Below are 49,442 nucleotides of genomic sequence, written 5' to 3' on the forward strand. Positions count from 1 at the left end.
TCGTCGAACAGCAGCGTGCGGAAGTTCGCGAGGCCAGCGAAGGCCGTGCCGCCGGTCTCGTCGGTCGCGTACAAGCCCAGCCGCAGTGTGTCGGCCAGGGGCCACGCGCTGAAGACGGTGTAGACCAGCAGCGCCGGCGCCAGGAAAACCAGCGCCGGCCAGCCGGCACGCTGCTGCTGTGAGCTCATCGTCGCTTTCTCTTCGAGCTCGTCAGCGTGCCGGCGAGTACCACTTGGCGAAGCCGGCCTGAATGCGCTGGGCCGCATCCCTCGGAGCCATCTTGCCGTTCAGCACCTGCGAGTCGACCGTCCACAGCTCGTTCTCCATGCTCGGCTCGCCGCGGCTCAGGATCTGCGCATTCAGGCGAATGGTCGACTTGCACTGCGCACGCCAGCCGATCATCTGCTTGGCCACCGGGTCCTTCACGTCGACCGCGTGCTTCGACAGCGTGAAGAAGCCCGTTGCCTTGTTGGTGTATAGCTCGGCAAATTCCTTCGAGGCCAACCAGTTGAGGAACACCTTCGCATCACCCTTGTTCTTGCTGGCGCTGTTGATGCCCATGCCGATGTCCGTGTGGTCAGACAGGTAGCAACCGTCACCCGCCTTGCGCACGGGCGGCGGGAAGGCGGCGAACTCCAACGACGTCTCTTTTTGATAGAAGGCGATGTCCCACGAACCGGTCGGCACGATCGCGGCGCGGCCCGACGCGAACAGGTTCTGCGAGTCGCCGTAGGTCTGCGCCTGGTAGCCCTTGGGCAGGTACGGCGTCCAGCGGGCCATCGTGGCCCACACGTCGACGAACTCGGGGTCGGTGAACTTCTTCTTGCCCTCGATCAGGCCGCGGCGACCTTCTTCGCCCTTCCAGTAGTTGGGCCCGATGCCGGTGAAGACGATCTGGTTCGTTTCCCACTGGTCGGCCGTGCCCAGTGCCAACGGCGCGATCTTGCCGGTGGCCTTGATCTTGTCGAGCGTGGCGAAGAACTCGGCTTCCGTCACCGGCGGCTTCAGGCCCAGCTCGGCGAAGATCTTCTTGTTGTAGAAGAAGCCGTGGATCACCGAGGCCATCGGCATGCAGTACGTGGCCTTGCCGTCGTCGGTCTGCCAGGCCACCTTGGCCGAATCAGGGAAGTTCGCGAGGCCGGGCTCGCCATCGAGCTTGTCGAGCCGGCTCTTCTTGAACAGGTCGAGCGACACGTCGAACGGGCGACAGGTGATCAGGTCGCCCGCGCTGCCAGCGGCCAGCCGCGCAAAGAGCACCGAGTTGTATTCGGGCGGCGAGGTCGGCGCGAACTTGACCGTGATGCCGGGGTGCGCCTTGGTGAACGCGGGCAGCAGCACCTCGTCCCACAGCGCCTTGTCGTCGGTGCGCCAGCTTTCGATGATCAGGTTGCCGGCGAAGGCGGGCAGGGTGCTGGCGGCCAGGGCCAGGGCGCTGATGGCGGTGCGGGTCGTGGTCATTCGCGTGTGTCTCCTCTGTGCATGGGCTGTCTAGGCGGGGCGCAAGGTACCATCGGCGCCCGTGTGACACGAGGGTCAGAAGCGGGCTCGCGGCATCGCGCTCAAGTGCTTGTCACGGCACAGTTTTTTGTCATGAGCCAGACGACCGGCATCACGGTTTCTTACATGCGTGCGCAGCCCTTCCCAGGATGGCGGAACATTGCTTTTGGGCTGCCCGCCTTACACAACATTGCACTTCGTCGGCATTCGTCAGGCGCCGTTCGAGCCGTGGTGGGCAACCTCGCTCTTATGCTGGCGGCGAGCTTCACGACGCTTGCCCATGCACAGAGCCAGGACCCGGCAACCCTCAATGTCTTGCACTGGTGGACCTCGGCCGGCGAGAAGCGCGCGGTCGACCAACTGGTGCTGCAGCTCGACAAGCGCGGCCTGGGCTGGAACGACGCGGCCATTCCCGGCGGCGGTGGCATGGCGGCGGTGAAGGTGCTCAAGGGCCGCGTGCTCGCCGGCGACCCGCCGGACGCGGCGCAGGTCATTGGCCGCACGCTGACCGACTGGGCCGACCTCGGCCTTGTGCTGCCGCTGGACGAGGTGGCGCAGCGTGGCCGCTGGAAGAGCACGATGTTCCCGGTCGTGCTGCAGGTCGTCACGCATGGCGGGCGCGTTGTCGCCGCGCCGCTGGGCGTGCATCGCATCAACACCCTGTTCTACAACCAGGCGCTGTGGGCGCGGCTGAAGCTCGCGCCGCCGCGCACGTGGGACGACGTGTCGCAGGCCGCGGCCGCGCTACGCCGCGCCGGCGTGACGCCATTGGCCTGGAGCGACGAACCCTGGCAGGTGGCCACGGTGTTCGAGACGCTGCTGCTGTCGGAGGGCGGTGCGTCGCTCTATGCCGAGCTGGCCGCCGCGCAGCGCCCTGCGGCCTGGGCCGATGCGCGCGTGTTGCGTGCTTTGACGCGCTTGCGCTGGCTGCGCCAGCTCGCTGGCGATGCACCGGGCGAGCAGCGCTGGACGAACAGCGCGCGCCAGCTCTACCGTGGTGACGCGGGCATGTTGATCATGGGCGACTGGGTCGGCGGCGAGCTGATGGCTTGGGGTGGTCAAGCGGGCCGCGACTACGCCTGTGCGCCGGTGCCCGAAACGGCCGATATGCACCTCTACAGCGTCGACACACTCGCGATGCTGCAAAGCCGCCGCCAGCGTGGCCCCGCACAAGAGAAGCTCGCCGACCTCGTCACCCAACCTTCGATGCAACTCGCCTACAACCAGGCCAAGGGCTCGGTGCCGGTGCGCATCGACATCGACCCGGCTCAGCTCGACGACTGCGAGCGCGACTCCTGGCAGACGCTGGCCCATCCCGGCAGCCGCGTCGCGCCGAGCATCGCCCACCGCATGGCCGCCGACGAATCGACGAAGGACGCACTGGCCGACGCGCTGCACCGCTTCGTCACCGACCCCGCGCAGACGCCCGAGCGCGCGCAGGAGAGGCTGGTGGCGATCGTGAAGGGAGCGGCGCGGTGAGACTCCTGACGACTGGTGAGATCGCCGTGCAGACGGGGTTGATCGTTACGCAGGCGCACGCCGCCTGCGCCAGGCCAGAGGCAGCCCTGGTGCCGGTGACCAGCCAGCAGGTCGCGGCCCAGCGGGCACAGCAGGCGCTGGAAGCCAAGTTCGGCAAGGCGGAAGCAGAGCGCTTTCGGCCCCCCAAGCTCCAGTTCGATGCCAGAGCCAGCGCCTGGATGGCGTACTTCACCCAACGGGGCCCGTACTTCATCATGGACGGCGACGTGAATGTCTGGGTCAAGGAGCGGACTGGCGAGACTTGCTTGGCCGTAGGCATCGACGTTGGCAAATGCCTGATCGCGATGTACCCGGAGATCGACCCTGGGCCCCCTGAAAACTCGTGCCCCACAGAAGGCTCGCAACCTTGAAAGAGATCTACGTATCCACTGACGTCGAGGCCGATGGCCCGATCCCCGGCCCGCACTCGATGCTGAGCTTCGGCTCCGCAGCGTTCAACGCCGAAGGCGAAATGCTCTCGACCTTCACTGCGAACCTCGAACTGCTCGAAGGTGCCGCGGGTCATCCCGAGACGATGGCCTGGTGGGCCGGGCAGCCTGAAGCCTGGGCGCAGACGCGAAGCAACCCGCAACCGCCCGCCGCGGCGATGGCGAACTACCTTGCGTGGCTGAAGGGGGTGCCCGGCAAGCCGGTGTTCGTTGGCTATCCCGCCGCCTACGACTTCCTGTTCGTCTACTGGTACCTGATGCGCTTCACCGGCGAGAGCCCGTTCAGCCACTCGGCGCTCGACATCAAGACCTTCGCGATGGCGATGCTGAAGCTGCCGTACCGCGAGTCAACCAAGAAGCGCATGCCGCGGCGCTGGTTCCCGGCCAGCCCGCACACTCACGTGGCGCTCGACGATGCGATCGAGCAGGGCCACCTGTTCTGCAACATGCTGGCCGAGCATCTGGGTGTGGATGCCAAGCGATGAACCTGCCCCGCAAGCGCACCATCCTCGCGGTCGACGACGACCAGAAGACGCGGCAACTGCTGAAGCTGTACCTCGAGAAGCACCAGTACGTCGTGCAGCTCGCGGCCGACGGCGAGAGCTTTCGCAGCGGCTTCGAGCGCTACCGCGACGAGCTGAGCCTGGTGATCCTCGACGTGATGCTGCCGGACACCGATGGCTTTGCGCTGTGCCAGATGGTGCGCCAGCGCGCGCCGATGCTGCCGATCATCATGCTGACCGCGAGTGCTGACGACACCGAGCGCATCGTCGGGCTGGAGCTGGGCGCCGATGACTACATCGGCAAGCCCTACAACCCGCGCGAGCTGCTGGCGCGCATCAAGGCGATCCACCGCCGTGCCGGCATGGTGGGCGAGGGTGCGCCGCGCTACCTGAGCTTCGCCGGCTTCCGGCTCGATCGCCTGGAACGCACCTTGAGTGCGCCCGATGGCGAGAAGGTGACGCTGACGGCGATGGACTTCGACCTGCTGCGCCTGTTCGCCGAGCACCCGGGCGAAGTGCTCGACCGCGCGCGGCTGATGGAGCAGACGCGCGGCCGCGACCTGGGGCCGACCGACCGCTCGCTCGACGTGCAGGTGAGCCGCCTGCGCCAGCGCCTGGGCGACGACGGCAAGCAGCCCTCGCTGATCAAGACGGTGCGGGCGAGTGGCTATGTGTTCTCGGTGGAGGTGCAGGCCTCCCATGACTGAGGCCGCCGAAGCCACGGCAACCGGCACCAACAGCTGGGCCGACCGCCTGCTGCCGCGCTCCTTGCGCGGTCGGTTGATGCTGACGATGGCCGCCGGCGTGCTGCTGAGCCAGGGGCTCGGCACCGCGATCTGGGCCTGGCAGCTGCACGAGAGCGCAATGCGCGATGCACGCGAAGCCGCGCAACAAACCGCGCGCAGTGCCGCTGGCGCGATCCGCTTCTTTCGCGACCTGCCCGAACAGTACCGGCCGATCATCACCGAGCAACTGCGCACGATGGGCGGCACGCGCTTCTTCGTGCAGGTCAATCGCTCGCGCGTGCCGCTGCAGCCCATCGAGCCATCGCAGCTGGCCGACACGGTGACCACCGACGTGCGCAGCCGCCTGGCCGGCGACCTGGGCACCGGCGCGCCACTGGAAGTGGCGTTCGTCGCGCCCGACGCGCAGCCCGTGACCGACGATGGCCGCACGCTGCGCGACCTGCCCGAGCGCTGGGTCGAAGGCTCGATGCTGTTGCGGCCGCGGCCCGCGCCGCTGCTGGTGATCCAGGCCCAGTTCGAGCAGAGCGGCTGGCTGCTGCTCGCGACGACGATGCCGGACCCGTACTTCCTCGACAACGCGAACCCGTTGACGCGCGACCGGCTGCTGCTGCAAGGCGCCACGCTGCTCACCGTGCTGCTGCTGGTGCTGTTCGCCACGCGCGGCCTGACGCGGCCGCTGCAGCGACTGGCCAGTGCGGCGACCGCCTTCGGCACGGCGATGCATCAGGCCCGCGTGCCGGAGATCGGTACGGTGGAAGTGCGCAGCACGGCCCGCGCGTTCAACGAGATGCAGGCCCGCATCCAGCGCTTCGTCGAAGACCGCGAGCGCCTGTTCAGCAGCATCTCGCACGACCTGAAGACGCCGATCATGCGGCTGAAGCTGCGCACCGAGCTGCTCGATGACGACGCCGTGCGAGCCGACTTTCACGAAGACCTCGACGAGCTCGACGTGATGGTCAAGGGCGCGCTGCAGAGCGTGAAAGACAGCGACATCCACGAGAACCTGGCCGAGATCCGGCTCGACCGGCTGGTCGAACGCCTGACCGACGCGGCACGTGCGAGCGCGGCACCGATCACGCTCGCCGTACCGCCGATCACGGTGACGGCGCGACCGTTGGCCCTGCGCCGCGCGCTGGGCAACCTGATCGACAACGGGCTGCGCTATGGCGGCAGCATCGAGATTGCCGCATCGATGGAAGAGGGCGTCGCGACGATCGAGGTGCGCGACCGCGGGCCGGGGCTGCCGGAGGATTCACTCGAAGAAATCTTCGAGCCCTACGTGCGGCTCGAGCATGGCCGCGAGGCGTATCGCGAAGGCTCCGGACTGGGCCTGGGTATCGCCCGCCGCATTGCGCGTGCGCACGGCGGCGACCTGCGCCTTGCCAACCGCGAAGGCGCTGGGCTGGTGGCGCGGTTGAGCCTGCCGGTGGTTGATGCCGGCCTCGCCGCCGGCACGCTGCAGCCGGAATAGTCACTGCGAGGGGCCGTTTCGTCCCTTGTCTCCCAGCCGGTGGGTCCATCCGAGGTGTGAGGCGAGCGGCGGCTTCATGTGGTCACGGTTGTCCTCATGCTGTATTCACGCCGTGCTAGGGATACCGGTCTTCGGTTGCAGCGCCTAGAGTGACTGCACCACTGTATCGTTAGGGGGAACTTCTTGAAACCCATTCTTCATTGGCCCGCCGTGGCGGCGCTGACGCTGCTCTCGGGCCTGGCGGCCCCGTCGCACGCCGTGGTCTACGACTGCAAGGCACTGCCTGTCGAGGGCAGCCAACCCTACGCATACCCGACGGCCATCAACAACAAGCTGCAGGTGAGCGGCGACTCGACCTTTTCCGACGGTCGATCCGGGGCTGCGCTGTGGAAGGGCAAGCGCACCCTGGTGGACCTGAACAGCACGCTGCAGGGCCCGCTCTGGGGGTCGTGGGCGAGCGATCTCAATGACCGTGGCCAGGTGGTGGGCGAGGCGTCGTACCGTTGCGGTGAGTTCTGCGAGCGGCGCAGAGCCATCTTGTGGCAGGACGGCGTGCCCAGCGAATTGCCGCTGTTGCCTGATGCCCATTCCTCGTTGGCGCGTTCGATCAACAACAAGGGCCGTGTCGTCGGTGACATGGGCCTCAGCGGCGCGCGGCACGCAGTGCTGTGGCGTGACGGCAAGGCGTTCGACCTCGGCGCGCTGGGCGACCGGCCCGCCGACACCTACAGCGAAGCCATGTTCATCAATGACGACAACGTCGTCGTCGGACGCAGCAATGGCGGCCCGATGGACTTCAATTCGCACGCCGTCATCTGGGATGCCAAGGGCCGCATCACCGACTTGGGCCCGCTGCCGGGGGGCGACTGGGCGATCGCGATGTCCGTCAATCGCGCCGGGACGGTCGTTGGCAGCAGCAATGGCGGCGCCGACAATCTCACCCATGCAGCGGCGTGGCAGGGGGGGCAGGTTTTCGAGCTGGGCACGCTGACGCCCGGTTGGCGCAGCCATGCGTCGGCCATCAATGACCAAGGCACCGTGGTCGGCGGCGAAGACATGGCGGGCAACTACACTGCGCTGGTCTGGCCGAGCATCCACGAACCGCCACAAGACCTGAAAGCCCTGGTGGGCAACAACTGCCACAGCAAGCAGGGCTACAGCCTCGACGACGCCGTGGGCATCAATGCGGACGGGGCGATCGTCGCGCGCGGCTACAAGGTCGGTGTCGGATTCGTCGCCTTCTTGCTGATACCCCGCTGATCACCACCGCGACCCCGACCGGCGCATGCCGGCAGCGAGCACGTCGCTGCCGGCAGAACGGCGCAGGTTGCGGTGTCAAAGCGGTTGACGTCGATCCGAACGCGTCAGCACCCGACGCCGGTGAGATAGGCCGTGGGCGGGTTCTTGCCCGGCTTGGCCTGGGTGGACAGGATGAGCGCTTCGTGGCCGCTGTTGCTGCCGCCGATGCCGAAGAGGAAATCAGGCTTGCCGTCGCCGTCGAAATCGCCCAGTGCATTCAGCCGGACGTCCCAGCCGAAGCCGCCCAGGTCGTACTCGAAGCGTTCGCCGTCGATTTCGAGCGAGAACTGAACACCTTCGCCGTAGGGGCGGCCGTCTTCGGTGCGAAGACCGTTTTGCACCGTGAAGGCGTAGGGCATGTCGTTCAGCTTCATCTGGAACCGGTAGCCCAGCTCGGGCAGCAGCGTCGTGCCGCCGTTCTTGAAGCGGTGGATCGGCACACTGCCGGCTTTCCACGTCACGCTCGGCACACGGACGTAAAGGTCCGCAGCCACGTCGTCCGGGGTCTGCTGCAGTTCGCCTTCTTGGGCCTGGGTTTCAGCTCGTCTGACCTGGTCGGTGATCGGCTTGAAAAGCTCGCGCGCTTCGGCGGCGGCCAGCGGGCGGATGGTGAGTGTGGCGGCCTGCGCGTCCAGCAGCAGCACGACCCAGCCATCCATGGGCCATCGCGTCGCCGATGTGCCTTCGAACGGCGCAGGGACGAGGAAGGTGCCGACGCTGCCGCCCCATTCGCCCTGGCGCAGCAAGGCACCCGGCGCTGGCAATGGCCCAGCGAATGCACTGGCTGATGCGACCACGGTCGTTGCGGCCAGCACCGTGGTCAGTGCGTTTTTCAAGGCAGTCGAATGGCGTTGTGTCATCGCTGCCCGGTGGTGTGCCTGGTGTTCATGGTGCCGAATCATGCCTGGTGCCCCTCGATGGCGGTGTGAGAGTTTCTTCACGCGCGTGAGGGAAGTCGCCGCGCCGCGAAGGCCAGCGACAACAGCTGCGCTGTGGCGACAACATCGAGATCACACCGTGCCCATGGCAGAGAGCGTCGCGACGATCGAAGCGCGAGACCGGGCGGTGCACGCACCGGCTGGAACACGGCTGCGAGGCTTGCCGGCAGAGCTCGGGACCGGGTTTGGGCATCGCCACCCGGGAGACGCACGCCCGGGCGGTCAGCCTGCGCGAACCGTCTTGGGCTTGGCAGGCGAGGCGGCATGCCTCGATTGCAGCTTCACCTGTGTGCCGTAGCTGCGGTAGCGGTCCTGGAAGGCCTGGGCCCGTTCGTGCAGCTCACCGCTGTTTTCGATCAGGGCGCCGTGCTGCAACAGGGTATGAATGGCCAGGTCCATCAGCTTCCCATTGAGCGACTTCTCTGCAGCGTCGAGCAGGGTGCGCACCGCTCGCCCCGGCTCGCCGGCGACCGTGTGCGACACGGCGGCCTCCGCTTGATCGCAGATGAGCGCGTACCGGCTGCGGATGATCGGCTCGAAGTCCTCGCGGCCCTGGCCGGCGCGGCACAGCAACTCGCAGGTCGTGCGCGAGACTGCAAATCGGTCAGCCATTTGGGTCAGGGTGTCCGACACGTCGCCCAGCCTCACTTCGCGGGCATGCAGGCGGGCCAGGATGCCCAGCAGGTTGCATGCAGCCTCGAACTCGTAGTTGGGCTCCATGACTTCGCGCAGAGATTGCCGCGTCAGGGCCACGGCGTCGGCGATCTGGCGGTCCAGGAGCGCCTTCAGCGTCAGCAGCATGTCGACGAATCGACGCAGTCGCGCGCTCTTGGGTTGAGCCTCCAGCGCTGATGTCAAGGCATGAAGCGATTGGGTCAGCCCGCGCAGGTCGCCCCGGTCATGTTGCAAGGTTCCCAGCAGCACCAGGCCCTGCAGGTCGAAGACCTTGGAGTTCTGGCCGAGCGCCGCCGCCCGTGTCAGGGCATCGGCGGCTTCCTTGGGATCACCGTGATAGAAGGCCAGGAGACCGAACTTCATCATGCGTGACACGCAGCCCGGCGTCAGGTTGCTGGCACGGCGCAGCGAGTTCAGCGCTTGCAGGTGCTCGCCCTGGTCCAGCAGCACCTTGCCCATCACGTCGTAGGCGTCGGCGTAGCGCGGTTCGTCGTTGAGCAGGCTCTCCAGCGTGCGGCGTGCCACCTGGAAGCCACCGGCCTGGTACTGCGAGCGAGCGAACCCGAGCCGCGCCCAAGGCACGGCGCGGGCGCTGATGACGGCGTCGAACATGGCCTGCGCTTCCTGGGTGCGACCGACGCGCAGCCACAGTTCGGCGCCGATGCGCGCGGCGTTGAGCCAATTGGCGCCGCGCGATTCGCAGCGGCGTTGGCAAAGTTCAGCCGCCTCCAGGTAGGCGCCTCGTTCCACGCACTCGATGATGTCCGCCAGTGCCTCTTTTCGCTTGAACGACTGAAGGACCCGGTCGCGAAGGGCCTGGCTGGTATGCGGCTTGATGAGGTAGGCGTCCAGTGCGGCTTCGGCGGCCTCGGCCACCTTGGCGTAGCCCGCCTCGCCGGAGATCATCACGACGACGGTCGACAGCGGAAGCAACTGGGCCAGGCGCAGGTCGTCCATCAGATCCTGCCCCGACATCGGCTGATTGTCGAACGCATGCTCGCAGACGATCATGTCGAAGCGCTGATGCTCGATCAGCCTGCGCGCGTCCTGGGCACGGCTGGCCTGGACGACCGTGCCGAAGCCCAGGTCGCGCATCATCGCGATCAGCATCGTGCGAGACGCAGGGTTGGCGTCGATCACGAGGGCGCGACGCTGAACCATGTCGCCCCACGTCGTGCCGAAATGGGTAGTGCTTGTCATGTTGGCGAGGGCGGGGCCAAATGGCCCGCTGAGTTCAGGGCGCGTACTCTCGTGAGTTCGTCCGGCTCTTGACGGCCCCGCCGCGGCATCTTCTTGTACTTCGATATGCCGGCGTGGGGGCAAAAGGCTGCGCTGCCTTGAATCGACCTATCGGCCTGCGCGATGGGTTGTTGAGCGCAGGTTCGTCGGCATCGCGGAAAAACCCGCATTTCGGCGCACTCCTGACCTGATCTCCTTCTGTGGGAGAGGACCCAGAGGAACCTGCGCGCCGACGGCACGCCGCAACGCGTGGTCTGCCGGCTGGCTCGATCACGTGTACGTGGTGCCGGTGAAGAAGTGACGCGCGGTCACGAGGGCGCGGCTTACGGGCTGCGCCCCGTTGCACTGGCCATTCAGCGGTCAACGAGCCTCAATGCGTCCATCACGTCCTGCCACGAGACGTACTTGAAGTTCTGCGGCCCGTCGGGCAGGCGCTTGTGGCCGTCTTGCACGACCAGCAGGCCTTGTGGGTAATCTGCGCCGAGCGTGGCCGACGTGACGTCCAGCCCATCGGTCTCGGAGGCGCCGTCGATGCCGGCCGCTGCCGACAGGCCGATGCGGAAGGCGCCGCGCGGCGTGAACGGCGGCAGCGCGTCGATCACCACGTAGCTGTCGTTGCCCTGGCTGGACGCGACCAGCCAGCTCGCTCGCTGGCCGCGGTAGACGGCCAGGCCCTCGACATCGGCCTTCAGCAATGGGCCGACCGGCAGCACCAGCTCGAGCTTCGGCGCCACATCGCCGCGCGACGACAGCGCCCAGATGCCGCGGTCTTCTTCGCCGACGAACAGACGCTCGTTCGGTTCGTCGACCACGCAGCCTTCGGGTTGGCTGGCGAGGCGGAAGCTGCGCAGCCGATCGGCGTGCCAGTCGAGCCGGCCGCCGGCGGCGACCTTGACCGTCAGCCGAAGGTGAACGAAGCGGCCGTCCTTGTCGTTGGCGAACACGTCCAGGCCGTCTTCGCGGTTGCGTGCGGCGCAGATGCCGTACAGATCATCGAGGCCCGAAGGCAGCCGCGCCAGTTCGGCAACGACGCCTTTCGCATCGATCTCGAACAGCACGATGGCCTTCTCGTCACGCTGCGTGGCGACGGCCAGATCGCGCCATCCGTTGCCGACGCGAATGCGCTGGCGCAGGTCGACGTTGTTCAGCCGGCCGCTTTCCAGCAACTGGGTCTGGGCGCCTTGCAGGTCGTAGACGAGCAGGCCCTGCTTCTTGTTGGTCGCCAGCACGCGGCTGTCGCCCGGCCGCTCGGGGTGAACCCAGATGGCCGGGTCGTCTGCCGCATCGCCCAGCCGGGCGACGGGCGCGGTCTGCTGACGCGGCAGCACGATGGGCAGGGTGGCTGGACGCGCACCGGCCGGCAGCTTGATCGACTGTTCGGCCTTCTTCTTGCCGTCTTTGGCGGAGACCTTCAGGTGCGTGCCCTGCAGTTGCAGCCGGTGCGGCGCGAAGTCCAGCGTGCCCCACGGGTGGCGCAGCGCCAGCGGTTGGCGGGCGACGCTGCCTTCTGCGCCGATGTCGTAGGCCCAGACGCCGAGTGCCGGCTCGGCCACCAGCAACATCGCCCGCTCGTCGTCGGCCACGCAATCGCCGGCCTGGATGGGCAGTGCGACGTGGCGCAGCAGCAGCGATCCTTGCGGGCGCAGCAACCATTGCTCGGCACGGCCGTCTTCGGCGATCAGGAAAAGGTTCGGCAGGCCTTGCGCATCGAGATGCAGGCACAGCGTCTCGATCGACAGCTTGGTCTGCGGCGCTTGCGGCCATGGCTGCAGCGGCGGTGCGCTGGCGGCGGCGGTGGCGGGTGCGCTCACGACCACCGGCTGGCTGCTGTCCGCATCCAGCATCACGGCCAGCAGCGTGGCATTCGGGCCATGGCCGAGCGTCCGGGTGTCGAGGTGTTTCGCGCGCAGGGCCAGGCGTTGCGCAGGTCGACCCTGTACATCGTTGAGCACGAGGCCCTCATGGTCGAGCTTGAAGCCGGCCGCCGGTGCGGCGTGTAAGGCAGGGTGGGCGCAGGCCAGAGGCAAGGCGATGGCCAGCGTTCGGATCAAAGCTGTGAAGGTCATGGCGGTGGGCTCAGAACGCGGTGTACTTCAGGCTTAGCTTGAATGTGCGGCCGTACTGCTCGTACTGCGCATTCTGGTCGTGGTGACCCACGTAGACGTAGTAGGCCGTGTTGTTCAGGTTCTGCACCTGGGCGTTCAGCTGCCATTCGCGGTTGATCTGCCAGCGGGCGGAGAAGTCGAGCTGGGTCTGCGCGGCGACCCATTGGTCCTGCGCCGCGTCGGTCACATCGCCCACCTCCAGCAGGTAGGCCGACTTGTGGTTGGCCGCCAGCCGGACGCTGTACGGCCCGCTCTCGTAGCCCAGCATCAGGTTGACGCTGCGGCCGGACTGGCTGGGCAGGCGGATCTCGCGCGACTCGGCGCCTTGCGCGATGCGCGCCGTGCTGCGCGCGAAGGTGATGTTCGCGCCGACGATCAGGCCGTTGAACGGCGCCGGCAACGCGCGCAGCGCTTGCGCCCACGAGAGCTCGATGCCGCCGACCCGCGCCCGATCCCCGTTGACGAAGGTTTCGGCTTCGTCGAAGTCGACCCAGCCGCCGGTGCCGGCCACGTCGGTGCGGTAGACGAAGTCCTTGATGCGCTTGTGGAACAGGTAGGCCGACACGGCGCCGTCGCGGTCCAGCCGGCGTTCGATGCCGAGATCGAAGTTCGACGAGCGCGCCGGCGACAGCTGCGGGTTGCCGAACGACGCCTCGTCGCCGTCGATCACCGTGCCGGGGGCAAGCTGTTCGAAGGTGGGCCGCACGAGCGAGTTGCTCCAGGCCGCGCGCACGCTGGTGTTCTGGTCGATGTCGTAGCGGGCGTGCAGGCTGGGCAGCCAGGCGTCGTGGCGGCGCTCGGCATGGATCGGGCCGAACTCGCCGTCGATCAGGCTGGTGCCGTCGGCACGCAGGCGGGTGCTCTCATGGCGCACGCCGCCAAGCAGGCGCCAGTCGCCGATGTCGACGCTGCCTTGCAGATAGGCCGCGTCGACGTTCTCGCGGATGCTGTAGTCGGCGATGTGCGACTCTGCGTCGTCGATGAAGTCGGCCAGGTCGAGCCCTCTGACCGCGGCGAGCACCTTGCCGGACGAGAGCGCCGGGCCGAAATCGCCGAATGCGTAGTCGACGGTGCCGTGGGTGTAGCCGGACATCGCGGTCTCGGTCACGTCGTCGCTGCCGACAACCCAGGTGTTCTCGTCGTTGCGCTTGTGGCGGCGGCTCAGCTTCGCGCCGAACTTCAGCTCACCGCCGATGTCACCGCTGCTCCAGCGGTGGCTCAGGTCCATCTGGCCGTGCTGCTCGTTGTCGGTCGTCATGCCTTGAGCGACTTCGATCTCGTCGAGGCTGTAGCTCCCCGCGTCGTACAGGCTCGACGGCCCGATCAGGTGGGGCTTGCGGGTGCTGGTGTAGCCGACGCCCGCGAAGTCGTCGTTGCCTTCGAACACGGCGGCAGGCACGTGGCGTGGCAGGTCTTCACCAGCCTGGCTGGCGCCGAGCGCCGCGTTGAGCTTCCAGTTGCCGAAGCGGCGCTCGGCGCCGAGTTGCAACGAGAGGATGTGCTGCGTCTCCTTGCGCGCCTTCAGCTCGCGCGCGACCTCTGCTTCACCCAGCTCGCTTGGCGCCTGCGCATCGTTGAACTCGATGACCTGTGCCTCGCGGTGTTCGGTGTCGGCAAAGCGGCTGGCGAAGCTGCGCAGTGTGTAGCGCTCGCCGTCCGCCGGGCGGTAGTCGAGGTTCAGGGCCAGCGCATCGCGTTGCCGGGTGATGCGGTAGTCGCGCCGCTCGAATTCCTCGAGCTTGCCGTCGTCCCACGCGCCGCCCGTCTCGACGTTGTCCGAGCCGAAGCGGCGTTGCTCGCTGCTGGCGCCGAAAGCGACACCGAGCTGGCCGTCGAGAAAGCGGTCGCTCCAGATCAGGCTGCCGCGCGGGCTGGTCCGGCTGGTGTTGTCGTCGTGGGCCGCGCCCAGGTCGACCGCGAAGAATCGGCTGCGATGGTCGAACGCCGACAGCGTGACCACCTCGATGTGGCCGCCGATCGAGTTGGCATCCTGGTCGGGCGTCAGCGTCTTGCTCACTTCGAGCGAGCGGATCAGGCCGGCAGGCAGCACATCCAGTGCCACGGCGCGGCGGCCGCTCTCAGGCGCAGGAACCAACGCGCCGTTGATCGACACGCCGTTCAGGTCGGGGCCCAGGCCGCGAACGCGCACGTAGCGGCCTTCACCCTGGTCGTTCTCGACCGAGACACCGGGCAAGCGCTGCAACGCTTCGGCGGCATTGCTGTCGGGCAACTGGCCGATGCCGTCGGCCCGCACGACGCTGAGGACGCGATCGGACGCCTGCTGCGCATCCAGTGCGTTGCGCAGGTTGATGGCCTGGCCGGTGATGACCACGGTCTGGGCCGGCGCCTGGGCCTGGGCCCGGGCGTTCGGGGTCGTCGCCAGCACGGCGACGGCGGCCAGGGCCGTCAGGTGTGGCTGAAAGGGAAGGGGAGGGACGGAGCGCATCGTTCGGTACTTCGGTGAGCGGGCCTGCCGGCTGGCGGGCAACGGCCGCGACTGTCGAAGCGCGGCGTGACAGTCCCGTGACGGGCGTGGCGGCCGGGCGCCGTGCCTGCCAGTGCCTGAGCCGCCAGCACCCGGCGTGCACACAGGGCAACGCGGGGTGGCCGGGGGCATGAGGGCTGCGGGGCTGAGCTGTTTGAACCCCTCGCCCGCATTCGGCGTCGACGCCACGGTCTTCCACCAACGTCGCAGCTGAAACGGCGACGTCATAACCAGGGGTTAGCCTCGGCGCCCCTTCTTGATTGCCCCGGACGGACTGATGCGCCTGCTGCCGATGCCCCCCTGGCTCCAATGGAGCGCAGCCTTGGCCACGGCCTGGGCGCGCTGGGCACCGCCTGGTGGGCTGTTGCTGGCCCTGCTCTGCAGCGGGCTGATGGCGGCCTATTCGGAGCTCGGTGAACCGAAGCCGATGGCCAGTTGGCAGTTGCTGGACATCGCGGGCGAAGGCGGCAGCGCGTTGATGGCCGGCATCTGGTGCGTGATGGTGCTTGGCTCGCGCCCGCGAGGTCGCGTGACCACCTTGCTGGCCGGTGGACTGGGGATGATCGCGCTGGGCAATTGCGCCGATTGCCTGGACGAGTTCTACCGCGTCTCGCACGAGGCCTGGTGGGACAACGTGGTCGAGGCCGCGCTGATGCCCGGCGGCATGCTGGTGCTCACGCTCGGCCTGTTGGGATGGCGCAAGGAGCAGATGCTGCTCAGCGAACACCTTCGCCAGCGTGAGCGCCTGTACCGCGATCACCGCGGCTTCGACCGCGTGACGCAGCTGGCCGATGCCGGCTACCTGCGCCAGCTGGTGCGTGTCGAGCAGCGCGAGCACCCCGACCAACCTTGTGCACTGTTGATGCTGGACGCCGGCCAGCTCTCGGGCTGCCTGCGTGTACACGGCCCAGCCGAGAGCGACCGCTTGTTGCAGGCCCTGACGCATCTGCTGCTGCTGAACCTGCGCGCCACCGATGTGCTGTGCCGCTATGCCGGTGACCGCTTCGCCGTGCTGCTCCCGGCGACTGCCGGCGCCATGGCGACGCAACTCGCGGCGCAGTTGCGCCAGGCGGTGGCGAGCCTGAGCTTCCACACGCGAGACGGCCAGTTGATCGAGGCGCGGGTCCCGCAACTGGTGCTCGCCGAGATCGACGGGGAAGAGGCCGACCCGGTGGACGCGCTGGTTGCCGCCCTGAACCGCCGCCGCCAGGCGAGCCCGTCATGATGCTGGCGTTGGGCGGCGACATGCAGCTGCACTTGCCGCCGGCCGGCCGCTGCTATGAGGCGGATACCGGCTTCGTGCCGGCGCAGCACCACGCCGGCCTGTTGCTCGAGTATGCGCGCCAGCGTGAACTGTCGCTGCCCGAGGCCGCAGGGCAGCCCGCATGGCGCGAGAGGATCAGTCCGCGCGAGCTGCTGAATCTGCTGGTGGACGTGGTGCGTGCCGATCGTGCGCCAGACACGGCCTTTCTGCTCGGCCAAGCATGGTGGCCCGGCCACGCAGGCGCCGCCAGCCATGCGCTGGCCCACGCGGCCGACCTCGGCCAGGCGCTGGCACTGCTGGTCGAGCATTCCGCCACCTTGAGCCCCTTGTTGACACCGCGTTGCCTGCTCGGCCCGCGCCATGCGCTGGTCTACTGGCTGGACGCGAGCGGCGAACATGCGCACCGCAACCTGCTGGTCGACCTGCACGCCAGTGCGCTGGTCGCGATGGCGCGCTGGCTGTCAGGCGAGCACCTGCCATGGGTGGTGTGCCTGAACCGACCGGCGCCGCGCGATGGTGCGCAGCTCGACACGCACCTCGGCAGCAGCCTGCGTTTCGACTGCCAGCTCGATGCCTTGCTGATCGATGCGCAATGGCTGCAGCGGCCCTGGCCGCGCGGCCAGGGCATGGCGGCCGAGGCGGCGCGGCGCGGCGGCCAGCAGCGCGACGGCCAGCCCGTGCGCGGCATGCTGGCGGCGCTGTACGACCACCTGTTGCGACAGCTGCTCGATGCGGCCGAGGACACGACGCTGCCTGCGCCCACGCTGGAGCGGGCTGCCGCCGCATTCGCGACGAGCCCGGCCACGTTCAAGCGCGTCTTGGCACGCCACGGCACCCACTTCCAGGCCGAGCTGGACCAGGTGCGGGCGCACCTCGCGATGCACCTGTTCCACCACCAGGGCCTGGCCAACGACGAGGTCGCGCGCCAGCTGGGCTTTCACGACAGCACCAACTTCCGCCGCTCGTTCAAGCGCTGGACGGGCATGACGCCGAGCTTGCTGCGCGCGGCGCTGGGCGCCGTGGGGCTTTGACGGCCGCCGGCGCGACGCCGGCTGGCGGTTGCTACTTTGCAGATACGCTGCCGAGGCTCTTCACGGTCGCAGCCCCAGACATGGCGAGGATGGGACTGACGTCTCCGTAGTAGCTGACGCCGGACGATCCTCCCAGCGAGACGTGCAGTGACTCCTTGGCCCAGACAACGGCTTGTGCGGAGCCGCCACCGCCGACCGAAACAGCGTTCGCCGCAAGCTGTGAGGCTTCCACGACGGATGAGCCGCCCAACTCGGACGCAAAGTCTTCGGCAACCCCGCTGACCTTGAGCGCACTTGAGCCGCCGAGTGAGGCGTGCAGCTTGTCGATAGAAACCGACCTCAACGTGACGGCGCTGGATCCTCCCATGCTTAGGCGCAGCGAAGGGCTCCTCAGGTCCTCTGCCAATACGGCAACTTCTCCAGTCGTTGCAATGCTGCTGATGCGCCGTGTGGTCACGACGACCTCGGCATTCGAAGACTTGTAGTGTTTGGCGTCCGCAATGATGAGCGTTCCATCTTCGACATGTGTCTCAATGAGCGGTGCAATGTTGCTTTCGGCGTGCACCTCGACGGAAGACCGATCACCTTGCCTGACCACGATCCTCGCACTGGTGTCGAGCTTCAAAGCTTGAAAGCGCTCGACGGTTCGGCTCTCTTTGACAACGGGCCCTGAAGCGGCAACTGGCCAGAGACGGCTCAAGTCCAGAGCCGACGCCTCCTGCAGATGCAGCAGCGAAACCATGAGAGCAAGAACATGGAGCGGAGATCTGCCAACACGAACGGAGATTGGTTTCACGGGCGCCTCATGATCAGAAAAGCTCCATCGTTGCATCAGGTCGCGACCACGGAAACGGGAACCCGACAGGATGCAGCATGGCGCGACAGACCTGCATGGTGATGGTGTGACTTCCGAGCCACGGGACGCAGCCGACGAGGGCCTTCTGGCGAGCCGAGCTCTCTTGGCGTTCGACACCTCGAAAGTCCGACCGGCACGCCGCCTCCGGCGCTCGACGGTTCTTGCACTGTCGACTTTCGCTTCACGGGACCACTTCCAAGGTGCCCACCCGCGCGGACAGGCGGACACGGTGCATATCTGATGAAAATTCACAATGCTTGACTTAATTTGAGAATTTATGGATAGTTCGTATCCATTAAACGGTATGAGCAACGCTCCGAATGAAAACCAGCAAAGCCCAGCAGGACGCCACCCGTGCGCGCATCGTGCGCTGTGCGGTCGATTTGATCGTGCGCCACGGTTACGACGCGGTCACGATGAAAGACATCGCGAAGGCGGCGGCGATCGGCGACGCAACGATCTACAAGTACTTCGCAACCAAGGAGCGGTTGATCCTCGGCTACTTCGATCAAGTGACCGAGCAGGCGGTGCGTGTCGCCCACGAAACACCGGACTTCGCCTCGTACGACCTGCAGTCGAAACTGCAACGTCTGACCGACGCCTTGCTCGAGCTGCTGGCGCCCGATCGCGCGTTCGTCGGTGTGGCCGGTGACATGCTGAAGAAGTCGCCGCTGCTGCTGCTCGGTGATCAGCTCCAGGCCAAGCTGACGCTGAAGGAGGCCGTGGCGACATTTCTCGACGCCGCGGTGCAGCAGGGCGAGCTGCCGCCCAGCGACTTCGCCCGCCCGATGGCGGGCATGTACGCGGACTTCTGCTATGGCGTCATGGCCTTCTGGATGCGCGATGAGACGCCCCATGCCGCCGAGACCACGCGTTTCGTCGACCAGGTGCTGGGCGTGGCCGTCGCCATGCTCAAGGCGGGTTTGCCGGATCGATTGGTGCATCTGGCGGGCTTCGTGCTGCGCAGCCAGATCGCCCGCGTGATGGATGTCGCGGTGCATGCCCGGCCCCGGCAGGATGCCGAGGTGCCAGCGGCGAAGAAGAGGCGCGCGCCACCCCAAGCCGACACGGCAGGCAGCACGCGCAAGCCTCGCGGCACCCGTGGCGAGACCACCCAGCGCAAGCCATGACCGAACCGACCGGGAAAGCGCCGCGGACCGGCCGCCTCGCGCGTTCAGTGCTCGTCGGCACCACGGCGGCGCGCGTCGGTGCCAAGGCCGTGCGACACAGGCTGCGCGCATCGCCGTCGAAAGAGGTCGAGGAAGAGCACGAGGCCGAGATCGGGCGAATGATCTTCGCCGCCGTCACGCAGTTGCGCGGCACGGCGCTGAAGGCAGCGCAGATGTTGAGCATGGACGCCGGCGTGCTACCCGAGGGGATTCGCACGCAACTGGCTCGTGCCTCCCACCAGGCCATGCCGCTGAACCGTGCGCTCGTGTCGCGCGCCTTTCGGCAGGCCTTTGGCCAGGAGCCGCAAGCGTTGTATGCAAGCTTCGACCCCGACGCCTTTGCCGCGGCGAGCCTGGGTCAGGTGCATCGCGCCCGGCTGGACGACGGCACCGAGGTGGCGGTCAAGGTGCAGTACCCAGGCATCGCCGAGACGATCGACAGCGACCTGCGGTTGTTGCGAACGAGCCTGCGCGCGATCGGCCGCGAGCGGCTCGGCCTGCCGCCAGACGAACTGATCGACCAGATGCTGGCTGAAGTGCGCACCCAGCTGGCGCAGGAGGTCGACTACCTGTACGAGGCTGAGCAGCAGGCGTGGTTCATCGAGCATGCCCGGCATGCCGACATCGTCATGCCGCAGGTCGTGCCGGCGCTGACATGCAAGACGGTGCTCACGCAGCAATCGCTGCAAGGCCTGCATCTCGATGCGAGCCTGCGGCTGGGCCCTTCGCAGGCCACCCGTGATCGGCAGGCGCAGGCACTCTTCGACTGGTTCGTCGATTGCGCGTTCGAGCGAGGGCACATCCATGCCGACATGCACCTCGGCAATCTTCTGTTCCTGGACGACGGGCGGGTCGGGGTGCTGGACTTCGGCTGCACGCGCAAGCTCACCGCGCCGTTCGTCAGGGGCCTGGCACGGTCGTGGCTGACCTGGTTGAGGCAGGGCTCCGGCGTCTCCAGCGCATTGCTGGCCAACTACCGAGAGCTCGGCGTGGCCGGCTTGGGACTCGGGCTGAAGGATTTCGAGCAAAGCGTTCTGCCGAAGATCGCGCCCGTGCTCGATTGGGCGACGCAGGCGTTCGCGACGGAGCGCTTCGAGTTCAGCGGCAAGACGCCGTTCCCGACGCCCAGCTTCGACGGACGATCCCAGCATCCGGCGTCATTCATTGCCCGCCTGCCGCCCGAGCTTCTCTCCTTCGATCGGGCGTGGTTCGGGTTGATGCACCTGCTGACACGTCTGCAAGGCCAGGTGGACACGCGGGCGTCGATGGCGAAGCTCGAGGCCGCCGCTCAGTGATGCACCACGATGCTTCGCAGGCTCCGTTGCTGGCGCCGCGTCGTCCGGGCGAAGGAGCGCCTGATGGCGGGCCGCGGCGCAGCTGTCATTGTTGGTTTTGAAGACTGACCCGGGAGGTCACCATGGCCCAGATCCTGATCGTCGTGGCCGCGTATGTTTTTCTGCTCATGGGCGTTGCGCACGGGGCGCTCACGCTGCGCGACCTGAAGCGTCCCAGGGCATTCACGCCCCGCGATGCGTCGCTGCGTCAAGTCATGCAGCAATCGAGCATTGCCTTGCACCCCGCCATCAACCTTTGGAATGCGTGGCTGGGCTTCAGCATGACGCACAGCCTGGGCCTGGCGCTGTTCGGCGGCGGATTCCTGTATGTCGGCATCTTCGATCCCAACGCCTTCGCAACGTCATGGCTGCTTCAGATCGTGGCCGTGGTGGTGTCGGCCGTCTATCTGGTCGTGTCCATCAAGTTCTTCTTCGTCAAGCCCGTGATGGGTTCGGCCATTGGGCTGGTCGGCTTTCTGATCGCGACGGCGCTGGCGTATGCCTGACCGCGATCAGCTCGTTTCCGCATGCGGCAGTGCCGAGGCCGGCAGGCCGAAGATCTTGTCGAAACCGAGGTTGAAGAGGTAGGTGTAGACGAGGAAGAACAGGATCAGGCCGAAGTCGTAGACCAGCGCCTCCCACCACGTGATGCCCAGCACCAAGGCGAACAGCGGCACGGTCATCAGCACCAGGCCCAGCTCGAAGCCGAACGCGTGCGCGGCGCGGCGCCGGAAGGTGCGGCCCTTGCGGGGCTGCCGGGCCTCCCAGCGTTCGTACAAGCTGGTGTAGACCAGGTTCCAGGCCAGCGCGATGGCCGACGAGCCGATGCCGGCCAGCGTGGCGTTCGGTGCGGCACTGCCGGAGAGCCACGCGAGGCCCACGCTGGTGATGACGATCGCCAGCGCTTCATACAGCGTGGCATAGAGAACTCTGCGGCGGACGGCTTGCACCGGTGGCCCCTTCGGATGAGGCCGGGCCGTCCCGGACATGTTTCTTGCGCAGCTCGCCGATCGGTGGCGGCTGGGGGAGGTCGTCCTCCCTGGGCGCCCGCCGTGGTCGCTCGACCAGCCGGCATGTAGGCGCCAATCTGCCGATTCTACGATTGGGCGCCTTGTCGCGCTGGCGGGTTCATTGGGCATCCTTCCAGAACTTGTACCGGAGCGCGAGCCCGCATCATGGGTTGCCAAGGTCGCCCAATGAAGTGGCGACAAGTCAAGGCGCGTCTGACTGCATGACCTTCAGTATCGACTTGCGCATCCAGCTGTGAGCCGGCTCATTCGCCCGTTTGGCATGGCAAAACGCCTTCAACCGATACGGCATCTCGAATGGGGGTTCGTGGATCGCCATTGACACCATGTCCTTCAGGACGTGTGCCGCCCGCAGTGGCAAGGTCAGCACCAACTCGCTGTTCGCGATGACAAAGGGTGCAGCGAGCACCGAGGGAATGCGCACGGCAACCTGACGGCTCCACCCCCGTTTGGCAAGTTCGTGGTCGATCGGTCCCTTTGCCTCTCCCCAAGGGGCGACCACCAGATGGCGCGCCGCGAGAAACTGCTCCAACGTGAGCTTGCCTTGAATCTGTGAATGGGAGCGGCTGGTGACGACGACATAACGGTCGGTGAACCAGTCGAACTCGTGGATCAGAGGCGTGGACTCGGCGTCGGCTTGCGTGTAGCCCAGCGCAAAGTCGATCGCTCCGGAAATCAGCGCTTCGACCGGCACCTTGCGGCTGCTTTGCACGACCTGAATGCGCAGCCTTGGCGCCGCAGTCTTGAAGTACGCGACAAGACGTGGAAACAGCACGAGGGTGGTGTAGTCCGTTGCGGAGAAGACGAACGTGCGGTCGCTCTTGAGCGGGTTGAAGGTTGTGGCGCTGCGCATCCCGTCGTCCAGCACCTTCAGAGCGCTGGCGACGCTTGGCGCGATCTGCTCCGCCAGCACCGAAGGCTTCATGGTGTTGCCGACTCGGTAGAACAACTCGTCTTGAAGACTCTCGCGCATTCTGGTCAGTGCATGGCTGAAGGCCGAGGGGCTCACGGCGCATTCACTGGCCGCGGCCTGCACCGAACGCAAGCGAAAGAGCGCATCGAACAACACCAGCAAGTTGAGGTCGAAGCGGCGGGCGTCAAAGCTGAATTCCATGCAGTTCGCCTTGAAAAGAATGCACTGGTCTCAGTTTATTCGGATCGCTAGCATCGTCAGCAATCGACATATCGAGGCAACACCCATGCACTGGCGTACAAGACTGATCCACAGCGAGGCCACGGTGCCTGGCGGCTTCGCGTCCCTCTCAACTCCCGTGTACCGAGGGTCAACCGTCGTCTTCGACAGGCAGGCCAGCGTGGCCGACCAGTGGCGAGCGGAGCGCGGTTACAGCTACGGGCTGTATGGAACCCCGACGACACTGGAACTGGGCGCGCGCATCGCGGAGATGGAAGGCGCACGACACACCTTCATCGTGCCAGGTGGACAGGCGGCGATTGCACTCGTCTACCTCTCTCGATGCAAAGCCGGAAGCCATGCGCTGGTCCCGCACAGCGCGTACGGCCCGAACCGAGAAATGGCGAACGGCCTGCTGCGACAGTTCGGCGTAGAGGTCGAGCCTTACGATCCACTGGTGGGCGAGGGGATTGCCCGCTTGATCAGGCCAGAGACGAGCTTGGTGTGGTGCGAGAGTCCAGGCTCGATCACGATGGAGGTGCAGGATCTGCCGGCCATCGTGGCTGCAGCCCGTTCGCGGGGTGTCACCGTCGCACTCGACAACAGCTATGCCGCGGGGGTCTTGCTGGACGCCTTCGCGTTGGGTGTCGACATCAGTGTGCAGGCTCTCACCAAGTACGTCGGCGGTCACAGCGACTTGCTGTTGGGGTCGGTCTCGGTCCGGACCGACCAGATGTTCGAAGCCGTGGGATCGGTATGGCACCAGCTGGGCATGGCCGTTTCGCCTGATGACTGCAGCTTGGCGTTGCGGGGTTTGCAAACGCTCGGCATCAGGCTAGACCGGGTGGGGCGATCAGCGCTCGAGATTGCGCAATGGTTGGCATTGCGGCCCGAGGTTGATCGTGTGCTTCATCCGGCGCTGTCGACTTGTCCCGGCCATGCGCAATGGCGGCGTGATTTCAAGGGCTCGGCGAGCGTCTTCTCCATTGTGTTCAAGGCGCACTTTTCAGGCGAGCAGGTCGCTGCCTTCATCGACGCGCTGTCGCTCTTCAAGATCGGTTTCAGCTGGGGAGGCGTGACCAGCCTGGCCGTCGCCTTTCCCGATCTGCAGCGCCCGGGTATCGACTACCAGGGGCGGCTGGTGCGGTTGAACATTGGCCTTGAAGAAGTCGATGACCTGAAATTGGACCTGGCCCACGCGTTGCAGGCCATGGCCCTGACGACCCGATAGGATGCCGCCCCATCATGTCAAGTTGACGGAACAGAGAATGCGCTTGGAGCTGCGGCAGAGGATCATCCAGGTTTGCGAACGAAAGATGCTTGAGAAGGGCACTGACGTTGGCCTTTCCTTCTACGCATTCTTTGCCAACAAGAACGACGACCCGAGCCTGTTGATGGAAGCCGCCACGTGGTGGATTCAGACGCATCAGCTCGACCATTTCGAGAAGGCGCTGAAGATCAAGCGCATGGTCGAGATGGAGCTGCCATGACGTGTCTGGGTCAGCCTGCTCGTCACTGTGCCTGATAGAGGCTGCACCGATCTCGTGCTGAAGCTTCAGTTCAGGCCTGCGTCACCTCCGGCGTCGTCACCGGCCCCCGGCCGCTGAAGCGGTCGAGCGCCAGGTAGATCACCGGCGTGATGTAGAGCGTGATGGCCTGCGAGAAGACCAGCCCGCCGACGACGGCCAGGCCGAGCGGCTGGCGCAGCTCGGCGCCAGCGCCTATGCCAAGCGCGATCGGCAGCGCGCCCATCAACGCAGCCAGCGTCGTCATCATGATCGGCCGAAAGCGCAGCACGCAGGCCTCGCGGATGGCTTCGGCCGGGCCCACGCCGTGGCTGCGTTGCGCGTCGAGCGCGAAGTCGATCATCATGATCGCGTTCTTCTTCACGATGCCGATCAGGAGCACGATGCCGATCGTCGCGATCAGCGTCAGGTCCTGGCCGAACAGCATCAGCGTGCCCAGCGCGCCGACGGCGGCCGACGGCAGGCCCGCCAGGATCGTCAGCGGGTGGATGAAGCTCTCGTACAGCACGCCCAGCAGCACATAGATCACCAGCAGCGCCGCGATGATCAGCACCGCCTGGTTGCCCTGCGAGCTCTTGAACACCGCCGCATCGCCGCCGTAGGTGGCCACGATGGTGGCCGGCATGTGGATCGCGTTGCGCGCGGCGTCGACCTTGGCGGTGGCGTCGCCCAGTGCCACGCCGGGCGCGAGGTTGAACGACACCGTCACCGCCTGCAATTGGCCCACGTGGTTGACCGAGGTCGGGCCGACGCTGCGCTCGATGGTCGCGAAGCTCGACAAGGGCACGAGTGCACCGGTGGTCGAGCGCACGTGGATGCCGTTCATGGCGCGCTCGTCCTGTTTGGCCTCGGGCGCCACTTCCATGATGACCTGGTAGCTGTCGGTCGGCAGGTAGATGGTCGACACCTGGCGCTCGCCGAAGGCGTTGTACAGCGCGGTGCGCACTGCGTCGATCGACACGCCCAGCGTGTTCGCGCGGTCACGGTCGATCTTCAGCTCGGCCTGCAGCCCGCGCAGCTGCGCGTCGCTGTTCACGTCGCGGAAGTCAGGGTCGGCGCGCAGCTTTTCCTGCAGCTTCAGGGCCCAGTTGTTCAACTCGTCGGCGCGTACGCTCTGCAGGACGTACTGGTAGCGCGCCTTGCTGATGCGACCACCCAACCGCAGGTTCTGGATAGGTGACGGGAACACGTTCAGCCCGGCCACTTCGCGAAGGTCACGGCGCAGCCCCTCGAGGACTTTCTTCATCGGCTCGCGCTCACCGCGTGGCTTCAAGTTGATGAACATGCGGCCGGTGTTCTGGGCGCCCCCACCGCCGCCGTTGAAGGAACTCACCGTCGCCACGTTCGGGTTGGCGCGCACGATCGCGGCGGCGCGCTCCTGCAGGCGGACCATTTCGGGGAAGGAGGTGTCTTCGGCGGCCTCGGTGTTGATGAACACTTGGCCGATGTCCTCCTCCGGGAAGAAGCCTTTCGGGATCACGACGAACAGCCAAGCGGTCGCGACAAAGGTCAGCAGCGCGACGAACAGCACCAGCTTGCGGTGGCCCAGCGCCGCGTCCAGCGTGCGGCTGTAGGCGCCGAGCAGCGCATCGAAGCCGCGCTCGAAGGCCCGCACCATCGCACCCGGGCGCTTCTTGTGCTCTTCGTCGGTCAGAAAGCGGCTGGCCAACATTGGCACCAACGTCAACGAGACGAAGGCCGAGACGATGATCGCCAGGCCGACGATGACCGCGAACTCGTGGAACAGCAGGCCGATCACACCCGGCATGAAGAAGATCGGGATGAACACCGCGACCAGTGAGGTCGAGATCGAGATGATCGTGAAGCCCACTTCGCGCGAGCCGCGCAACGCCGCCTGGAACGGGCGCTCACCTTTTTCGACATGGCGCACGATGTTCTCCAGCATCACGATCGCGTCGTCGACGACCAGGCCGACGGCCAGCGTCAGGCCCAGCAGCGAGATGTTGTCCAGGCTGTAGTTCAGGCCCCAGAGCAATGCGACGGCGCCGACCAGCGACACCGGCAGCGACAACGTCGGGATGGCGGTGGCAACGAAGCGGCGCAGGAACAGGAAGATCACCATCACCACCAGCGCGATCGTGCCCAGCAGCGTCAGGGTCACATCGTGCAGCGCATCGCGGATCGAGACGGAGCGGTCGTTGACGGCGGTGATGTTCACCGACTGCGGTAGCTCCTTCTTCAGCTCCGGCAGCGCGGCGCGCACCGCGTCGACCACTTTCACCGTATTCGCACCCGGCTGGCGGAATACCGCCACCGAGATCGACGGGTCGCCGTTCAGCGTGGCCCAGGTCTTCAGCGACTCGATGCTGTCTTCGACCGCGGCGACGTCTTTCAGACGCACGCTGTTGCCGGCGCGGGTGGCGACGATCAGCTCGGCGAACTCGGCCGCGTTGCGCAACTGCCGGTTGGCCTGCAGCGTCAGCGTCTGGCGCGGGCCTTCGAGCGTGCCGACGGGGGTGTTGACGTTGGCTGCACGCAGCGCGGCACTCAGCTCGTCGAGCCCGATGTTGCGCGCCGACAGCGCTTCGGGGTTCACGCGCACCCGCACCGCGAAGCGCTTGGCGCCGAAGATGTTGACCTGCGCCACGCCGTCGATCGTCGACAACGCCGGCGTGATCAGGTGCTCGGCAAAGTCTTGCAGCTCGGTCGGCGCAAGCGACTGCGAGGTGAGGGCGATGAACAGCACCGGCGAGTCGGCCGGGTTGATCTTGCGGTACGACGGCGGCGAGGTCATGTCCTGCGGCAGCCCGCGCTGGGCCCGCAGCAGCGCGGCCTGCACGTCGACCGAAGCCGCGTCGATGTCGCGGCCTTCCTCGAACTCCAGCGTCAGCGAGGTATTGCCCAGCGTGCTGGACGAACTGATGGTCTTCAGCCCCGGGATGGTCTGGAACTGCTTTTCCAGCGGCAGCGCCACCGAGGTCGCCATCGTTTCCGGGCTGGCGCCCGGCAGCGAGGCACCGACGTTGATGACCGGCGTGTCGTAGCTGGGCAGCGCGGCGATCGGGATGCTCTGGTAGGCGATCACCCCGGCCAGCACGATGGCGGCGTTGAGCAGCACCGTCATCACCGGGCGGCGGATGAACAGTTCGGACAGGTTCATGGTGCCGATGCCTTCTTGCTGGGTGCCGAGGCGGCGCCGGATGCGGCGGCCGCGCCTTCACGCGGCCGCTCGGTCACGGCGGCGCCGGGTCGCAGGTTCTGTCGGCCGTCGAGCACGATCTTGTCGCCCGCGCGCACACCGGTGACCGCGGCGTCTTCGCCTTCGGCATGCACCAACTGCACCGGCTTGGCCTCGGCCTTGCCGCCTTGGACGGTGTACACGATGCTGCCGCGCGCGCTCTGGATGATGGCGGCCTGCGGCACGATCACCGCGTCTTTCAGGGTGCGCGCCGTCATCGCGATGTTGACGAATGCGCCCGGCCACAGCTTGCCGGCGCCGTTGTCGAACACCGCCTTGACCTTGACCGTGCCGGAGGCCGGATCGACCAGGTTGTCGACGAATTTCAGCCGGCCTTCGAGCTTGCCGGCGCCCTCCGGCAGCGTGGCACTCACGCGCGCGCCACCGCCGGGCAATGCGGCCAGCGCGTCGGCCAGGTGGCGCTGCGGCAGGCTGAAGGCGACGGCGATCGGATCGAGCTGGGTGATCGTGACCAGCGTGGTCGTGTTGGCCTGTACCGCGCTGCCGGGGTAGACGCTGATCGTGCCGACGCGGCCGGCGCTGGGTGCGGTGACGCGCGCGTAGCCCAGCGCCACACGGGCGGCGGCCAGCGCTGCGCGGTCAGAGGCGACCAGCGCGGTCTGCGCGTCGACCTGGGCCTGGTTCGCGTCGACTGCACCTTGCGAAATGAAATTCTGCGCCAGCAGCTCGCGGCTGCGTGTCAGCTGGCGTTGTGCGTCGGCCAGCGCGGCCTGGTCGCGAGCCACCTGGGCCTGGGCCTGGGCGACCTTGGCTTCGTCGGTGCGCGAATCGAGCGTGAACAGCAGTTCGCCGGCCTTGACGAACTGGCCTTCGCGGATGTGCACCCTGGACACCACGCTGGTCAGCTGCGGTCGCATGTCGACGCTGGACAGTGGCGCCACCGTGCCGGTGGCCGTCAGCTCGATGGCCAGGTCGCGCTGGGCGGCCGTCACGGTGGTCACGCCCACCGGCGGTGTCGAGGCTGCGCCGGCGGGGGCGGAGGCTGCGACCGAGGGGGCCGGCGCACCACCGCCGCCCTTGTTGCAGGCAGACAGCGTGGCCAGGATGGAGGTCAGAAACAGGGCGCGGCAAAACGGGACGAGCCTGGTCATGGATGATCGGTTGTGGGCGTTGTTGTCAGGAAATCAGGGCGTGACGAACACCTTCCGCAGCACGGCCAGCCCGGCATGCAGGGTGCGCAGTTCTTCTTGGCTTCGAGTGGCCAGTACCTGGGCCAGTTCAGCCCGCGCGTCGAGGCGGATCTGCACCAGCTGGGCTGCGCCGGCCGCGGTGAGGTGGAGTTGGGAGCGGCGCCGGTCGTCGGCGGCCGTGCGGGGCTCGACGGCGCCGGCACGGACCAGGCGGTCGATCATGGCCGACGCGGTGGGCAGCGCCACGCCCAGAAGGGCCGCCACGGCGCTGACCGAGGCTCCGGGTTGGTGGGCGATGAAATTGAGGCAGCGGAACTGCGGCACCGAGAGCTGGTCGCCGACATGGCCACGCATCGCGTGGCGCAATGCGTCCATCACCGCCGGGATCACTTCTAACACCTCGGCGGCGCTGTCACCCACCGAGACTGCTGAAGAGGTGGGGGCAGGGCGCTGGCGGGGCATTGCTTAGCTGGGCTAACCAACGGACGAGCGTACCACCGCACCATGACGCGGCGCCGCCTTGGCCGGCCGGATTTACGCAACCGAAACCATCGCGGCTCGGTCACCGCGGCGGCCGAGCGTGTCAGGCCGACACACCAACGCGGTTGCGGCCCTCGCGCTTGGCGGTCAGCAGCAGGTCGTCGGCGGCTTTCAGCAGCGCGTCGGGCGAATCGGGGGCGAGGGTGGTGTCGGCCACGCCGGCTGAAAAGCTCAGGCCCTGCAGCGCAGTGCCGCCCACGTCGAAGGTCTGGGTCCGCCAGCGCCGCAACAGCGCTTGCACCTTGCGGCGGGCGCCGGGCGCATCGGTGCGCGGCATCAACAGGCAGAACTCTTCACCGCCGTAGCGGCAAGCCACGTCGCTGCGGCGGCAGTGCGCGGCCAGCAGTTCGCCGAAGGCAGCGAGCAGGCGGTCGCCGGCGGCGTGGCCATGCATGTCGTTGACGAGCTTGAAGTGATCGAGGTCGATGATCGCCAGCGCCATGGTCTGCGCCTCTCGCCCGGCCAGCGCGAACAGCGTCGGCAACGCGTCGTTCAAGTGGCGACGGTTGAACAGGCCGGTCAGCGGGTCGTGCGTGGCCTGCTGCACCAGCGCCTGCTGCAGCGACTCGACCTCGTGGATCTTGCGCTGCAGCGCGCCGTTGGCTTCGGCCAGTTCAGCGCGCGCGCGTTCGAGGCTGCGGCGGTGGGCATCGTTCTCGTCCAGCCGGTGCTGCAGGCGCAGCAGCTCGGTCTGCAGCGCGGCGGCCTGGTAGCGCGCCAGCGAGGCCATCTGGGTCTGCAGGCGGTACAGGCGCTGGCATTGGCGCAGCGCGGCCAGCGACCTTATGGTGTCGCCACAGGCCTCGTGGGCTTCGCTGAGCACCGCGAAGAATTGAGCCCGTATGCGCACACTCAGGCCACCGGCTTGGTCGCTGGCCGCGGCATATTCGGCCGGCATCAGCGCGCCGACCGCATCGGCAGGGTGCCCTTGCGCCAGCGCCAGCAGCGCGGCGGCAGTGGCGCGTTCGAGCCGCTCGTCGGGCAGCAGCGCATCGCCTTGCGCCCACGAGCGATCGACCAGCCGGGCGCCGAGCTCGAGGTCACCCGCGCGGATGGCGGCGATGGCCAGCGTCTCGAAGTGGGCGGCCATGCGACCGCGCCCGCTCGGGTCGGCGGGCATCGCCAGCAACGTGTGGATGTCGGGCATCGCCTCGGCCGCGCGGCCGAGTTCGGTCAACCCGATCACCCGGTTGATCCACAGCACGCTTTGCAGCCGCGCGTTTTTCAGGGCCCCGCCACGCGCCAGCCCTTGCGCCACGTGCATCAGGGAGTGCTCGTAGTCACCGATCTGCAGCAGTTCGTGCGCGAGGTTGCAATGCAAGACGGTGTCGAAGCCGCGGCCGCCGCGAGGGCCGGCGTGGCGCAGCGCTTCGAACATGTAGGCGAAGGCTTGCGCCGAGTTGCCCTGGGCCGAATAACAGCCGGCCACCGCGTTCAGCAGCACGCCGAGCTGTTCGTGCTTGAGCACATGCACGCCGCGGTCGCGCAGCGGCAGCACCATGTCCAGCGCTTCCTGCACGCGGCCCTGGCGCCACAGCGAGCGGGCCATGCCGGCGCCGGTGATCAGTTGCCCAGGGCGGTCGCCCGCCTGATCGAAGCAGGCTTGCGCACGGCGCAGTTCTTCGGCCGCTTCCACGGCCGTGGCGTAGTACAGCAGGTGAAAACCGAGCGCCAGGCGGCCCCAACCTTCGGCCGAGGCATCCGACCCCCGTTGGGCCGATGCGATGGCCTTTTCCGCCATCGAACGCGCCAGTGCAGAGTCAACATGCAGCGCGTTCCACGCGCGGCGGGCCAGGCGCATGGCGGGCGAGGGGGGCGGACGCTTGGTCGCCATCAGGAAGGGGGACACGGGCAAGCCTACGACGCGATGACGGTCTCGACCAGCTCGTGCCGGCCGATGGGCGACGCGCGGCCGTCGTGCCACTCCGTCAACTGGTAGCCGTTGGTATAGACCACGCTGCCGTTGGCGCGCAGGTCGAACGAGGCCACATGCTTGGCCAATGTCTGCCAGCTGCCGCCGTTCGGGCGGCGAACCAGCTCCCAAGAGGCGGGCACCAGGTTGCCAGCGTGCTGCGGATCGTCGCGCACCTTGCGCAGCTCGATCATGCGGCCATGCAGCCACAGGCGCCCCAGGTCCTGGTCCAACTCGGGCGTGCGCGGGCCGCCGGCCGAGCGCAGCGGCTCCTTGCCGTAGACGGTGGAAAAGAAATTCAAGTAACCGAACACGGCCTTCAGCAGGCGTACCGGCATCATCAGCGTGTCGACCAGCGCGCCGCCGGCCCGCTCGTGGGCAGGCTTCTCGACCGGGCGTCGGATGGCGTAGAGCGTGCCGTCGGCCGCCATCTTGGGCGCGACGAAGTCGTGCTGGCGGTCGTCGACGAGCGTGTCGAGCTGGCCGCTCTTGTAGTCGAGTCGGCACAGTGTCGCGTGGGCGACAGCGGCCACATGCCCATGTTGCGGGTGGCGGGCCACGCCGCTGCTTTGGTAGACCAGTGCCGACGCGGCACCGGGCACCATGGCGGGCGCCGCGTCGATGCAGTCGCCACCGGTAACAGCGCCCTTGAGCGTGCCCTCTTCGTCGTAGACCTCGAGCTGGGCGGTGCCGTCGGCCAGGCCGATCGCCAGCACCAGGTGCTGGTGACCGGGGTTGTAGGTCAGGCCGTGCACGGCGATGCCGCTGCGGTGGAACAGCCGCACCTCGCGGTCTTCGTCCAGGTGCAGGCGGAACAGGCCGGTCGATTCGCCGACGCGCAGCACGTAGTACAAGGATTGCGTGTCCGGGCCGAAGGCTGCATGCAGAAAGCGCGGCGGCGCCATCGGGCCCGACTGCTGCGAGCCCCACAGCGTGTTGCCCGGGATCACGCCGGTCTGCTCACGTGGCGCGTGTTTCCACGAGGTGTTGCGGCGGCTGCGCTCGTCGCGCTCGATCACTTCGCGCGCAAAGGCCGAGCTGATTTGCCGCGGCGGCTGGCCGTCGCGGTGTAACCACAACTCTCCCTTGGCAATGGCCAACGTTTGCATTCTTCCCTCCGGCTCGCGTTTGGGTGTGATGGTAGCCGGCCGGGGACTGGATAATCGCGCCCACCCTTCCACCTGCTCCGACATGCGCGAGACGCCCGAGGACAAGCCTCGCACGCAAGATCTGCCCCCTGCAGACGAGCTCAATGCCTTGCCGGCAGGCACGCCCTTTGGCGCGCTGGAGATCCTGCGCACGGTGGGGGTGGGCGGTTTCGGCATCGTCTACCTGGCGCAAGACCACGCGCTGCAGCGGCTGGTGGCGGTGAAGGAATACATGCCGGGCCAACTGGCCCAGCGCGGCACCGGCTCGCAGGTCTCGCTGCGTTCGAGCTCGCACCAGGAGACCTTCGAGGTAGGCCGCCGCTCGTTCGTCAACGAGGCCCGGCTGCTGGCCCGTTTCGATCACCGCTCGCTGCTGAAGGTCTACCAGTTCTGGGAAGCCAACGGCACCGCCTACATGGCGATGCCTTTTCTGCAAGGCAAGACGCTGAAGCAGGTGCGTCAGGCGATGGCGGGGCCGCCGAACGAAGCTTACCTGCTGAAGGTGCTGCTGCCGCTGCTGGACGGGCTGCGCCTGCTGCACGGCGAGTCGGTCTACCACCGCGACATCGCCCCCGACAACATCTTGCTGCCCGATGGTGGCGGCGACCCGATCCTGCTCGATTTTGGTGCGGCGCGCCATGCCATCGGCGACCGCACCCAGATGTTCACGGCGATCCTGAAACCCAGCTTCGCGCCGATCGAGCAATACGGTGAGGCTGTCGGTCTGCGGCAAGGGCCCTGGACCGATCTGTTCGCCCTTGGCGCGGTTGCGCACTACCTGATCCTCGGGCGGCCGCCACCCGCCGCGACCACCCGCGCAGTCAGCGACGGTTACCAGCCGCTGGCCGGCATGGCGTTGCCGGGCCTGTCGACCACCGTGTTGGCGGCGATCGACTGGGCACTGCGGGTGCGGCCACAAGACCGACCGCAGACCGTGGACGAAATGCGGGCGGCGCTGATGGGCGAGATCAAGCCGCCGCCGCTGCAGCAGCCCATGGCCGCAGCCGAGCCGGAGCGCGCCGAAGCGACGCCGGATCCGACCGGCTACGACGCCACCGTGCCGCTCAGCCGGGCGCTGGCCGCTGCCGCCCTCGCGAAATCCATGCCGGCGGCGAAGGCCGATCGACCGGCGGCCAAGGCGCGCAGTGCGTCGAAGCGACCATCGGGCAGCGCCAAGCCAAGTGCTGCACGACCTGGCGGCGCGCCTTGGCTGGGCCCGGCGATGCTCTGGGGCGGCGCCGCGGTGCTTGCGGTGGCGGCGGTGGGTTGGTGGTGGTCGGGCAGCGGCGAAGCGCCGACGGACGAACCGGTGGTCGACGAAGCTGCGGTGCAGACGGCTGCCGTGTCGCCTTCGACGACGGCAGTCCCCGGCCCGGCAGCGGTGGCGCCACCGCCAGCGGCGCAAGCCCCAGCCGCGGCTGCCCGCACGGGCAATCCGCAAGGGGCGGTCGGCAAGCCGGTGCCCCCAGAGTCGTTCAAGCCGGCGCCGGTACGTGACGCACTGGTGACACCGGTCGAGCCGCGTCCGATCCCGGTGACACGCCCGACGGTTGGTGTCGACACGACGTCCACGCCGGGGTCGACCACGACGACGGGTGTGACCGGTGCGGCCGACCCGCGCGCGGCCTGCGGCAAGAAGGTCTTCCTGGCGATGACGCTGTGCATCGACCGCCTGTGTCGCAAGCCGGCCTACGCCGGCGCCGAAGAGTGCGTGAAACTGCGCGAGTTGCGAGACCAGCGCGAACAGCAGCGCCACTGAGCACCACTCAGCGACTGCAGCGCGTCCGGCGATCTTCACCCAGCCTCGAGCAAAGCCGAGATCTGGTCGTAGGGCAGGGGCCGGCTGACCAGGTAGCCCTGCATTTCATCGCAGCGCAATGCCCGCAGCATGCGGGCCTGCTCTTCGGTCTCTACCCCTTCGGCGACGACCTTCTTGTGCAGCGAATGCGCGAGCGAGATCATCGTCGAGACCAGCGTCATGCTGTTCTGGTCTTGCAGCATGGTGCTGATGAAGGCGCGGTCGATTTTCAGCGTCTGGGCGGGCAGCCGGGCCAGGTAGGCCAGGGACGAATAGCCCGTGCCGAAGTCGTCGATCGAGATATCGATGCCGAGCGCGCACAGCGCGTGCAGCTTGCCGATCGTCGACTCGATGTCCTGCATCGCCAGGCTTTCGGTGATCTCGATGTCGATGCCATGCGGCACCGCGCCGCAGGCGAGCGCCGCCTCCACGGTGGATACGAAGTCGGGCTTGCGCAGCTGGACGGCCGACACGTTCACTGCGATGCGTGGTGCCACCATGCTGCGCTCGACCCAGCGCTTTCGGTCCCCGGCGGCCTGGCTCAGCGCCCACAGGCCGACCTCGAGGATCAGCCCGGTCTCCTCCATCACCGGGATGAACTTCATCGGCGGCACCAGCCCTTGCGTGGGGCTGTTCCAGCGGATCAATGCCTCCACTGCGACGATGCGGCGCGTCGCGAGATCCACTTTGGGTTGGTAGTGCAGTACGAATTCGTCGTTCTCCAGCGCCCGCCGCAGCTGGTTCTCCAGCGCCAGCTTTTCGGCCACCGCCTCGGTCATGCGCGGGTTGTAGAACAGTGATCGTTCGGTGGTGGCCTTGGCCTTGCGCACGGCGACCTCGGAGTTTCGGAACAGCGCTTCGGCGTCGGCGCCGTCGTTCGGGTACAGCGCGATGCCGATCTTGGCGGAGGGGCGCAGCTCGTGGCCTTCGATGTCGAACGGATGGCCGAAGCAATGCAGGTAGTGTTCGGTCGCGGCGCGCTGGACGTCGGCGTCGGAGCGCACGCCAGGCATCACCAACGCGAAATGGTCGGCCCCGATTCGCGCCACATGCGCATGGTTGCCGGCGGCCTGCACCAGGCGCTCGGCCACCTGCTTGAGCAGGGCGTCGCCTGCATGTCGACCGAGCGTGTCGTTGATCGTCTTGAAGCGCTCGATGTCGAACAGTGCCAGGGCCAGCCGCAACCCTTCGGCGTCTGCCGTGGCCACGTGCTGTTGCAGCCGCTCGTGCAGCAGCGCGCTGTTGGCCAGGCCGGTGAGCGCGTCGTAGTAGGCCAGGTAGTTCAGCTGTTCTTCCTTGGCCAGGTGGTCGAGCGCGAACGAAATGTCGCCGGCCAGGTCCTGCAGCAGCTTGACCTCGTCGTTGTCGAACACGCCCGTTTCGTCTGCCAGCAGCGTGAGCACGCCGACCGATCGGTCGGCCACCACCAGCGGCAAGCAGGCTGCGGCGCGCAAGCCGGTGGCGCCGGCGTCGTCCAGCGTGCGTGCGAGAAGCGGATCTGCTCGTAGGTCGTTCAGCACGACCGGCAACTTCGAGCGCACGGCCCGGCTCGCGGGCTGGTTGCCGCCCAGGACGTCGTCGCGCGCGATGATGCGGATCACGTCGAGGTGCCGTGGCTCGCCGCCGCGCGAGGCCACCACCTGGCCCTCGAGCGTCAGCGGGTCCAGTGTCGCGATCCAGGCCATCTTGAACGCGCCGGCCTCGACGGCGATGCGGCAGGCCTCGCGGAAGAGCTCCTCGCGGCTGCGGGCGCGCACGATGAGCGTGTTGATGCCGCTCAGCACCGCGTGCATCCGCATCAGGCGCCGCACCTTGTCCTCGATGCGCTTTTGCTCGGTCACGTCCTGCAGCGTGCTGAACCAGCGCTGGCCCGCGCCGCCGGCCCCCTCCTCGATCGGCTCGATCACCTGCTGCATGTGCCGCACGCTGCCATCGGGACGCACCAGGCGGTACTCGATGTCGACGCGCTCGCCGGTGATGGCCGCTTCGATGCTCTTGCGCCGGAAGTTGGCTCGATCGTCCGGCAGCAGCAGTTGCAGCCACTCGCGCGTGCTGCCCGGGACCTGGGCGGGTGCCAGGCCCACCAGCTCTGGCAAGGATTCCGACCAGCTCTCGAACGTGCCGCCGGGCCCCGTGACGACGTGGGTGAGCCGCGCCATCCGCTGGGCCTGGCGCAGGCCGGCCTCGCGCTCGCGCAGCGCGGCCTGCGCGCGCAGACGCTGCGTCACGTCGATCGGGCAGACGAAGCGAGCGCGCCGGCCGTGGTGCACCACCTCGTGCGAGGCGATTTCCACGTCGATCAGCGTGCCGTCCTTCAGCCGGTGCCGCCAGACGCCGGAGTTGAAGGCCTGCGCCGACGTGGTGCGAACCGATTCCTCGACGGCGCCGATGTCCTCGGGCGGCCGGATGTCGCGGATGGTCAGCGCCAGGAATTCGTCCCGGGTGTAGCCATACTTGTGGCAAGCGACCTCGTTGACATCGAGGAAGCGCAAGGTTTCGAGATCGTAGACCCACATCGGCAGCGGGTTGGTTTCGAACAGCTGCCGGTACTGCTGCTCGCTGGCGAGCAGGGCCGAACCTCGTTCGCCCGCGCCTTGCGTGGTCATCGGCGTCGCCTCCCTGGGACAACCATCACGCCGCAGTATCGCGGGGCCGCCGCGACGTGGGAAAAAGCGGCACAAACCCCTTCTTGCGGCAGGCGCTTTGCGCGACTGGCGCGGCTGACGCGCCGGCGTGACGGTCGTCACGCCGGCTCTTCGATGCCCAGCTGCGGCTTCAGGGCTGCTCGACCTTCGCCAGGTTGTCTTCCGAGTTGCGGTCGATCCGCTTGTTGTACGGGTCCACCCCGACGAACGCCGGCGGCTGGTCGACCAGCACGGTGATCATCTGCTTGCCGGTGCGGATGCGCTGGCGGGCGAACGACAGCACCGAGGCCGCCGTGTAGCCGGGCCGTCCGGGTTCGGCACTGAACACACCGATGTCGAACGGCTCGTCGAGCGTTTCTTCGGTCTCCTTGCCCTGGCCGTCGGCGTAGAGCTTCTTCGCCTCGACCTCGAAGCGGACCTCGTACTTGCCGTCCGCGCGCTTCGTCACCTCGGGCTTGGTCGCCTTCACGTCCCACAGCGTGATCTTCTCGAACAGGTCGACGATCAGTTGCTCGTGTTCCGGCCCGGCCTCTTCGCGCATCAGCCTGAGGAAGTCGGTCGTGTTGGGGTAGGGTGCGGCCTTGAAGGCGAACTCCTGCAGCAGGCGGGCCATCGCGCGGTTGACCTTGTCCTCGCCGACCACCTCCTTCAGCCAGTACATCGCCAGCGAGCCCTTCTGGTAGTGAATGTAGGGCTGGTCCTCGACACGCGCGAGCGGCAGCTCTTCGAGCACCTCGCCGCCGCGGCGTTTCAGGTAGCGGTCGAGTTCGTACTTCAGGAACTTGCGCATCTGCTCCTTGCCGTAAGTCTTCTCCATCACCAGCAGCGCCGAATACTGCGCGAAGCTCTCCACCAGCATCGTCGCGCCTTGCTGGTGGCTCGACACCAGTTGATGGCCCCACCACTGGTGGCCGATCTCGTGCGCGGTCACGTAGGTGACGACGTCGATCTTGTCTTCGCCTTGTTCCTGCTGCGTCAGGAAGCCGATGGTCTCGGAGTAGGGAATGGTGTTGGCAAAGCTCTGCGCGAAGTCGGCATAGGCCGGGAATTCGAGGATCCGCGCCTGGTGGAACTGGAAGGGCGAGAACTTCTCGTTGAAGACCGCCAACGAGGTCTTCATCGCGTTGACCATCAGGTCCACGTTGTAGCCATGGCCCGGGTGGTAATAGACGGCCAGGTCGGTGTTGCCGGCCTTGTCACGCTTGACCTCGTAGCGGCCCGACTGGATCGAGAAGAAGTGGTTGATCGGCGCGTCGGAGACGAAGTGCGCGGTGCGACGTCCGTTCGCGGTCGTGTCGGACACCGTGCGGCCCGGAGCGATCGGCGTCTGGTCGGCGTCGGTCGTCACCGTGATGTCGGCCGTGACCCAGTCGCTGGCGGCGCTGAACATGCTGCGCGAACGTCCGGCTTCGTCTTCCAGCGTCGGCGGGCGCAGGTCCGGGGGCAGGCCGTGCTTGCGGCGCTTGGCGCGGTCTTTCAGCAGGTTGTCGCGCGACATGCCGATGATCGGCGAGATCTCGTAGTTGTCGACGAAGGAGCCGTTCTCCACCAGCCGCGTCAGCGGGGCGCTGTTCGGGAAGCCGCGTTCCTGCAGCGTGGTGACGAAGCGCATCTCGCGAACCTCGCCGGGCTGCATGGCGGGCTGCAGGCGGTAGATGCGGTACGGGTACTGCTCGTACTGCTTCTCCAGCACCGCGCCGTCCATCGCCAATTGGTCGATCTTGAGCTTGTCTGCCCAGTTGACGTGCAACTGCTCGATCGGGCCGCCGGTGCGGTTCTCGATGCGGTAGGTGCCTGACGTCACCGCCTTGGCTTCACGCGGGTAGAGCTGCACGTCGAGCTTGACGCCGGTGACGCGCGGCAGTGGCAGCTTCTCGAACGGGAGCAGGTCGCGCTCCATGTTTGCCAGCATCTCCTCCCGCTCGGGCGCCGGCTGGTAGCTGTTGAGCACGTTGGTGTTGTAGAAGATCCAGGCGCCGGCACCCACGCAGGTCGCCAGGCCGGCACCACCAAGGGCCAGCGCGCCGCCGCGCAGCCGGCGGGGCAGGGCCGCCAGGCGCGGACGCAGTGCAGTCGTGGTACCACGGCGCCACAGCGCGTAGGCCAGCACGGCGAGCACGGTGACGAAGCCGGTCCAGTAGACGTGGAACCAGGCGGCGCCTTGCCAGAAGCGGCCCATGCCGTTGAAGTCCGACAGCGGGACCGGCGACGTGCCGCTGAAGTTGTACAGGTTGTGCTCGAGGCCCGCCGATGCGAAGACGAACGCGGCGACGACGAACAGCAGCATTGCGCCCCAGCCGACGAACTTCTGCGGCACCAGCACCTGCACGAAGACCGACAGCACAGCCAGCTGCAGCGCTTGGATCAGCATCGGCAGCGCGAACCACAGGAAGTAGCTACCGAGTTCGAAGTGCGTGTAGCCCTTGAGCACCTGCACCAGCATGCCGCTGAGCACCGCGACGAAGGCGGTCGCGGCCAGCACCAGCGTGATGGCGACGATCTTCGGTACCAGGTGCGTCCAGTCCGGCGCGGCGGTGGCATCGACGATCTCATGCACCCGGCGTTCGCGGTCACGCCAGACGAGTTCGCCGGCGTAATAGATCGCGATCACCATCGGCATGAAGGAAAACGCCTGCTGCAGCGCAATCACCATCAGCCGGGTCACCGGGTACGAGATGGCCCCGTACCAATCGTTGGTGAACCACAGCGAGAACCCTGCATTGAGCACGCCGATGAACAGCAGCACGAAGAAGGCCGGGCTGCGGAAGACGAACGCCATGTCGAAGCGAGCCAGCGTCATCAGCTGAGCCAGCCCGATCGACGCGCCGGTCTTGGGCGTCGGCAGCGCGATGCTGCGCTTGGCGCTGGGCGCGGTCGCCTCTTGCGGGGCGGCTGGCTTCGCATCCGCGTTGCCCGAAGCGCGCGTTTCAAAGCGGAAGCTGCGCCAGGCGATGGCGAACAGGATCGCTGCGACGCCGAGCCAGAGGGCGCGATTGGCCAGCATCAGCCCGTCCATCGGCGGCAGCAGCGTGTTGCGATCGGCTGCCGTCCAGTACTTGGTCAGGTGCATCAGCGGCGAAATGCCGAACGGATCGGACAGTGCCGACAAGGTGTAGTTCTGCAGGTCGCGCAGCATGATGCGCGACACCGAGAAGCCCACCAGCAGCGCCACCGCGCAGATGTACGTCCACATCATCGAGCGCGTGGCGGTGGCGAGCGCGAAGAACGCCGCGCCGGTCACCAGCAGCGTAGGCAGGCCGAAGAAGAACAGCGCGTAGAGATAGTGGCTCGGCACGAAGGGGCCCAGCTTCTCCGGATCCAGCCATGGCATCAGCGAGCCGACGGCAATCGCCAGCGGCACCGCGGCCAGCACCATCAGCGCAGCCACGACCGCGCCGACGAATCGGCCACCGAGGTAGGCGCCCTTGGTCAGGCGCGTGCTGCGCAGGATCGGTGCGAAGCCGGTCTCGTCGTCACGCAGCACCGGGCCAGCGACCATCGCGACGACCACGAACACCGCGAAGACGCTCATGATCCCGAGCGTCTGCATGATCGCGAACGGCGAGTTCACGTTGACGTTGCCTTTGCTGCCGATCTGGATCGTGTCGACCGTCGTGGCACCGAACGTAAGCAGGAAAAACAGCAGGCAGCCGACCCAGAACACTGGGCTCTTGATCTGGTAGCGCCATTCGAATTTGGCAATGTGCGCAAACATGGTCAGGCTGCCTTCTGTTGTTTGGCGATGGCAGCGGCCGCGGCGTGGCGATGCCGAGTCAGCGTCGAGAAGTAGACGTCTTCCAGGCCGGCGTCGACCTGCGTGAAGCCCACGCCCGGCGAAGCATCGGCAATCACGCGGATCACCGTGCGGCCGCCGCGCAGGCGGGTTGCGATCACGTCATGCGCCCCGCGCGCGGCGTCGAGCTCGTGCTTGTCGATGCTGGCCTGCCAGATGCGGCCCTGGATCGCGGCGATCAGCTCGGCCGGCGTGCCGGTCTGCACGATGCGGCCACCGACCAGGATGGCCATGCGCGGGCACAGGTCGGTCACGTCGTCGACGATGTGGGTCGATAGGATCACGACCACGCTCTCGCCGATCTCGGACAGCAGGTTGTTGAAGCGGTTGCGCTCTTCGGGGTCGAGGCCCGCGGTGGGTTCGTCGACGATGATCAGCCGCGGGTTGCCGATCAGCGCCTGGGCGATGCCGAAGCGCTGTCGCATGCCGCCCGAGAAGCCGGCGATGGCCTTCTTGCGCACGTCCCACAGGTTGACCTGGCGCAGCAGCGTGTCGACGGTGTCGCGCCGCTCACCGCGGCCGGCGATGCCCTTGAGCACGGCCAGGTGTTCGAGCATGTCGTTCGCCGAGACACGCGGGTAGACGCCAAAGTCTTGAGGCAGATAGCCGAGCGTGGCGCGCAGCGACTCCGGCTGCTTCAGCACGTCGATCTCGCTGAACTGGATCTTGCCGGAGGTCGGTACCTGCAGCGTCGCCAGGCAACGCATCAGCGAGGATTTGCCGGCGCCGTTAGGCCCCAGCAGGCCGAACATGCCGGCGGGGATGTCCAGCGACACCGCGTCGAGCGCTCGGGTGCCATTGGGATAGACGTGGGTCAGGTCTCTGATGGACAGCATGCTTGTCTCGCTTTCGTGGTCTGGTTTGGCCAATGGGCCGCGAACGGCGTGGACTGTATGCAGGCGCCGGCGCCCCGCCGAACGCCAAACGATAGATTGCAGCGCCAAGCCGATGGGCTGCGCAAACTGCGGCATGAATGGTGAAACCTGCGCCACCCCCTTGACCTAGAGTGCACTCCACCCTGTCCAATGCCTTCAGGAGACCCGCCGAGCATGAACGACGCCCACCTGTTGATCGGCAGCCTGGTCGAGCGGACCGGCCGCAGCGTGCACACCATCCGCTGGTACGAGCGGCAGGGGCTGGTGCCTGGCGTGCAGCGCGATGCGGGAGGCCGACGTCGCTACAGCGAGCTGCATGTCGGCTGGCTGCTGCTGATGGACCGGCTGCGCCGCACAGGCATGAGCATCGCCGAGATGCGCGAATACACCGCGCTGGTGCAGCAAGGCAAAGCGACGTTGAGGCAACGCCAGGCGATGCTGAAGGCCCACCGCGAACGCGTGCAGCGAACGATTGACGAATGGACCGAGGCGCTGACCCTGCTCGACGACAAGATCGATTTCTATGGCGCGTGGATCAGCAGCGGCAAGCGGCCACCGCGCGACACGCTGGCTGCCGCAGCCACATCCAAAGCCGCCCACCCCTCACCGAAAGGCAAGACACGATGAACCGCCCTGAATTCGAGGCGCCGACCATGGCGCAGCGCAACAAGCAGTTGATGCAGGCCATCTTCGCCGAACTGGCGCTGGGTAACGGCCGTCCGTTTCGTGAAGCCATGGCCGACGACTTCTGCTGGAAGATTGCCGGCCAGGCGACCTGGTCGGGCGAATGGAAGGGCAAGCAGGCGGTGCTCGAGGGCTTGTTGAAGCCGCTGTACGAGCGTTTTGAAACCACCTACACCAACCAGGCTGACGACTTCATTGCCGAGGACGACAAGGTCGTCGTGCAGTGCCGCGGCAACGTGGTGACCAAGAGCGGCCAGCGCTACGACAACCACTACTGCATGGTCTTTCGCCTCGAGGGCGGGCAGTTGCGTGAACTGGTCGAGTACATGGACACCGAGTTGGCCGCCCGCGCGCTTGGCGCGCCCTGAGAGGAGGCTCGCGTGCCCAGCGCCGTCTCGCGCCCGTAGGCTACTGCGGGCAGCGCAGCACCGCGCCTTGCAGCGTGCAGGTGCCGCGGGGCCCGATCAGGTTCGGCCCCGATTTCTCGAGCCGCGTGCCGTCGCTGGCCCAGCAGCCCGTGGCATCGCAGCCCACGACGGTCACCAGCGGCTCGGTACGCGCAGGAACGACAGGGGCGGCGGTGGTAGGGGCCGGTGCAGGGGGCGTGGGCTGACCGGTTGGCGCCGGCCGCGCGGGCGACACCGGCGCCACCGTGACAGGTGGTTGCACGGTGCGTTGCGACGGCGACGGTCCGCTGGTACCGGGGCCGAGGCAGATGCGCGCAGCCCGTTCGCGCATCGCCAGCAGTGCTTCCGGTGACGGCCCAGCCGGCGCCGACGCTGGTGGCTTGACGCTCTTCGCCGTCAGCGCGGCCGTTTCCTGCGCCTGCACCGCCGCCAACGCCTGCCGGCATGCCGGGGACTGGGAGGTGTCAGCGATGGCTGGTGCCGCTGGTGTCGGTGTTTGCGCAGCGCCCCAGGGCATGGCCAGCATCAGGCCCAGCGGCGCCAACACGCGGTGGATCGCCGAGCAAGACTTGATGGGAGTAGTGGGCATGGCGGGGCGAGGGTGCGATCTCCTGCGCAGAGCGGCAAACGGTATGCCCAGACATGCCACGGCAGCCTAGAAACGACAAAGCCGCCAGGGCGGCCCTGGCGGCTTTACTCGAGAAGAAGGTGACGAGCCTTGCCCCGGCACTGGTCACAACAGTTAGGGCTGCTTGGTTCCCCACCTGACCCGGTTGGCCGTGCTTCCATGCGAGGAGGCCCGTCAGAGCGGATTGTAAGCGAGGGGCATCGCCCCTTCGTGGCATGCGTCTTCAGTTTCGTGAACCGTGGGGGCTGCGGTGACGGGGGCGCCCGGCAGACCCCAGGTGGCCGAGCCGCGCCCCGCGTCTGCTTGAATTTCGTTACCAGGCGGGCGACGGGCAAGGCTATGCTGCCGCCGGCGCAATTTGCGCTCCCCCTGGAGCCTAACGAATGAAGTTCACCCACACCCTCGCGGCCGCTGCCGTGCTTACCGCCGTTTCGCTGCCTGCGTTCGCCACGCAACCGCACATGGAGACTGCCATGCAGTACCTGCAGCAAGCTCGCGCCGAACTGCAGCGGGCCAGCAGTGACAAGGGCGGCAACCGGGCCGATGCGCTGCGCGCCGTCGACAAGGCGATTGCCGAAGTGCGCCGGGGGATCGAGTACGACCGCACGCACGTCAAGCCGGGCGAGCCATTCCGCCGCTGATCGGCGGGTCGTACTGCGGGCATGGCGGCGCTGCCCGCCTTGCCGGAGCGCGAGCCTGGGGCGGTGGCGGGCACCTTGCCTGCCTCCCTGGACGCGCCCCGTTTGCACGGGTCTGCGTCGTGTGAACGGGCCTCAGCGCAGTTGCAGGTCGTCGTCGCCGAAGCGGATGTTCAGCGGCTCGATCAGCAGCTGCTTGGCGCCGGCCTCGACGTGGCCGGCCACCAGCGCGTCGATGCCCTGGGCCTTGGCGATCGCAACCGTGCGCTCGGCGTCTTCGGCGGCGACGAACAACGCGAAGCCGGCGCCCATGTTCAGCGTTGAATAGGCCTCGCGGTCGTCCTGCTGCGCGTGCTGCTGGATGAACTTCAGCACCGGCGGCACGGCGGGCAGGGCGTTGATGCGATAGGTGAGCGTGCTGGGGTGGCGCAGCAGCTTGCGCCAGCCGTGGCCGGTGATGTTGGCGCAGTAGTGCATCGAGATGCCGGCTTTGGCCAGCGCTTCGGTGACCGGGCTGTACAGCGTGGTTGGCGCCAGCAGCGCGTCGCCGTAGGTCAGGCCCGGCGCCACTTCGGTGAGGTAGCCGTCGGGCAGCCGCTCGACCAGCTTGCGCGCCAGGCTCAGGCCGTTGGCGTGGATGCCGCTCGACGCCAGCATCACGATCGCATCGCCAGGCGCTAGCGCATCGCCAACGCTCAGGCGTGTCTTTGGGTTGATGATGCCGGTGCACGAAGCGGCCAGGTCGATCCGCCCACCTTCGACGATGCCGGCCAGTGCCGGCGTTTCGCCGCCGCCCCAGGCTACCTGGCACACATCGCAGGCTTTCTTCCAGCCTTCGACCAGCGCTTGTGCGCGCTGCGCATCGCCGAACCAGTCGCTGCCGCCGGCGGCCCAGTAGGCCTGCACGACCAGCGGCGTGGCGCCGACGGTGATCAGGTCGTTGACCGCCATCGCGATGGTGTCCTGCGCGATGCAGGCGTAGTAGCTTTGACCCGTCAGCGCCTTCATCTCGTCGGCCACCAAGGCTTTGGAGCCCAGGCATTCGACGATGCTGGCCAGGTAGAACGGGCCCACATCCACCACGTAGGCCGATTCGCCCCGCGAGGCCTTCACCTCGGAGAAGCCGTGCCCGGCCAGGTGGCCGGCGGTGGCGGCGGCGGCGCGTTGCGCGGCCACCTTCAGCGGGTCGATCAGGTCGTAGTTGACGCCGGCCTGTTCGTAGCTCAGCGTGCCCGGATTGGAGGGGGTGGAACTCATGGGGCCGGATTATCCGCCAGGCACCACACCCGGCGACGGGGTAACGGCGCGCCCGTCGGCCGGGCGCGAATCCCCTGATCGCCACCGGTGGGACGGTGGTCCCCTCGTAGAATGGCCCGCATGAGCTATGTCGTCCTGGCGCGCAAATACCGTTCGCGCAATTTCGAGGAAATGGTCGGCCAGGACCATGTGGTTCGCGCGTTGACGCATGCCCTCGAACAAGGGCGCCTGCATCACGCGTACTTGTTCACCGGTACCCGCGGCATCGGCAAGACGACCGTGTCGCGCATCCTGGCCAAGTGTCTGAACTGCATTGGGCCGGACGGCAATGGCGGCATCACCGCCAGGCCGTGCGGTGTGTGTACCGCCTGCCGCGAGATCGATGCCGACCGCTACATCGACTACACCGAGCTCGACGCCGCCAGCAACCGCGGCATCGACGAGGCGCGTGACCTGATCGAGCGCGCGTCGTACAAGCCCAGCGTTGGCCGCTTCAAGGTCTTCATGATCGACGAAGCGCACCAGTTGACGAAAGACGCCTTCAACGCGTTGCTGAAGACGCTGGAGGAGCCACCCGAGTACCTGAAATTCGTGCTCGCGACGACCGATCCGGAAAAAATGCTGCCGACGGTGCTGAGCCGCTGCCTGCAGTTCAACCTGCGGCCGATGGCGCCGCAGACGGTGGCCGAGCACCTCGAAAACGTGCTGGCGAAAGAGAACGTGCCGGTCGAGCCGGGCGCCTTGCGTTTGTTGTCCCGCGCGGCGCGCGGCTCGATGCGCGACGCCCTGTCGCTGACCGACCAGGCGATCGCCTATGGTGGCGGCAAGCTCGAAGAGCCGGCCGTGCGCGCGATGCTCGGCTCGGTCGATCGGCGCCATGCGCAACGCCTGATCGAGGCGTTGGCTTCGCGCGATGGCCCGGCGCTGCTGGCCGAAGCCGAAGGGCTTCGCAGTCAGGGGTTGTCGGCTGCCGGCACGCTGGAAGAAATCGCTCGTTTGCTGCAGCAGATGGCGGTTGAACAGGTGGTGCCCGGTGCCCTGGACACGACCGACCCGGATACCGATGCCGCGCGCCAGCTGGCACCGCTGCTTGCGCCGGATGAAACGCAGTTGCTGTACAGCATGGCCCTGCAGGGTCGCGCCGAATTGAGCTTGGCGCCGGACGAATACGCCGGCCTGGTGATGGTGCTGCTGCGCTTCCTCGCATTTCCGGCGAATGGCGGCGGCTTTGAGCGCGCCGCCGACCGCACAGGTGCCTCCAACGCGCCGGCACCGGCTTCGGCCGCGCTGCAGGCCCGTGTGGCTGAGCGGGCACGCGCCCCGGTGCCCGTGCCGGCGCCGGTGGCGCGGCCACCCGCGCCGGCGGTAACGCGGCCCGCCGTGCCTGCGCCGGCACCTGCTCCGCGGCCGGCGGTGGCTACGCAGGCGTCTGCCAAGGTTTCCGACGAGCCCCCCCCGTGGATGGACGAGGCGCCGTTCGAGGATGCCGCGCCGGCTCGCGCGGCCGAGCCGCCTGTGCCCGCGCCGGAGAAAACACCCATCACACTGCGGCCCAGCCCCGCCGCGACACCGGCCGTGCCCGCGCCGGCCCCGGCGGCTGTGCCGGCGGTGCCGCGGGTGCAGCGCACCGCGCTCGGCGACCGCTGGGCCGAGATCGTGGCGGCGCTCGCAGCGGCCAATGCCATTGCCGCGCTGGTCCGCGAACTGGCAATGCAGGCCGAACTCACTGCCATCGAAGCCGCCGAGGGTGGTGGCGAGCGCTGGTGCCTGAGGGTCGAGCGTGAAACGCTGCGCGCGCCGACGCTGGCCGAGAAATTGCAAGCGGCGGTGGTGACGCATGCCGGCCTCAACATCAAGATCGAGGTCAGCGCCGGCGTGCCGGACGATTCCCCGGCGCGTCGCGATGCCGAGGCCGCGGCTTTGCGCCAGCGCGAAGCAGAAGCCATCATCCACAACGACCCCCTGGTGCAGGCCATGTTGGCGCAGTTCTCGACCGCGCGCATCGTGCCCGGTTCGATCCGGCCGGCCTGACACCGCTTTTCACTGAACTTCCAAGGACATACACCATGATGAAGGGTCAACTCGCCGGCCTGATGAAGCAGGCCCAGGCCATGCAAGACAACCTGAAGAAGGCGCAGGAAGAGCTGGCGCTGATCGAGGTCGAGGGCCAGTCGGGCGCCGGCCTGGTGAAGGTCGTGATGACCTGCAAGAACGACGTCAAGCGCGTCACCATCGACCCCAGCCTGCTGGCCGACGACAAGGACATGCTGGAGGACTTGGTTGCCGCCGCCTTCAACGACGCGGTGCGCCGCGCGGAAGCGACGAGCCAGGAAAAGATGGGCAAGCTGACCGCCGGCATGCCGCTGCCCCCGGGCATGAAAATGCCGTTCTAAGGAAGTGGCTCGCCCGATTGCGCCTGCGTTGCGCACGGCGCCGGTTGGTCCAGGTGCTTGGGCTCAGCCGGCTTCGCCGGTTCGCTGCAATAGCGCGCACGGGGGGCAGCTGGCGGCAGCGAGCGTGGGGGCCCCACCATGACCGCGAGTCACCTTGATGCGTTGATCGACGCCTTGCGCAAGCTGCCTGGCGTCGGTGTGAAGTCGGCCCAGCGCATGGCGTTTCACCTGCTCCAGCACGATCGAGCCGGCGCGCAGCAGATCGCCCGTGCCTTGGACGAAGCGGTGCGCCTGGTACGCCATTGCAGCCGTTGTCATACCTTCACCGACCGCGAGCTGTGCACGATCTGCAGCGATGAGCAGCGTGATGCGCGCCAGCTGTGCGTGGTGGAAACGCCGGCCGACCAAGCCGCGCTGGAGCGCACCGGCAGTTACCGCGGCTACTACTACGTGCTGATGGGCCGCATCAGCCCTCTGGACGGCGTGGGTGCCAGCGCGCTCGGCGCGGCCGGCCTGATGGCGCGGGCCCAGGGCGAGGTGGAAGAGGTCATCCTCGCCACCAGCTTCACGGCCGAGGGCGAGGCCACCGCGCACGTACTTTCCGAAGGGCTGAAAGCGCGGGGCCTGAAGGTGACGCGCCTGGCGCGTGGGGTGCCGGCCGGCAGTGAACTCGAATACGTCGACCTGTCGACGATCGCCCACGCACTGGTCGATCGCCGCTGAGCGACGGCGGCATGCGGGCGCCGAAGGGCCGTGAAGGCGCGTAGCCTTGCTGCGCCTTACTTGCGCGCCATCCGCACCGCGCTGGCCTTGGGCGCGGCCACCGAGCGCGTGACCGGCTTGGCCGCTCCCTTGCCGCCCGACCTGGGTTGCGCCGCCGCCGTGCGCGTGCTGGACTTGCCCGACACATAGACGACGATGCTGCTGCCGGCCTTGAAGCGGCCGTTGGCGCTTGTCTTGTTCCATTGCGCCACTTGCGAAGCGGAGACGCGGTAACGCTGCGCCACCGACGCGACCGATTCGCCGCGCTTGCCGGCGCGCAGCGTCAGGCGCTTCAGCCGCGGCGCGTCGGGGGCGAAATTCAGCATGGCGTTGTCGGCCACCTGCTCGGACACATCGGTGTCGCGGTGCGCGCTGCGCGGCACCAGCAGCGTCGAGCCTGCCTTCACCAGCATGCGCGGCGGAATGCGGTTGACCTCGCGCAGCTCGGCTTCGCTGATGCCAACCTGCTTGGCGGCGTCGGCTGGGCGCAGCGTTTTCGGGGCCACCCACGCGGTCCAGGTGGCCAACGGGCCGCGGTGGCTCGCGATCGCTGTCACGAAGTGGTTGGCGTTGTCGTAGGGCAGCAGGATCTGCTCGGTGCCGGCCGCCAGGATCACCGGCTTGTTCATCTGTGGGTTGAGGTAGCGGAATTCCTCCAACGACACATTGGCCAGCTTGGCGGCAAGGCTCACGTCGATGTCCCGCTCGATCGGCACGCTCAGGAAGTACGGGTGGTTCTTCAGCTCAGGCAGTTCGAGGCCGAACGCTTCCGGGTGCAGCACGATGTTCTTCACCGCCTGCAGCTTCGGGATGTAGAGCCGGGTCTCGTCCGGCATGCGCAGGCTCAGGTAGTCGGTCGGCAGGCCGGCCTTCTGATTGCGGGCGATCGCACGTCCCACATTGCCTTCGCCCCAGTTGTATGCGGCCAGCGCGAGGTGCCAGTCGCCAAACATCTTGTAGAGCCGGCCCAGATAGTCGAGCGCGGCGCGGGTCGAGGCCAGCACGTCGCGCCGGTCGTCGCGGAAGATGTTCTGCTTGAGGTCGTAGTCCTTGCCCGTGGAAGGGATGAACTGCCACATGCCCGAGGCACGCGCGACCGACATGGCCTGCGGATTGAACGCGCTCTCGATGAACGGCAGCAGCGCCAGCTCCGCCGGCATGCCGCGCCGCTCGATCTCCTCGACGATGTGGAACAGGTACTTGCGCGAGCGGTCGGTCATGCGCTGCACGTAGTCGGGCCGCGTGGCGTACCACTGCTCGTGCTTGCGCACCAGCTCGTTGTCGAGGTCGGCCATGCCGAAGCTGTTGCGCACGCGCGCCCACAGGTCCTGCTGCGCCTGGCGGTCC

The 49,442-nt window shown here is 67.4% G+C and carries 39 protein-coding genes, 1 other RNA gene and 1 pseudogene; 20 read left to right on the top strand and 21 right to left on the bottom strand.

Annotated features, from left to right (window positions below):
- Both VFY73_RS03515 and VFY73_RS03520 read right to left on the bottom strand, forming a co-directional pair.
- Positions 1-188: pseudogene (locus VFY73_RS03515) on the bottom strand (sugar ABC transporter permease); the annotation flags it as partial.
- Between the two features lie 22 nt (positions 189-210).
- A complete protein-coding gene (locus tag VFY73_RS03520; protein ID WP_329716528.1) occupies positions 211-1,458 on the bottom strand; it encodes an ABC transporter substrate-binding protein in 1,248 nt (415 codons plus the stop codon).
- Positions 1,459-1,728: 270 nt separating this feature from the next.
- Here VFY73_RS03520 and VFY73_RS03525 point away from each other — a divergent pair, with 270 nt between their 5' ends.
- The 6 genes from VFY73_RS03525 to VFY73_RS03550 all read left to right on the top strand — a co-directional run bounded on the left by VFY73_RS03525 (position 1,729) and on the right by VFY73_RS03550 (position 7,444).
- Positions 1,729-2,976: an ABC transporter substrate-binding protein gene (locus VFY73_RS03525; RefSeq protein ID WP_329716529.1), complete on the top strand. Its 1,248-nt coding sequence runs from the start codon at positions 1,729-1,731 to the stop codon at positions 2,974-2,976.
- Complete coding sequence (locus VFY73_RS03530) at positions 2,973-3,386, top strand: hypothetical protein (protein WP_329716530.1); 414 nt, start codon at positions 2,973-2,975, stop codon at positions 3,384-3,386. Before VFY73_RS03525 ends, VFY73_RS03530 begins: the two co-directional genes overlap by 4 nt.
- Entirely contained in the window at positions 3,383-3,949 is a 567-nt protein-coding gene (locus tag VFY73_RS03535) for a 3'-5' exoribonuclease domain-containing protein (RefSeq protein WP_329716531.1), read from the top strand. Before VFY73_RS03530 ends, VFY73_RS03535 begins: the two co-directional genes overlap by 4 nt.
- On the top strand, positions 3,946-4,674 hold the full coding sequence (locus VFY73_RS03540) for a response regulator (RefSeq protein WP_329716532.1): 729 nt from the start codon (positions 3,946-3,948) through the stop codon (positions 4,672-4,674). Before VFY73_RS03535 ends, VFY73_RS03540 begins: the two co-directional genes overlap by 4 nt.
- On the top strand, positions 4,667-6,184 hold the full coding sequence (locus VFY73_RS03545; protein WP_329716533.1) for an ATP-binding protein: 1,518 nt from the start codon (positions 4,667-4,669) through the stop codon (positions 6,182-6,184). The genes VFY73_RS03540 and VFY73_RS03545 overlap by 8 nt, the downstream gene beginning before the upstream one ends.
- A gap of 183 nt (positions 6,185-6,367) precedes the next feature.
- On the top strand, positions 6,368-7,444 hold the full coding sequence (locus tag VFY73_RS03550; protein WP_329716534.1) for a hypothetical protein: 1,077 nt from the start codon (positions 6,368-6,370) through the stop codon (positions 7,442-7,444).
- 104 nt (positions 7,445-7,548) lie between these two features.
- Here the strand turns inward: VFY73_RS03550 and VFY73_RS03555 are convergent, their stop codons facing one another.
- From VFY73_RS03555 to VFY73_RS03570, 4 genes are all read right to left on the bottom strand, one after another.
- Positions 7,549-8,319 (bottom strand): hypothetical protein, encoded by a 771-nt coding sequence (locus VFY73_RS03555; protein WP_329716535.1) that lies wholly within the window; start codon positions 8,317-8,319, stop codon positions 7,549-7,551.
- A 324-nt stretch (positions 8,320-8,643) separates the two neighbouring features.
- On the bottom strand, positions 8,644-10,296 hold the full coding sequence (locus VFY73_RS03560) for a response regulator (RefSeq protein ID WP_329716536.1): 1,653 nt from the start codon (positions 10,294-10,296) through the stop codon (positions 8,644-8,646).
- 392 nt (positions 10,297-10,688) lie between these two features.
- Complete coding sequence (locus VFY73_RS03565) at positions 10,689-12,401, bottom strand: phytase (protein ID WP_329716537.1); 1,713 nt, start codon at positions 12,399-12,401, stop codon at positions 10,689-10,691.
- Positions 12,402-12,411: 10 nt separating this feature from the next.
- Entirely contained in the window at positions 12,412-14,886 is a 2,475-nt protein-coding gene (locus VFY73_RS03570) for a TonB-dependent receptor (protein ID WP_329716538.1), read from the bottom strand.
- A 316-nt stretch (positions 14,887-15,202) separates the two neighbouring features.
- Here VFY73_RS03570 and VFY73_RS03575 point away from each other — a divergent pair, with 316 nt between their 5' ends.
- The gene (locus VFY73_RS03575; RefSeq protein WP_329716539.1) at positions 15,203-16,150 is read left to right on the top strand and encodes a GGDEF domain-containing protein; all 948 of its coding nucleotides are present in this window, start codon (positions 15,203-15,205) and stop codon (positions 16,148-16,150) included.
- On the top strand, positions 16,147-17,220 hold the full coding sequence (locus VFY73_RS03580; RefSeq protein WP_329716540.1) for a helix-turn-helix transcriptional regulator: 1,074 nt from the start codon (positions 16,147-16,149) through the stop codon (positions 17,218-17,220). Before VFY73_RS03575 ends, VFY73_RS03580 begins: the two co-directional genes overlap by 4 nt.
- 31 nt (positions 17,221-17,251) lie before the next feature.
- On the opposite strand, the gene VFY73_RS03585 is transcribed toward VFY73_RS03580, so the two are convergent.
- Positions 17,252-17,962 (bottom strand): head GIN domain-containing protein, encoded by a 711-nt coding sequence (locus tag VFY73_RS03585; RefSeq protein WP_329716541.1) that lies wholly within the window; start codon positions 17,960-17,962, stop codon positions 17,252-17,254.
- A gap of 434 nt (positions 17,963-18,396) precedes the next feature.
- Between VFY73_RS03585 and VFY73_RS03590 the strand changes: the two genes are divergently transcribed.
- The 3 genes from VFY73_RS03590 to VFY73_RS03600 all read left to right on the top strand — a co-directional run bounded on the left by VFY73_RS03590 (position 18,397) and on the right by VFY73_RS03600 (position 21,085).
- Positions 18,397-19,206, top strand: a complete 810-nt coding sequence (locus VFY73_RS03590; protein WP_329716542.1) for a TetR/AcrR family transcriptional regulator — start codon at positions 18,397-18,399, stop codon at positions 19,204-19,206.
- On the top strand, positions 19,203-20,540 hold the full coding sequence (locus tag VFY73_RS03595) for an AarF/ABC1/UbiB kinase family protein (protein WP_329716543.1): 1,338 nt from the start codon (positions 19,203-19,205) through the stop codon (positions 20,538-20,540). The genes VFY73_RS03590 and VFY73_RS03595 overlap by 4 nt, the downstream gene beginning before the upstream one ends.
- Positions 20,541-20,662: 122 nt before the next feature.
- Positions 20,663-21,085 carry an LIC_13387 family protein gene (locus tag VFY73_RS03600; protein WP_329716544.1) on the top strand — a complete coding sequence of 141 codons (423 nt, stop codon included), beginning with the start codon at positions 20,663-20,665 and terminating at the stop codon, positions 21,083-21,085.
- 6 nt (positions 21,086-21,091) lie between these two features.
- Here VFY73_RS03600 and VFY73_RS03605 read toward each other — a convergent pair whose 3' ends face one another.
- Both VFY73_RS03605 and VFY73_RS03610 read right to left on the bottom strand, forming a co-directional pair.
- Positions 21,092-21,529 carry a PACE efflux transporter gene (locus VFY73_RS03605; protein WP_329716545.1) on the bottom strand — a complete coding sequence of 146 codons (438 nt, stop codon included), beginning with the start codon at positions 21,527-21,529 and terminating at the stop codon, positions 21,092-21,094.
- Between the two features lie 262 nt (positions 21,530-21,791).
- Positions 21,792-22,721 (bottom strand): LysR family transcriptional regulator, encoded by a 930-nt coding sequence (locus VFY73_RS03610; protein WP_329716546.1) that lies wholly within the window; start codon positions 22,719-22,721, stop codon positions 21,792-21,794.
- Between VFY73_RS03610 and VFY73_RS03615 the strand changes: the two genes are divergently transcribed.
- Together VFY73_RS03615 and VFY73_RS03620 are read left to right on the top strand one after the other, a co-directional pair.
- Positions 22,720-23,970 (top strand): cystathionine beta-lyase, encoded by a 1,251-nt coding sequence (locus VFY73_RS03615; RefSeq protein ID WP_329716547.1) that lies wholly within the window; start codon positions 22,720-22,722, stop codon positions 23,968-23,970. The two genes, VFY73_RS03610 and VFY73_RS03615, sit on opposite strands and share 2 nt — an antisense overlap.
- Before the next feature lie 37 nt (positions 23,971-24,007).
- The gene (locus tag VFY73_RS03620; RefSeq protein WP_329716548.1) at positions 24,008-24,229 is read left to right on the top strand and encodes a DUF6500 family protein; all 222 of its coding nucleotides are present in this window, start codon (positions 24,008-24,010) and stop codon (positions 24,227-24,229) included.
- A gap of 70 nt (positions 24,230-24,299) precedes the next feature.
- On the opposite strand, the gene VFY73_RS03625 is transcribed toward VFY73_RS03620, so the two are convergent.
- The 5 genes from VFY73_RS03625 to VFY73_RS03645 form a co-directional block, all read right to left on the bottom strand.
- Positions 24,300-27,386 (bottom strand): efflux RND transporter permease subunit, encoded by a 3,087-nt coding sequence (locus VFY73_RS03625; protein WP_329716549.1) that lies wholly within the window; start codon positions 27,384-27,386, stop codon positions 24,300-24,302.
- Positions 27,383-28,576 (bottom strand): efflux RND transporter periplasmic adaptor subunit, encoded by a 1,194-nt coding sequence (locus VFY73_RS03630; RefSeq protein ID WP_329716550.1) that lies wholly within the window; start codon positions 28,574-28,576, stop codon positions 27,383-27,385. The genes VFY73_RS03625 and VFY73_RS03630 overlap by 4 nt, the downstream gene beginning before the upstream one ends.
- Before the next feature lie 33 nt (positions 28,577-28,609).
- Positions 28,610-29,035, bottom strand: a complete 426-nt coding sequence (locus VFY73_RS03635) for a MarR family winged helix-turn-helix transcriptional regulator (RefSeq protein WP_329716551.1) — start codon at positions 29,033-29,035, stop codon at positions 28,610-28,612.
- A 163-nt stretch (positions 29,036-29,198) separates the two neighbouring features.
- On the bottom strand, positions 29,199-31,004 hold the full coding sequence (locus tag VFY73_RS03640) for a diguanylate cyclase (protein ID WP_329716552.1): 1,806 nt from the start codon (positions 31,002-31,004) through the stop codon (positions 29,199-29,201).
- An 8-nt stretch (positions 31,005-31,012) separates the two neighbouring features.
- Positions 31,013-32,176 carry a hypothetical protein gene (locus VFY73_RS03645; protein WP_329716553.1) on the bottom strand — a complete coding sequence of 388 codons (1,164 nt, stop codon included), beginning with the start codon at positions 32,174-32,176 and terminating at the stop codon, positions 31,013-31,015.
- Positions 32,177-32,258: 82 nt separating this feature from the next.
- Between VFY73_RS03645 and VFY73_RS03650 the strand changes: the two genes are divergently transcribed.
- Positions 32,259-33,974: a serine/threonine-protein kinase gene (locus VFY73_RS03650; protein ID WP_329716554.1), complete on the top strand. Its 1,716-nt coding sequence runs from the start codon at positions 32,259-32,261 to the stop codon at positions 33,972-33,974.
- A 35-nt stretch (positions 33,975-34,009) separates the two neighbouring features.
- On the opposite strand, the gene VFY73_RS03655 is transcribed toward VFY73_RS03650, so the two are convergent.
- The 3 genes from VFY73_RS03655 to VFY73_RS03665 form a co-directional block, all read right to left on the bottom strand.
- The gene (locus tag VFY73_RS03655; RefSeq protein WP_329716555.1) at positions 34,010-36,619 is read right to left on the bottom strand and encodes a sensor domain-containing protein; all 2,610 of its coding nucleotides are present in this window, start codon (positions 36,617-36,619) and stop codon (positions 34,010-34,012) included.
- A gap of 169 nt (positions 36,620-36,788) precedes the next feature.
- Positions 36,789-40,373: an ABC transporter permease/M1 family aminopeptidase gene (locus VFY73_RS03660; protein WP_329716556.1), complete on the bottom strand. Its 3,585-nt coding sequence runs from the start codon at positions 40,371-40,373 to the stop codon at positions 36,789-36,791.
- Positions 40,374-40,375: 2 nt separating this feature from the next.
- Positions 40,376-41,287 (bottom strand): ABC transporter ATP-binding protein, encoded by a 912-nt coding sequence (locus VFY73_RS03665; RefSeq protein ID WP_329716557.1) that lies wholly within the window; start codon positions 41,285-41,287, stop codon positions 40,376-40,378.
- 213 nt (positions 41,288-41,500) lie between these two features.
- Between VFY73_RS03665 and VFY73_RS03670 the strand changes: the two genes are divergently transcribed.
- Complete coding sequence (locus VFY73_RS03670; protein ID WP_329716558.1) at positions 41,501-41,953, top strand: MerR family transcriptional regulator; 453 nt, start codon at positions 41,501-41,503, stop codon at positions 41,951-41,953.
- Complete coding sequence (locus VFY73_RS03675) at positions 41,950-42,378, top strand: nuclear transport factor 2 family protein (RefSeq protein ID WP_329716559.1); 429 nt, start codon at positions 41,950-41,952, stop codon at positions 42,376-42,378. The genes VFY73_RS03670 and VFY73_RS03675 overlap by 4 nt, the downstream gene beginning before the upstream one ends.
- Positions 42,379-42,418: 40 nt before the next feature.
- Here VFY73_RS03675 and VFY73_RS03680 read toward each other — a convergent pair whose 3' ends face one another.
- Both VFY73_RS03680 and ffs read right to left on the bottom strand, forming a co-directional pair.
- On the bottom strand, positions 42,419-43,006 hold the full coding sequence (locus VFY73_RS03680; protein ID WP_329716560.1) for a hypothetical protein: 588 nt from the start codon (positions 43,004-43,006) through the stop codon (positions 42,419-42,421).
- A gap of 118 nt (positions 43,007-43,124) precedes the next feature.
- Positions 43,125-43,221, bottom strand: an RNA gene (gene ffs, locus VFY73_RS03685) — signal recognition particle sRNA small type.
- Positions 43,222-43,428: 207 nt separating this feature from the next.
- Here ffs and VFY73_RS03690 point away from each other — a divergent pair.
- Entirely contained in the window at positions 43,429-43,686 is a 258-nt protein-coding gene (locus VFY73_RS03690) for a hypothetical protein (RefSeq protein WP_329716561.1), read from the top strand.
- A gap of 132 nt (positions 43,687-43,818) precedes the next feature.
- On the opposite strand, the gene VFY73_RS03695 is transcribed toward VFY73_RS03690, so the two are convergent.
- Entirely contained in the window at positions 43,819-44,940 is a 1,122-nt protein-coding gene (locus VFY73_RS03695) for an AIR synthase-related protein (RefSeq protein ID WP_329716562.1), read from the bottom strand.
- 120 nt (positions 44,941-45,060) lie between these two features.
- Between VFY73_RS03695 and dnaX the strand changes: the two genes are divergently transcribed.
- From dnaX to recR, 3 genes are all read left to right on the top strand, one after another.
- Complete coding sequence (gene dnaX / locus VFY73_RS03700) at positions 45,061-46,971, top strand: DNA polymerase III subunit gamma/tau (protein ID WP_329716563.1); 1,911 nt, start codon at positions 45,061-45,063, stop codon at positions 46,969-46,971.
- A gap of 35 nt (positions 46,972-47,006) precedes the next feature.
- The gene (locus tag VFY73_RS03705; RefSeq protein WP_329716564.1) at positions 47,007-47,333 is read left to right on the top strand and encodes a YbaB/EbfC family nucleoid-associated protein; all 327 of its coding nucleotides are present in this window, start codon (positions 47,007-47,009) and stop codon (positions 47,331-47,333) included.
- Positions 47,334-47,471: 138 nt separating this feature from the next.
- Positions 47,472-48,056, top strand: coding sequence for a recombination mediator RecR (gene recR / locus VFY73_RS03710; protein WP_329716565.1), 585 nt, complete (start codon positions 47,472-47,474; stop codon positions 48,054-48,056).
- A gap of 56 nt (positions 48,057-48,112) precedes the next feature.
- On the opposite strand, the gene VFY73_RS03715 is transcribed toward recR, so the two are convergent.
- Positions 48,113-49,442: transglycosylase SLT domain-containing protein (locus VFY73_RS03715; RefSeq protein ID WP_329716566.1), on the bottom strand; the 1,330-nt coding region annotated here is incomplete at its 5' end.

The sequence above is a fragment of the Ideonella sp. genome, assembly GCF_036277275.1.
Taxonomy (GTDB): domain Bacteria; phylum Pseudomonadota; class Gammaproteobacteria; order Burkholderiales; family Burkholderiaceae_C; genus Ideonella.

What these genes read in the sequence shown, in the direction of transcription:
- VFY73_RS03600 (WP_329716544.1), top strand. Translation starts at nt 20,663, where the DNA reads ATGGCCCAGATCCTGATCGTCGTGGCCGCGTATGTTTTTCTGCTCATG.
- VFY73_RS03650 (WP_329716554.1), top strand. Translation starts at nt 32,259, where the DNA reads ATGCGCGAGACGCCCGAGGACAAGCCTCGCACGCAAGATCTGCCCCCT.
- VFY73_RS03680 (WP_329716560.1), bottom strand. Translation starts at nt 43,006, where the DNA reads ATGCCCACTACTCCCATCAAGTCTTGCTCGGCGATCCACCGCGTGTTG.
- VFY73_RS03545 (WP_329716533.1), top strand. Translation starts at nt 4,667, where the DNA reads ATGACTGAGGCCGCCGAAGCCACGGCAACCGGCACCAACAGCTGGGCC.
- VFY73_RS03580 (WP_329716540.1), top strand. Translation starts at nt 16,147, where the DNA reads ATGATGCTGGCGTTGGGCGGCGACATGCAGCTGCACTTGCCGCCGGCC.
- VFY73_RS03705 (WP_329716564.1), top strand. Translation starts at nt 47,007, where the DNA reads ATGATGAAGGGTCAACTCGCCGGCCTGATGAAGCAGGCCCAGGCCATG.
- VFY73_RS03575 (WP_329716539.1), top strand. Translation starts at nt 15,203, where the DNA reads ATGCGCCTGCTGCCGATGCCCCCCTGGCTCCAATGGAGCGCAGCCTTG.
- VFY73_RS03670 (WP_329716558.1), top strand. Translation starts at nt 41,501, where the DNA reads ATGAACGACGCCCACCTGTTGATCGGCAGCCTGGTCGAGCGGACCGGC.
- VFY73_RS03630 (WP_329716550.1), bottom strand. Translation starts at nt 28,576, where the DNA reads ATGACCAGGCTCGTCCCGTTTTGCCGCGCCCTGTTTCTGACCTCCATC.
- dnaX (WP_329716563.1), top strand. Translation starts at nt 45,061, where the DNA reads ATGAGCTATGTCGTCCTGGCGCGCAAATACCGTTCGCGCAATTTCGAG.
- VFY73_RS03655 (WP_329716555.1), bottom strand. Translation starts at nt 36,619, where the DNA reads ATGACCACGCAAGGCGCGGGCGAACGAGGTTCGGCCCTGCTCGCCAGC.
- VFY73_RS03590 (WP_329716542.1), top strand. Translation starts at nt 18,397, where the DNA reads ATGAAAACCAGCAAAGCCCAGCAGGACGCCACCCGTGCGCGCATCGTG.
- VFY73_RS03540 (WP_329716532.1), top strand. Translation starts at nt 3,946, where the DNA reads ATGAACCTGCCCCGCAAGCGCACCATCCTCGCGGTCGACGACGACCAG.
- VFY73_RS03645 (WP_329716553.1), bottom strand. Translation starts at nt 32,176, where the DNA reads ATGCAAACGTTGGCCATTGCCAAGGGAGAGTTGTGGTTACACCGCGAC.
- VFY73_RS03520 (WP_329716528.1), bottom strand. Translation starts at nt 1,458, where the DNA reads ATGACCACGACCCGCACCGCCATCAGCGCCCTGGCCCTGGCCGCCAGC.
- VFY73_RS03665 (WP_329716557.1), bottom strand. Translation starts at nt 41,287, where the DNA reads ATGCTGTCCATCAGAGACCTGACCCACGTCTATCCCAATGGCACCCGA.
- VFY73_RS03660 (WP_329716556.1), bottom strand. Translation starts at nt 40,373, where the DNA reads ATGTTTGCGCACATTGCCAAATTCGAATGGCGCTACCAGATCAAGAGC.
- VFY73_RS03565 (WP_329716537.1), bottom strand. Translation starts at nt 12,401, where the DNA reads ATGACCTTCACAGCTTTGATCCGAACGCTGGCCATCGCCTTGCCTCTG.
- VFY73_RS03595 (WP_329716543.1), top strand. Translation starts at nt 19,203, where the DNA reads ATGACCGAACCGACCGGGAAAGCGCCGCGGACCGGCCGCCTCGCGCGT.
- VFY73_RS03570 (WP_329716538.1), bottom strand. Translation starts at nt 14,886, where the DNA reads ATGCGCTCCGTCCCTCCCCTTCCCTTTCAGCCACACCTGACGGCCCTG.
- VFY73_RS03610 (WP_329716546.1), bottom strand. Translation starts at nt 22,721, where the DNA reads ATGGAATTCAGCTTTGACGCCCGCCGCTTCGACCTCAACTTGCTGGTG.
- VFY73_RS03585 (WP_329716541.1), bottom strand. Translation starts at nt 17,962, where the DNA reads ATGGTTTCGCTGCTGCATCTGCAGGAGGCGTCGGCTCTGGACTTGAGC.
- VFY73_RS03695 (WP_329716562.1), bottom strand. Translation starts at nt 44,940, where the DNA reads ATGAGTTCCACCCCCTCCAATCCGGGCACGCTGAGCTACGAACAGGCC.
- VFY73_RS03675 (WP_329716559.1), top strand. Translation starts at nt 41,950, where the DNA reads ATGAACCGCCCTGAATTCGAGGCGCCGACCATGGCGCAGCGCAACAAG.
- VFY73_RS03690 (WP_329716561.1), top strand. Translation starts at nt 43,429, where the DNA reads ATGAAGTTCACCCACACCCTCGCGGCCGCTGCCGTGCTTACCGCCGTT.
- VFY73_RS03625 (WP_329716549.1), bottom strand. Translation starts at nt 27,386, where the DNA reads ATGAACCTGTCCGAACTGTTCATCCGCCGCCCGGTGATGACGGTGCTG.
- recR (WP_329716565.1), top strand. Translation starts at nt 47,472, where the DNA reads ATGACCGCGAGTCACCTTGATGCGTTGATCGACGCCTTGCGCAAGCTG.
- VFY73_RS03560 (WP_329716536.1), bottom strand. Translation starts at nt 10,296, where the DNA reads ATGACAAGCACTACCCATTTCGGCACGACGTGGGGCGACATGGTTCAG.
- VFY73_RS03615 (WP_329716547.1), top strand. Translation starts at nt 22,720, where the DNA reads ATGCAGTTCGCCTTGAAAAGAATGCACTGGTCTCAGTTTATTCGGATC.
- VFY73_RS03620 (WP_329716548.1), top strand. Translation starts at nt 24,008, where the DNA reads ATGCGCTTGGAGCTGCGGCAGAGGATCATCCAGGTTTGCGAACGAAAG.